The 57,671-nt window shown below is 36.5% G+C and carries 54 protein-coding genes (2 of these 54 running past the window's edge); 38 read left to right on the forward strand and 16 right to left on the reverse strand.

Going from position 1 to position 57,671, the window contains the following annotated elements; genetic code table 11:
* The 5 genes in view from EV142_RS08035 to EV142_RS08055 are tightly spaced (at most 18 nt apart) and all read left to right on the forward strand, a layout consistent with a single transcriptional unit that may run on beyond the window.
* Nucleotides 1-614 carry the 3' portion of an STAS domain-containing protein gene (locus EV142_RS08035; RefSeq protein ID WP_132034263.1) on the forward strand. The gene continues 214 nt to the left of window position 1, outside the view, so 614 of the gene's 828 nt are visible here — the last part of the coding sequence; its start codon lies beyond the left edge, outside the window; it ends in the stop codon at nucleotides 612-614.
* A gap of 18 nt (nucleotides 615-632) precedes the next feature.
* Nucleotides 633-1,031, forward strand: coding sequence for an STAS domain-containing protein (locus EV142_RS08040; protein ID WP_132034265.1), 399 nt, complete (start codon nucleotides 633-635; stop codon nucleotides 1,029-1,031).
* Complete coding sequence (locus EV142_RS08045; RefSeq protein ID WP_132034267.1) at nucleotides 1,012-1,425, forward strand: anti-sigma regulatory factor; 414 nt, start codon at nucleotides 1,012-1,014, stop codon at nucleotides 1,423-1,425. The genes EV142_RS08040 and EV142_RS08045 overlap by 20 nt, the downstream gene beginning before the upstream one ends.
* Complete coding sequence (locus tag EV142_RS08050) at nucleotides 1,418-2,431, forward strand: SpoIIE family protein phosphatase (protein ID WP_132034268.1); 1,014 nt, start codon at nucleotides 1,418-1,420, stop codon at nucleotides 2,429-2,431. Before EV142_RS08045 ends, EV142_RS08050 begins: the two co-directional genes overlap by 8 nt.
* 4 nt (nucleotides 2,432-2,435) lie before the next feature.
* Nucleotides 2,436-4,067: a sensor histidine kinase gene (locus EV142_RS08055; protein ID WP_132034270.1), complete on the forward strand. Its 1,632-nt coding sequence runs from the start codon at nucleotides 2,436-2,438 to the stop codon at nucleotides 4,065-4,067.
* Nucleotides 4,068-4,321: 254 nt separating this feature from the next.
* Here the strand turns inward: EV142_RS08055 and EV142_RS08060 are convergent, their stop codons facing one another.
* Complete coding sequence (locus EV142_RS08060; RefSeq protein ID WP_132034272.1) at nucleotides 4,322-5,332, reverse strand: OmpA family protein; 1,011 nt, start codon at nucleotides 5,330-5,332, stop codon at nucleotides 4,322-4,324.
* A gap of 419 nt (nucleotides 5,333-5,751) precedes the next feature.
* On the opposite strand from EV142_RS08060, the gene EV142_RS08065 reads away from it, so the two are divergent.
* The 9 genes from EV142_RS08065 (at nucleotide 5,752) to EV142_RS08105 (ending at nucleotide 15,745) form a co-directional block, all read left to right on the forward strand.
* The gene (locus EV142_RS08065) at nucleotides 5,752-6,864 is read left to right on the forward strand and encodes a helix-turn-helix domain-containing protein (RefSeq protein ID WP_132034274.1); all 1,113 of its coding nucleotides are present in this window, start codon (nucleotides 5,752-5,754) and stop codon (nucleotides 6,862-6,864) included.
* Between the two features lie 98 nt (nucleotides 6,865-6,962).
* On the forward strand, nucleotides 6,963-7,724 hold the full coding sequence (locus EV142_RS08070) for a hypothetical protein (protein ID WP_132034276.1): 762 nt from the start codon (nucleotides 6,963-6,965) through the stop codon (nucleotides 7,722-7,724).
* Nucleotides 7,725-7,934: 210 nt separating this feature from the next.
* On the forward strand, nucleotides 7,935-8,513 hold the full coding sequence (pnuC, locus tag EV142_RS08075; protein ID WP_132034278.1) for a nicotinamide riboside transporter PnuC: 579 nt from the start codon (nucleotides 7,935-7,937) through the stop codon (nucleotides 8,511-8,513).
* The gene (locus EV142_RS08080; protein ID WP_132034280.1) at nucleotides 8,497-9,495 is read left to right on the forward strand and encodes an AAA family ATPase; all 999 of its coding nucleotides are present in this window, start codon (nucleotides 8,497-8,499) and stop codon (nucleotides 9,493-9,495) included. The genes pnuC and EV142_RS08080 overlap by 17 nt, the downstream gene beginning before the upstream one ends.
* A 23-nt stretch (nucleotides 9,496-9,518) precedes the next feature.
* Nucleotides 9,519-11,111, forward strand: a complete 1,593-nt coding sequence (locus EV142_RS08085) for an AAA family ATPase (protein ID WP_202978489.1) — start codon at nucleotides 9,519-9,521, stop codon at nucleotides 11,109-11,111.
* Nucleotides 11,099-12,070 (forward strand): hypothetical protein, encoded by a 972-nt coding sequence (locus EV142_RS08090; RefSeq protein WP_132034282.1) that lies wholly within the window; start codon nucleotides 11,099-11,101, stop codon nucleotides 12,068-12,070. The genes EV142_RS08085 and EV142_RS08090 overlap by 13 nt, the downstream gene beginning before the upstream one ends.
* A complete protein-coding gene (locus tag EV142_RS08095) occupies nucleotides 12,063-13,826 on the forward strand; it encodes a DUF58 domain-containing protein (RefSeq protein WP_132034284.1) in 1,764 nt (587 codons plus the stop codon). The genes EV142_RS08090 and EV142_RS08095 overlap by 8 nt, the downstream gene beginning before the upstream one ends.
* Entirely contained in the window at nucleotides 13,819-14,400 is a 582-nt protein-coding gene (locus EV142_RS08100) for a hypothetical protein (protein ID WP_132034286.1), read from the forward strand. Before EV142_RS08095 ends, EV142_RS08100 begins: the two co-directional genes overlap by 8 nt.
* Nucleotides 14,369-15,745: an AMP-binding protein gene (locus EV142_RS08105; RefSeq protein WP_132034288.1), complete on the forward strand. Its 1,377-nt coding sequence runs from the start codon at nucleotides 14,369-14,371 to the stop codon at nucleotides 15,743-15,745. Before EV142_RS08100 ends, EV142_RS08105 begins: the two co-directional genes overlap by 32 nt.
* 100 nt (nucleotides 15,746-15,845) lie before the next feature.
* Here the strand turns inward: EV142_RS08105 and EV142_RS08110 are convergent, their stop codons facing one another.
* Nucleotides 15,846-16,328: a hypothetical protein gene (locus EV142_RS08110; protein ID WP_132034290.1), complete on the reverse strand. Its 483-nt coding sequence runs from the start codon at nucleotides 16,326-16,328 to the stop codon at nucleotides 15,846-15,848.
* Nucleotides 16,329-16,714: 386 nt separating this feature from the next.
* On the opposite strand from EV142_RS08110, the gene EV142_RS08115 reads away from it, so the two are divergent.
* The 9 genes from EV142_RS08115 to EV142_RS08160 all read left to right on the forward strand — a co-directional run bounded on the left by EV142_RS08115 (nucleotide 16,715) and on the right by EV142_RS08160 (nucleotide 29,902).
* The gene (locus EV142_RS08115; protein WP_132034292.1) at nucleotides 16,715-18,151 is read left to right on the forward strand and encodes a circularly permuted type 2 ATP-grasp protein; all 1,437 of its coding nucleotides are present in this window, start codon (nucleotides 16,715-16,717) and stop codon (nucleotides 18,149-18,151) included.
* Nucleotides 18,152-18,187: 36 nt separating this feature from the next.
* Nucleotides 18,188-19,141, forward strand: coding sequence for an alpha-E domain-containing protein (locus tag EV142_RS08120; RefSeq protein WP_132034294.1), 954 nt, complete (start codon nucleotides 18,188-18,190; stop codon nucleotides 19,139-19,141).
* Between the two features lie 4 nt (nucleotides 19,142-19,145).
* Entirely contained in the window at nucleotides 19,146-20,096 is a 951-nt protein-coding gene (locus tag EV142_RS08125; protein ID WP_132034296.1) for a transglutaminase family protein, read from the forward strand.
* Between the two features lie 173 nt (nucleotides 20,097-20,269).
* A complete protein-coding gene (locus tag EV142_RS08130; protein ID WP_132034298.1) occupies nucleotides 20,270-21,250 on the forward strand; it encodes a YheT family hydrolase in 981 nt (326 codons plus the stop codon).
* Between the two features lie 438 nt (nucleotides 21,251-21,688).
* Nucleotides 21,689-24,565, forward strand: coding sequence for a TonB-dependent receptor (locus EV142_RS08135; protein ID WP_132034300.1), 2,877 nt, complete (start codon nucleotides 21,689-21,691; stop codon nucleotides 24,563-24,565).
* 135 nt (nucleotides 24,566-24,700) lie between these two features.
* Nucleotides 24,701-25,981 (forward strand): DUF5690 family protein, encoded by a 1,281-nt coding sequence (locus tag EV142_RS08140; RefSeq protein ID WP_164502524.1) that lies wholly within the window; start codon nucleotides 24,701-24,703, stop codon nucleotides 25,979-25,981.
* A gap of 38 nt (nucleotides 25,982-26,019) precedes the next feature.
* Complete coding sequence (locus EV142_RS08145) at nucleotides 26,020-27,177, forward strand: TIGR03364 family FAD-dependent oxidoreductase (protein ID WP_132034302.1); 1,158 nt, start codon at nucleotides 26,020-26,022, stop codon at nucleotides 27,175-27,177.
* Between the two features lie 161 nt (nucleotides 27,178-27,338).
* Entirely contained in the window at nucleotides 27,339-28,031 is a 693-nt protein-coding gene (locus EV142_RS08150) for a phosphonatase-like hydrolase (RefSeq protein WP_132034304.1), read from the forward strand.
* 188 nt (nucleotides 28,032-28,219) lie between these two features.
* On the forward strand, nucleotides 28,220-29,902 hold the full coding sequence (locus EV142_RS08160; RefSeq protein WP_132034306.1) for a DUF4983 domain-containing protein: 1,683 nt from the start codon (nucleotides 28,220-28,222) through the stop codon (nucleotides 29,900-29,902).
* 392 nt (nucleotides 29,903-30,294) lie between these two features.
* Here the strand turns inward: EV142_RS08160 and EV142_RS08165 are convergent, their stop codons facing one another.
* Both EV142_RS08165 and EV142_RS08170 read right to left on the reverse strand, forming a co-directional pair.
* Nucleotides 30,295-30,879, reverse strand: a complete 585-nt coding sequence (locus tag EV142_RS08165; RefSeq protein WP_132034308.1) for a helix-turn-helix domain-containing protein — start codon at nucleotides 30,877-30,879, stop codon at nucleotides 30,295-30,297.
* Between the two features lie 161 nt (nucleotides 30,880-31,040).
* The gene (locus EV142_RS08170) at nucleotides 31,041-32,342 is read right to left on the reverse strand and encodes a hypothetical protein (protein ID WP_132034310.1); all 1,302 of its coding nucleotides are present in this window, start codon (nucleotides 32,340-32,342) and stop codon (nucleotides 31,041-31,043) included.
* 486 nt (nucleotides 32,343-32,828) lie between these two features.
* Here EV142_RS08170 and ppk1 point away from each other — a divergent pair, with 486 nt between their 5' ends.
* A complete protein-coding gene (gene ppk1 / locus EV142_RS08175) occupies nucleotides 32,829-34,850 on the forward strand; it encodes a polyphosphate kinase 1 (protein ID WP_132034312.1) in 2,022 nt (673 codons plus the stop codon).
* 58 nt (nucleotides 34,851-34,908) lie between these two features.
* On the opposite strand, the gene EV142_RS08180 is transcribed toward ppk1, so the two are convergent.
* Nucleotides 34,909-35,190, reverse strand: coding sequence for a Rossmann-fold NAD(P)-binding domain-containing protein (locus EV142_RS08180; protein WP_132034315.1), 282 nt, complete (start codon nucleotides 35,188-35,190; stop codon nucleotides 34,909-34,911).
* Nucleotides 35,191-35,444: 254 nt separating this feature from the next.
* Between EV142_RS08180 and EV142_RS08185 the strand changes: the two genes are divergently transcribed.
* The 3 genes from EV142_RS08185 (at nucleotide 35,445) to EV142_RS08195 (ending at nucleotide 36,964) form a co-directional block, all read left to right on the forward strand.
* Nucleotides 35,445-35,891 (forward strand): hypothetical protein, encoded by a 447-nt coding sequence (locus tag EV142_RS08185; protein WP_132034317.1) that lies wholly within the window; start codon nucleotides 35,445-35,447, stop codon nucleotides 35,889-35,891.
* A gap of 282 nt (nucleotides 35,892-36,173) precedes the next feature.
* Nucleotides 36,174-36,578, forward strand: a complete 405-nt coding sequence (locus EV142_RS08190) for a ribonuclease E inhibitor RraB (RefSeq protein WP_132034319.1) — start codon at nucleotides 36,174-36,176, stop codon at nucleotides 36,576-36,578.
* A gap of 197 nt (nucleotides 36,579-36,775) precedes the next feature.
* Complete coding sequence (locus EV142_RS08195; RefSeq protein WP_132034321.1) at nucleotides 36,776-36,964, forward strand: hypothetical protein; 189 nt, start codon at nucleotides 36,776-36,778, stop codon at nucleotides 36,962-36,964.
* A 102-nt stretch (nucleotides 36,965-37,066) separates the two neighbouring features.
* Here EV142_RS08195 and EV142_RS08200 read toward each other — a convergent pair whose 3' ends face one another.
* From EV142_RS08200 to EV142_RS08210, 3 genes are all read right to left on the reverse strand, one after another.
* On the reverse strand, nucleotides 37,067-38,314 hold the full coding sequence (locus EV142_RS08200; protein ID WP_134092216.1) for a T9SS type A sorting domain-containing protein: 1,248 nt from the start codon (nucleotides 38,312-38,314) through the stop codon (nucleotides 37,067-37,069).
* Nucleotides 38,283-39,995 (reverse strand): Ig-like domain-containing protein, encoded by a 1,713-nt coding sequence (locus tag EV142_RS08205; RefSeq protein WP_132034325.1) that lies wholly within the window; start codon nucleotides 39,993-39,995, stop codon nucleotides 38,283-38,285. The genes EV142_RS08200 and EV142_RS08205 overlap by 32 nt, the downstream gene beginning before the upstream one ends.
* A 419-nt stretch (nucleotides 39,996-40,414) precedes the next feature.
* Complete coding sequence (locus EV142_RS08210) at nucleotides 40,415-41,164, reverse strand: polysaccharide lyase (protein WP_238698672.1); 750 nt, start codon at nucleotides 41,162-41,164, stop codon at nucleotides 40,415-40,417.
* A 552-nt stretch (nucleotides 41,165-41,716) separates the two neighbouring features.
* Between EV142_RS08210 and EV142_RS24145 the strand changes: the two genes are divergently transcribed.
* Both EV142_RS24145 and EV142_RS08215 read left to right on the forward strand, forming a co-directional pair.
* Nucleotides 41,717-41,884: a hypothetical protein gene (locus EV142_RS24145; RefSeq protein ID WP_164502525.1), complete on the forward strand. Its 168-nt coding sequence runs from the start codon at nucleotides 41,717-41,719 to the stop codon at nucleotides 41,882-41,884.
* Nucleotides 41,885-42,013: 129 nt separating this feature from the next.
* The gene (locus EV142_RS08215) at nucleotides 42,014-42,526 is read left to right on the forward strand and encodes a PRC-barrel domain-containing protein (protein ID WP_132034329.1); all 513 of its coding nucleotides are present in this window, start codon (nucleotides 42,014-42,016) and stop codon (nucleotides 42,524-42,526) included.
* Nucleotides 42,527-42,617: 91 nt separating this feature from the next.
* Here the strand turns inward: EV142_RS08215 and EV142_RS08220 are convergent, their stop codons facing one another.
* Nucleotides 42,618-42,989, reverse strand: a complete 372-nt coding sequence (locus tag EV142_RS08220; protein ID WP_132034331.1) for a SnoaL-like domain-containing protein — start codon at nucleotides 42,987-42,989, stop codon at nucleotides 42,618-42,620.
* Nucleotides 42,990-43,115: 126 nt separating this feature from the next.
* Here EV142_RS08220 and EV142_RS08225 point away from each other — a divergent pair, with 126 nt between their 5' ends.
* A complete protein-coding gene (locus EV142_RS08225) occupies nucleotides 43,116-43,475 on the forward strand; it encodes a winged helix-turn-helix transcriptional regulator (RefSeq protein WP_132034333.1) in 360 nt (119 codons plus the stop codon).
* A 119-nt stretch (nucleotides 43,476-43,594) separates the two neighbouring features.
* Here EV142_RS08225 and EV142_RS08230 read toward each other — a convergent pair whose 3' ends face one another.
* Complete coding sequence (locus EV142_RS08230) at nucleotides 43,595-43,972, reverse strand: hypothetical protein (protein WP_132034335.1); 378 nt, start codon at nucleotides 43,970-43,972, stop codon at nucleotides 43,595-43,597.
* 69 nt (nucleotides 43,973-44,041) lie between these two features.
* Nucleotides 44,042-44,617 (reverse strand): TetR/AcrR family transcriptional regulator, encoded by a 576-nt coding sequence (locus tag EV142_RS08235; protein WP_132034337.1) that lies wholly within the window; start codon nucleotides 44,615-44,617, stop codon nucleotides 44,042-44,044.
* A 278-nt stretch (nucleotides 44,618-44,895) separates the two neighbouring features.
* Here EV142_RS08235 and EV142_RS08240 point away from each other — a divergent pair, with 278 nt between their 5' ends.
* The 5 genes from EV142_RS08240 (at nucleotide 44,896) to EV142_RS08260 (ending at nucleotide 51,233) form a co-directional block, all read left to right on the forward strand.
* Nucleotides 44,896-45,300: a DUF2147 domain-containing protein gene (locus EV142_RS08240; protein WP_132034339.1), complete on the forward strand. Its 405-nt coding sequence runs from the start codon at nucleotides 44,896-44,898 to the stop codon at nucleotides 45,298-45,300.
* Between the two features lie 34 nt (nucleotides 45,301-45,334).
* A complete protein-coding gene (locus tag EV142_RS08245) occupies nucleotides 45,335-46,912 on the forward strand; it encodes a GMC oxidoreductase (RefSeq protein ID WP_132034341.1) in 1,578 nt (525 codons plus the stop codon).
* A gap of 287 nt (nucleotides 46,913-47,199) precedes the next feature.
* On the forward strand, nucleotides 47,200-48,951 hold the full coding sequence (locus EV142_RS08250; protein WP_132034343.1) for an alkaline phosphatase D family protein: 1,752 nt from the start codon (nucleotides 47,200-47,202) through the stop codon (nucleotides 48,949-48,951).
* A gap of 837 nt (nucleotides 48,952-49,788) precedes the next feature.
* Nucleotides 49,789-50,466 carry a hypothetical protein gene (locus EV142_RS08255; protein ID WP_132034345.1) on the forward strand — a complete coding sequence of 226 codons (678 nt, stop codon included), beginning with the start codon at nucleotides 49,789-49,791 and terminating at the stop codon, nucleotides 50,464-50,466.
* 68 nt (nucleotides 50,467-50,534) lie between these two features.
* On the forward strand, nucleotides 50,535-51,233 hold the full coding sequence (locus EV142_RS08260) for a DUF1826 domain-containing protein (protein ID WP_132034347.1): 699 nt from the start codon (nucleotides 50,535-50,537) through the stop codon (nucleotides 51,231-51,233).
* 7 nt (nucleotides 51,234-51,240) lie between these two features.
* On the opposite strand, the gene EV142_RS08265 is transcribed toward EV142_RS08260, so the two are convergent.
* On the reverse strand, nucleotides 51,241-51,936 hold the full coding sequence (locus EV142_RS08265; protein ID WP_132034349.1) for a pseudouridine synthase: 696 nt from the start codon (nucleotides 51,934-51,936) through the stop codon (nucleotides 51,241-51,243).
* Between the two features lie 293 nt (nucleotides 51,937-52,229).
* Here EV142_RS08265 and EV142_RS08270 point away from each other — a divergent pair, with 293 nt between their 5' ends.
* The 3 genes from EV142_RS08270 (at nucleotide 52,230) to EV142_RS08280 (ending at nucleotide 53,713) form a co-directional block, all read left to right on the forward strand.
* Nucleotides 52,230-52,700, forward strand: coding sequence for a hypothetical protein (locus EV142_RS08270; protein WP_132034351.1), 471 nt, complete (start codon nucleotides 52,230-52,232; stop codon nucleotides 52,698-52,700).
* Nucleotides 52,701-53,023: 323 nt separating this feature from the next.
* Nucleotides 53,024-53,437, forward strand: coding sequence for a DUF3010 family protein (locus tag EV142_RS08275; RefSeq protein WP_132034353.1), 414 nt, complete (start codon nucleotides 53,024-53,026; stop codon nucleotides 53,435-53,437).
* A 3-nt stretch (nucleotides 53,438-53,440) separates the two neighbouring features.
* Nucleotides 53,441-53,713: a hypothetical protein gene (locus EV142_RS08280; protein ID WP_132034355.1), complete on the forward strand. Its 273-nt coding sequence runs from the start codon at nucleotides 53,441-53,443 to the stop codon at nucleotides 53,711-53,713.
* Here EV142_RS08280 and EV142_RS08285 read toward each other — a convergent pair.
* From EV142_RS08285 to EV142_RS08300, 4 genes are all read right to left on the reverse strand, one after another.
* Nucleotides 53,666-54,067 (reverse strand): hypothetical protein, encoded by a 402-nt coding sequence (locus EV142_RS08285; protein WP_132034357.1) that lies wholly within the window; start codon nucleotides 54,065-54,067, stop codon nucleotides 53,666-53,668. The two genes, EV142_RS08280 and EV142_RS08285, sit on opposite strands and share 48 nt — an antisense overlap.
* Before the next feature lie 2 nt (nucleotides 54,068-54,069).
* Nucleotides 54,070-55,017 (reverse strand): RHS repeat domain-containing protein, encoded by a 948-nt coding sequence (locus EV142_RS08290; RefSeq protein WP_238698673.1) that lies wholly within the window; start codon nucleotides 55,015-55,017, stop codon nucleotides 54,070-54,072.
* A 299-nt stretch (nucleotides 55,018-55,316) separates the two neighbouring features.
* The gene (locus EV142_RS08295; RefSeq protein WP_132034361.1) at nucleotides 55,317-55,688 is read right to left on the reverse strand and encodes a hypothetical protein; all 372 of its coding nucleotides are present in this window, start codon (nucleotides 55,686-55,688) and stop codon (nucleotides 55,317-55,319) included.
* Between the two features lie 11 nt (nucleotides 55,689-55,699).
* Nucleotides 55,700-57,671: the 3' portion of a DUF6443 domain-containing protein gene (locus EV142_RS08300; protein ID WP_132034363.1), read on the reverse strand. It continues 1,454 nt past the right edge of the window; 1,972 of the gene's 3,426 nt are visible here — the last part of the coding sequence; its start codon lies off the right edge, out of view — the gene reads right to left on this strand; its stop codon occupies nucleotides 55,700-55,702.

Here is a 57,671-nt window from a genome sequence, read left to right on the forward strand (position 1 = left end):
TTTCAAGTTCAAGAGGAAGACGCGGTTTTTCACCTCGTGAGAATGCCCAGTATTTAATTACCTTCAAGGAGGCTGCCTCAAAAATTCTTTCAGACATTGAACCGGATGCTGCTACATTGTACCACGCTAATTTACAGTTGAGCACTATTTTGGACAATATGACCATTCTGACATTCGAATCGTATATGAGAGGACGTGAAGATGTTATTTCAAGACAAATAGACGAGATCAGCGAAATTTCAACTCCGGTTATACGGGTTTGGGATGGTGTTGTAGCTTTACCTATCATTGGAACATTGGATAGTTCAAGAACACAGGTTGTAATGGAAAATCTTTTACAGCAGATAGTAGATACAGGAAGTTCTATAGCAATACTTGATATCTCGGGCGTACCTGCGGTAGATTCACTGGTAGCGCAACATTTGATAAAGACTGTAAGTGCAACGAGATTAATGGGTGCAGAATGTATCATTAGTGGTATCCGACCAGAGATTGCACAGACGGTAGTACATTTAGGAATAGATCTTACAGGTATCATTACTAAGGCTTCACTCGCAAGTGCACTTCAAACGGCTTTTGATATGCTTCAGCTTACCGTGGTAAAAAGAAAATAATAGCATAACTAAATTACTATGGAAAGAATTCCTATACTTAAGATGGGGGATTTTCTGCTGGTTACCATACAGGTTGACCTGTACGACCAATTGGCAGAAAACCTGGAGTCTGATTTGATTAATACTATAAATAAGCATAGCTCTAAAGGTGTTTTGATTGATATATCAGCGGTTTCTATAATTGATTCTTTCATGGGAAGAATCCTGGGAAATATAGCGGTTATGTCAAAAATTATGGATGCCCAGACAGTGGTAGTGGGCATGCAGCCTGCAGTTGCCATTACACTTGTTGAACTCGGATTGTCTTTGAATGGTGTTATCAGCGCCTTAAATGTTGAAAAAGGCATGGATCTGCTTCGCGCGAAAATGTACAATGGCGATAAAGAGGAGCAAGTATATGACGACGACGAACAATAAAGAAGAGCTTTTGATCATAAAAGAGCAGGATGTAGTTCCGTTGCGCAATCGTGTAAAGGACTATGGCGTAAAACTTGGGATGAGTATTTTGAATCAGACCAAATTAATTACAGCCACCAGTGAACTTGTCCGAAACCTTTTAAAATATGGAGGAGGCGGTAAAGTGATTATTGAGTCAGTGAGCAATGGACGCGATAATGGCGTACGCGTTACTTTTATTGACAAAGGCCCCGGAATAAAAGATATTGCACTGGCCATGCAGGACGGATACAGTACCGGAAAAAGCCTGGGTCTGGGCCTGCCCGGAACAAAACGACTGGTGAACGAATTTGATATACAAACAGAATTAGGAAGCGGCACTACCGTAACTATAATAAAGTGGAAAAATGGATAATACTTTTTCCGTTTACAAAATTGACGATAGAAGCTTAATTGCTTTTATAAAAAGAGAGATACATAATTTAGCCTTACAACTGGGCTTTTCCCCTCACAGGGCTGCTGAAACTGACATCATTGTTGCAGAATTGACTTCTAATCTTATTAAATATGCCAGTGGAGGAGAATTACTCTACAGGGCACATTTCAACGATGATCATAATGAAATAGAGATTTACTGTCTGGATAAAGGACAAGGAATTGAAAACACGGCAAAAATCATGAATGATGGCTATTCTACTTCCAATACACTTGGACAGGGAGTGGGTGCCATAAAAAGATTAAGCAATGATTTTCAGATTTATTCCATAAAAGGATGGGGTACTGTTCAGTATATCAAGATTTGTGATAAGTCTGATTTTTTAATTCCGCTTCCAACAAATGAACTGAATTTCTCCGCTTTGAGTGTCAATTATCCCGGAGAAAAAGTCTGTGGTGACGGATATTACGTTAAGCAGACAAAACGGGGTTTTCAAATTTTCGTAGGGGACGGATTGGGTCATGGCGTGCATGCACAAGAAGCTGTTCAGCAGGCTATCAAAGTTTTTAAACAATCCGGAGATAGTGATCCGTGTGCCATTTTAAGGGGGATCCATGATCAGGTTAAAAAGACAAGGGGCTTAGTCGCTACTATTGCCAGTGCCGATTATAAATCAGAGCATTGGTCTCTTTGCGGTATCGGAAATATCAATACCCGTATTCATAACGGTCTGGAGAATAAAACCTATACGCCCTATAATGGTATTATAGGTCATAACATTCCCCGTACTTTAAACAACACTCTGGTTCCTTATCAAAAGCATCAGATTATAGTTATGCACAGCGATGGATTGCGTACGCGATGGAATCTGAATGATTTAACGTCAATCATCAAGCAAAATCCGAGTGTGATTGCCGCTACGCTGTACAAAGACAATGTAAGGGGAACTGATGATGCAACAGTTCTGGTTGGCAAAATAATTTAGGGTTATGAAGGAAATTTTAAAAATAAATCTTGACAATGAGATGGACCTGATACTGGCCCATAAGCGCTCGATGAAAATTGGTGAAATGTGCGGTATGCCAGTATCAGCGCAAACCAGATTTTCAACAGCGTTGTCTGAAGTGGCAAGATGTTCCATTTCCAATGGTAAAAATTCGCTGTTGGTGATTGGTATTAATGTGATCAGATCCAATCAGAAAGAAATCCTGGCGGTATTAACAGACAGTGTTGATCTGCAAAAGAGCAATCCGGAGGCTTATAAATATGCTTCAAAGATTTCCGGCAATCTGGAATATGAGTATGCTGACAACCAGTATATAACCAAATTAAGTCAGGTCATAACAGCTCCGGGACTTCTTTCAGATGTGAAAATAAAAAGTCTGGTGGATTACTTCAAGTATGAACCGCCTTTGTCTCCCTATGATGAGATCCGAAAGAAGAATATAGAACTTATAGCTCTTTCAGAGAAGCTGGCGGAAAGTGAGAACCGTTACCGGAAATTAGCCGATACAATTCCGGTTTTAATCTGTGTGGTGAATGAACGAAACCAGGTACTTCTTTCCAATAACTCCCTACAAGAATACCTGCACGCACCGCTGACCGTTTTTGATAAGAAAACCATAAGTAGTTTTATCCATTCCGGAGATGTGCAGAATCTGTTTGAAGGCTGGTCCAAAGCCAGAAGGGATGGACTTGATTTTTTTGCAGAAATCAGAATTAAAAAAGATTCTTCGTATATCTGGCATGTTGTATCGATAGTACTGAATAAAGCGGAAGACGGAAGATTTAGCAGCTGGCTGATTTCTTTTGTTAATATCAATGCACAAAAAATGGTTGTTGAAGCCCTAAAGGACAACTCGGAGCTGAAAGAGATTCAGCTTGAACTCGAAAGTGCCAATTCAAAGTTAAAATTCAAAAATAAAGAACTGGAGCAATTTGCCTTTGTGGCAAGTCATGATCTGCAGGAACCGCTGCGTAAAATCAGTATTATGCTTTCCCGTGCTGCAGAGCACCTGACAGAGGAGCAAAAATCGCTGTATTACTTTGACAAGATTACCATGGCGGCAGCCCGACTTTCTAATTTAATTTCAGATGTATTAAATTATTCGAGGATAAACAACAACGATAAATCTCCGCTAAAAGTGAACCTTAATGAAATTATTTCGGAAACACTGGATGATTTAAGCATGGTAATCGAAGAAAAGAATGCGGTATTGCATATCGACTCAATGCCTCTGGTAGAGGGTGTGGATTCTCAGCTTCGCCAGCTATTTTACAACCTGATTAATAATGCCTTGAAATTCAACACTTCCCAACCCACTGTAACTATTACCGCTGCGGTAATGTCCGCTGCAGATTCAGCTACTGTAGATATCGCGGCTCCAATAGGAAGCTACGATGTCATATCAATTGCAGATAATGGCATAGGAATGGACAGTGAGTATTCAGGTCGTATATTTGACATGTTCCAACGGTTACATGAAAGGGACCAGTATGGTGGTAACGGTATTGGACTTGCTTTATGCCGGCGTATTATAGAAAATCATAACGGGGTGCTTAATTTTACCAGTAAACCGCAGGAGGGAACCACTTTTTGGATCTACCTGCCCAGAAATTAAAATTCATTGTAATTTTTTTCAAGATACAGTAAAATAGAAGTGTGTTTTGCAAGCTCTTTCTCCGTGATTTTTTCAAATTCAACTTTATTTTAGCATACTAAAAATATTCATTTTTTTTATTATTTAGTGGTATAAAAGCCTTCTGAAATCATACGATTTCGGAAGACTTTTTTGCTTTTTATTCGAAAAAAAAAAAAAGTCTTTTTCATTGCGAAAAAGACTTTGTAATTATTTTGAGCTTTATATTTTGGTGATCAGATTTTAACGAGTTCTACTCTTCGGTTTTCTGCTTTATTAGCTTCCGTATTATTTTCTTTCAAAGGTTTTTCAGAACCAAATCCTGTTGCTTTTAAACGTTTTATATCAATTCCTTTTGCTGCCAGATCATACATTACGGTATGGGCTCTGTCCAGTGAGAGTTTCTGATTTTTGGCAACAGTACCGGAGTTGTCCGTGTGGCCTTCTATTGATAGTTTAAGGTTTGGATTTGCCTGAAGTAATGCGAAAATTTCGGCTGTAATTTTTTGTCCATCAGGCTGCAAAGTAGCTTTGTCCGTGTCAAAATTGATGTGCAAAATAGCTTTACCCGTTTTGTCAATGTCAATTTTCATTTGTTCTGCCGAATATTTTTTTATGGTTTGTACAAAATCCTTGAGTTCCATTATAAAAACACTTCCCTGTGCCGAATTGGATTGAATGTTTACGATATACTTTTTACCGTTATTTTTAAATGCATAAACAGCAAATGGGGCATCACTTTCTCTTAGAAGACCACTGGTACGATGTTTTCCGGTCCAGCTATTTTTTTCCAGTTTTGCTCTTTGGTTTTCATCCTCCGGAAAATCACCCTTATATAATTTTTTCGCACCTATTTTGTCGAGGTAGTCGTAAACACTTTTATCAAAAAGTTTCTGATTGAAATCTTTACCTTCTGCACCTTCAAAGACTAAAATTCCTAATTTACCCTCGGTACTATTAATACTGTTTCCATTATAGTTTTCCATGGTTTCGTAATCAAAAAACTCGGAAACGCCATCTTTCTCATTGGCTATCTTCAGTCCGTCAGGAGCTGTAATAAATGGGAAATTGCCAATATCCTGTAAGTCCGGGATGTCATCCCAATTTATTTCTGTTGACGATGCTTCACTATTTGTGGCGGGAGTTGCAGATACTTGCGGTTTTTGTGCTGTGTTTTCAATTTTTTCTTCTTTTTTGCAGGAAAATAAAGTAATTGCCAACAGGGCGATAATTGTTGTTTTTTTCATTTTTTCTGTTTTAAGTTATAGTACTTTTATATTCTCATGATATAACATACAACTTGCTCATGCATATCATAAAAAAGCTTCAATTATACTGTTTCTTATTGATTTAAAATAGGGTTTCATTTTTACTATAGCTAATATAGAACTATTTATGATAAGCTTTATTGTTTTATCGAAGGGAATCACACCTGATTTTACACAAAAGTTTAAAATAATCTTAACGATACTAAGTTTCTGGAATTTAATTGAAAATTAAGCCTGAAGGGTTTTAAAACCTGTCAGGTTTAGGTTTAGCTACTACATTATTATCCTATGGTTCTTTCCGGTTTTTTTTTGGAAATTACCAAAGCATCAAATACAGAGATATAAAATTCCTTTTTATATATTTGAATATCTGTAGATCATACGAAATTAAATAGAGCATGATAAATTTTCCGACTTTAATGGGTTTTACAAGCGGTACTGCTTTTTTATCAGGATGCTTGCTTTTAGCAAAAGCCCGGAAAGTCAATTTACGGGCTAATATTTGTTTGGGATTATTTATGATTACGCTGTGCTTAGCGATTCTCGAAATACCTTTATTTGCGCAAAATTTCCACTTAACGAATCCGCTATTATTTGAAATCATTGGGTTATTGCGTTTTTTGACAGCACCCTTACTTTACTTTAGCGTAGTGTACTTTACCTCTTTTGAAAAAAAAACGGAAAGGAAAGATTTGTTGCATTTACTGCCTTTCCTAATTTTTCTTATTTTCAGAATTCCGTTTTTTATCACCGGAAAAAATATAGATTTTAGCTATCAAACCGGCAGAATTGTATTTTTTATACTTCAGATTGCTTTACCCTTACAGACTGCCGTTTATTGGTGTTTGTCGTTTATAAAGTTGCAAAAACACATCAAAAATGTAAAACAGTTTTCATCTCTTCTGGACAAAGTAAATCTGAACTGGCTGAAGTCTTATTTATTAATTGTATTGATTATCCTGATAGTCTGGCTCAATCTTGTATTTTTTAATTTAAAATCTTTAATCAGCTATACGCCTCTGGTATATGTACTGAGCATTTTTTTTCTGTCTTTTTTTTCCTTAAAACAAGAAGAAGTTTTTAGTTACAGCAAGATCGAATTAAAAGAATTGGCAACTATTGAAGAGTATAAAAAAGACAGCCCTAAAAGAGTTGCCGGTGCCCGATTGACTGAACTGGAAGCCAGACTGAAGAGTCTTATGGAGATTGAAAAAGTATATCTTGAAAATGATTTAAGCCTTCCGAAACTTGCCGGGATGCTGCAGGCGAGCTGCAATGAAACTTCTTTTCTGATCAACGAAAGGAATCAGGATAACTTTTATAATTTTATAAATAAATATAGAATTGAAGAAGCAAAAAAACTTTTATTGTCCGATAGCTGTAACCACTTAAACATTGTCGGGATTGCTTTTGAATCTGGTTTCAATTCCAAAACTACTTTTAATACCACATTCAAAAAAAGCACAGGATATTCGCCAACTGCGTTTATAAAAGCCAGTAAAACGGGTTAACCATAGAAATTTAAAATAGGTTCGAAAGGGTACATCGGAACAATTCATACAGGATTACTATTCAAATTTGCGGGATATTAATTCAAAATCGAAAAACCATGTCAGAATCATTTTCCTTAGCGTTTTCAAATTCATTATTTAAAAAAAGCATCACTTCCTTCATCTTCGGGCTTGAGTTTTCGGCCGTAATGTTACTTCTGGGTAACGGAGGTAATGTTCCGTGGCTCCCTCCGGTGTTGGTGTTTTCTGTTATCGGATTTTTTTTAGTAAGCAGCCTATTGTTTCCGTTTATCTGGCATTTTTTAGAACGAAGGCAAAAAGTTAATTCTGAAAAAATATTCGGCTTTCTTTACGGGGGGATTCGTTATTGTACAGCTTTCAATTTAGCTGGTTTTGGCTGGAAAAAGTACTATGGTCTTCAATTTGTCGTGCCGGAAGAAGTTTCCAACAGGGCTATGAACCAGCAGACAGGCGAGTGGCTTACCTGGTTTTATTTTGGATATTCGCATACGTACGGAATCTTAATAGCCTCCATTCAAATAATAGGCAGCACTTTACTCTTGTTTAGGAAAACACTGCTTTTTGGAGCATTAATTCTGTTTACCTTACTCTTTAATCTTACGCTGATTAATATTTTTTATGAGATGAATGCCGGCGCACTGCTTCAATCTATACTCTTGACAATAGGGGTTTTATTTTTGATCCTGCCTGATTATAAAAAGCTTATTACTTTCTTTTTTGAAACAAAAACATTGCTGCCATCTTTCCATTTTAACAGACTTGTAAAAAATGCCATTCGCATTTCGGTTCTGGTGTTATCATTAGCTTTTACGATTTACCTAAAGTCATTAATTAGATAAAGAGCTCGTGATTTCAAATATCCTTTTTAAATCCCATTTCTAACGAGATGGGATTTTAATTTTTGGTTCCGGGAGGAACAAATTTTAAACCATTTTCTGCCCTGTAACTATTAAAGTGTATTTTATGGCTGTAATTCATTTCAAAAAATCAAATGTTATTCGGAACAATTAAAAGTTTCAATTCATTATTATATCTTAGCATCTATAATTATGGATACAACTTTAGAAATACTTGGCGCTATCTTCGGTTTTTTGGCCGTTTACTTTACGATCAGACAAAATATCTGGTGTTGGTTTTTTGGTTTAATTCAGGTGATTATATATTGCTTTGTTTTCTACACCTCAAAATTGTATTCAGATATGATCCTGCATATTATTTATATAGTGCTGCAGGTATTCGGATGGTACAGCTGGAAGTATGGCGGTTCCGATAAAGGAACATTACGTGTAACCCTGATTACGAACAGTAGTTTCTGGATTGGTTTAACAGTTGTACTAACGCTGCTTGTAGGCTATATTATGCAAACCAGAACCGATGCCGCTTGTCCCTATCTGGATGCTTTTATAATGGTGGCAAGCCTGGTTGCCCAGTACCTGATGATAAAAAAAGTATTGGAATCCTGGTTATTCTGGATTGCAGTTGATGTGGTTGCTATTGGCGTATATGGTTATAAAGCTTTATATTTTACAACAGTATTGTATGTGCTTTTTCTGATTATGGCTATAGTGGGTTACTTCGAATGGAAAAAAGCACATACAGAAGAATTTATTTATGACAGACAAACATAAAGTTGGGTTAACACTGGGCAAGTTTGCACCTTTTCATAAAGGGCATCAGTTCCTGATAGAAACAGCAATTAGCGAGGTTGATGAATTAATAGTACTGATTTATGATGATCCTGTACTAAATATTCCACTGGCAACCAGAGCAGGCTGGATACGGGAAATATATCCGGAAATTTTGGTCATTGAAGGTGTAAATTCGCCCAATGATACGGGTTATACGGCTGAGATTATGAAAATTCAGGAAGACTATGTCTTATCCATTTTAGGCAATCGTACCATCTCCCATTTTTATTCGAGTGAGCCTTATGGTGAGCATATGAGTATTGCGCTGAAAGCTTTAAACAGGCAGGTTGATGTGAGTCGCAAAACCATTCCTGTATCAGCGACAAAAATCAGAGAGAATCCCTATCAGTACAAAGACTTTGTTCATCCTAAAATCTACAAAGATTTGATTACGAAAGCCGTATTGCTGGGTGCCCCGTCAACGGGTAAAACGACTTTGACCGAACAATTAGCTGTTCACTTTAATACCCAATGGATGCCTGAATATGGAAGAGAATACTGGGAAAAGCATCAAATAAATAAAAGACTGACCTTAGAAGATCTTCTAAAAATAGCCGAAATCCATATCGGGAAAGAAGATGCTTTGGTGTTGCAATCCAATCGGTTTTTATTCTCTGATACCAATGCCATTACGACTTATTTATTTTCACTGGATTATCATGGAAGTGCTCTTCCGGAACTGGAAAATTTAGCAAAAGCGGCAGAAAGCAGGCACGACATCATCTTTTTATGTGATACCGATATTCCTTATGATGATACCTGGGACAGATCCGGAGAGGTTAAAAGAGAAGTATTTCAAAAAATAATAATCGAAGATTTAGAGGCCAGAAATCTTAAATATCATATGCTCAAAGGCACCGTTGCAGAAAGAATTGAGCAGGTGTCAAAAGTATTGTCTGCTGCAGAAAACAGTAAATTTTAAATAACCCGGAAACAAAATATAGCATGTCTGATCTGATCAATAAAACAATGGGATTTTTTAAGAAAGTCCCTGAATCGCCTACGAATCCGCAAGATGCCTCAAAAGATAATAAATTTCAGATAGAAGATCTTTATTCAGGCGATATTCCTCAAAATGAATCCAATGATTCCATTACTTTAGATGAAAAATTGCGTCAGGCGTATTTCTGGATCACTAATATTGCCATTATCAGCCCGTATTATGATATAGAATTCAATGATGGCGATCCTAAAAAGTTTTTGTTTGGAGACAGTAAAGTACCGGTTTACCTGCCAACCGACCAAAGTTATTCCAGTTTTGTATTAATGCCTTTATTGAATCTGGCTGCCAGGGGTAAATGCCTCATTGTGGGTGGACCCGGTCGTGGAAAAACAGCTACTTCGGTTTTGATGGGTTTATTGGCGGGCTACGATAAAAAGGATGTCATGCGTGCCATTCAGCACGGTCAGCCTCAAATGACGATTTCAGATTTATTAGGGCATCCGTTACCTTCAGATATGGTAAAGGCCGAAAAGACTTCGGATATTAGAATTGCGTGGCGAAAATGGCTCGGCATGCGCGTGAAAATTATTGATGAATACAATCGAATTCCAACCCGGACACAATCTGCTTTACTAACCGTACTGGCCGATAACTATGCTGAAATTTTCGATCAGATTTATGAATGTCCCGAAGGTGCCTGGTATCTGACGGCCAATGATGATGCCGGCGGCGGAACCTATCAGGTTATTGAAGCCTTAAAAGACAGGATTGATATCGTGATCAGGGCTATGCATTTTAATACGCGGTTTATTGACGATTTATTACAGCGTATTGAACTTAATTTTAAGCCGGAAGCGATCATTCCCGAAGAAATTATTTTTACGGAAGAGGAACTGGATACCATAAACAAACAAATCAGAGGTGTACAAATAGAACCCGAATTACGCAAACGTATCGAGTTTTTCTGCCGTCAGTTTGAATTTTTTGAACCTGCTTCCAATCGATTGGAATACATGACCAAAGACACGGCAAAATTGTCAGGTATGGACATGCGTTCCCTTTTTAGAAAAGAAACCGGAAAGGATCAGATTAAAGATTTAGGTTCACAGGCGAAAAATGGTTTGTCTGTTCGAAAAATCATGACTTTATTGATGTTCTCCAAAGCTTTGGCCTATTTCAGGGGGAATAAAAAAGTAGAACTGGAAGATATCCGACAGGTTTTACCATTCGTTTTGCACGATAGCCTGACACCACATTTAGAATCGCCCTTTTTTGACCAGGCAGGGAATGAAGTTTACAGAGTAGATCGAATTGTATGGCTGCGAAATTTATTCGATTTGTCCTGCGATGAATATGTGAGTCAGGATTTAGACAGAAATGATCCGGTGGATACCTTCGAAGCCGAATTTAAAAAAGGACTCGAAAATATATCTTCAAAAGAAATTGACAATCGCCTTTTAAATATCGAAAAGCAATTGCAGAGATGGTCGGAAGAGAAAAAGTTGTACGGGTACAGGGCAGATGATATTTTAAAATTAAAATACCTGCACCAGCGTTACACCAATTATAAAAGATGGCTGCAATGGAAAAAATAAGCCTTCCGGAACTCATATCAGAATTAAGCGATAACAGCGTGTTGTACAATCAATGGTACAAGGAAAGCGAAATGAAGTACGGCAATTTGCCTGCTCCACTTATTGCCTGCTGGATGACAGAAGTGGTTGAACCCATAGTAAAAGCAGCAGTTAGCATTAATTCAGCCTCAGAAAAGATTCATGAAGTTGTAAAAGCGCTGTATCTGGAATCCTTAAAATTAATCGGAAGCGGATTGCTCCTCCGTTATAGGGATGAATATAAAGAGGCGTGGCTTTTACTGGCAGAAATGCCTAACCTGACAGTGAAATTTCCAACAAAAATGATTTCATTACTGAATGATGTACTGGTAAACCTCCATAGGTATGCGCCGGAGAAAAGCATAGCGTGGTGTACACTTATCGGTACCAGCAGTTCTGAAATTAAAACAATAGAAGATTTTAAAATTGTGGGACGTATTTATGCCTGGAACTGCGGTTTGGCCCATTTAAGAACTCGTTTAAAAACGGATTTCGGGGAACTTTCTGAAAATCTGCAGCAAACCATTGTCACTACCATAGGTACAGCTGAAAATAACAGCCACCTTTTTAAAAATGCATGGACAACTACCAATACAAAATTTGAAGGGGTTCAGGGAGGTTTTAAAGGCACCACCGGATTTTTTGAACATCCGCCAGTGCTGGCACAGATTGGGGAACATATATTTGTAAGTGATTCTAATAGCAGTTACGCCCTTTTTGCAGACCAGTTTGGCAAAGTATTACTTCCGGCCGCTTCTGTTGATTCGGCGTATATTGTATCTATTTCCAAACGATCTGAAACCCTGGAGAAATGGCTTGGAAAAGACAATGAAAAAATTGACGCACCCACTATTTCATCTGTTGTGGTCACAGAAGACACCTTGGTTTTCACCTTAAAAAACTCCTATTTTTTATACCTGTACAGTCTTGGAAATGCATAATCAATCTGAAATAGAAAAAACACTGGCCTTGTGGAAATCGCATTGGCAGCCGGCAAAACTGGAATGGAATCCGCTGTTGCGTTTACAGGAACCTATCTGGTGTTTATCAAATGAAGAGGCCGTGAAAGAAGGGCTTACAGGAAGTTTTGCAATGATCCGGTTAACAGATCATCGCATTGTGATTAATTTAGAAGAAATTGTACAGCGCGGTATTACCGATTATGCTACTGAAGTACTGGCGCACGAAATTGGACATCATATTTTTACGCCTGCCAATTTATACGACAACGCCATCTTACTGAATCGTATTCGTTTTGCGCTTCCGGGTATTGAGGACAGGGCACCTATGGTCTCTAATTTATATGCTGATTTTTTAATCAATGATAAATTACAGCGTATTCATAAATTAAGAATGTCGGAAGTGTATCAAGCGATTAATTCAGAGGATACTTTTTCTGAATTTTGGACGCTGATGATGCGTACTTATGAGTATTTATGGCGTTTAAACCGGGGTGAATTGGCAACAAATTTATCTTTCCACAGTAAAAAAATAGATTCTGATGCCTCCTTATTAGCCTCTTTGGTCAGAAGCTACTCCAAGAACTGGATTCATGGCGGCGGTCGTTTTGCAGTGATGTTATATCCGTACCTGATGGATGACAAAACCTTTCAGGATTCCCGTAAAAAGATTTTAATACTATTAGATGCAGAAGATGCAGGGAAGGGAGCTATGGATATTGCAGGTATGACCCAACTCGATTTAGAAGGGTATGATGAAGTAATTGATATGCGAAAAGAAGCCCTGAGCTTAAAAGAAGAAGAGGACGCTAAAAAGAAAAAGCAAAGTTTAGGCATCGAAAAAAATAGAGCAGGTGGGGAAGGGCCCCGAAAGGGCTATATAGGCCCCGGAAATTATATTGATTTGATGAAACAGGTCAATCCAAACGCAGACGAACAGCGTCTGGTCAATGCTTATTACAAAGAAATTGCCTTACCGCATTTAATTGATTTTCCTGTGGAAATTTCTGAAAATGTATCACTGGATCTGCCGGAAGGACTGGAAACCTGGGATATTGGCGACTCGATTGAAGAAATGGACTGGCTGCAGTCTGCCATTTTATCACCGACCCTTATTCCGGGATTAACGACTCAAAAGAGAACGTTCGGTTCCGATTCTGACAACAGTATTTCAAAAAGTCCCTTAAATGTATATATCGGGATCGATTGTTCGGGTTCGATGATGAATCCGAAACAAAATTTTTCGTGGCCGGTTTTGGCAGCTGCCGTTATAGGTTTATCTGCCTTACGCGCAGGAGCAGCTGTTATGGGATGCCTTTCCGGTGAGCCCGGAGATTATCTTGAAACGGATGGTTTTATTACAGACGAAACAGATTTACTGACCACTTTAACCTCCTATTTGGGTACCGGTTATGCCTACGGAATGGAACGATTGCGAAAACCATTCGAAGAAAAACCAAATAAAAAATCGCATATTGTAATCGTCACCGACAATGATATCTTTAGTATGCTGGATGCCAATACAGGAACAGAACAAAGCCATTGGGAACTGGCCGAAATTGCCTTAAAAAATGCAGGCGGGCACGGAACTATGGTTTTACATTCTCAACCCGATTATCATAAAGACTTCGTGATCCGATTAGAAAAAATGGGATGGAAGGTCTGTTATGTTACAAATGAAGCAGAACTTTTAAAGTTTGCACTGGAATTTTCACAACAAAATTATGCCTATGTCTAAGTATGATGTTTTTGAGCTGGTGACCTATTTACGAAAATGTCCGGATTCCTTTTTAAAACCCTCTGTCTTTTTTTCGAAGGAAGGAATAGATTCTATAGCTTTGGTGTGTGATACCTACAGGATTACAGGAAATATTTTTTTAAAAAGGGATTTTAATATACCAGCGGATGCCAGTCTAAAGGCTATTACTGACAACCATTGGCGGGCCATTCATATTTCTGCCTGGTTATTGTGTCATTCCGATTTTAGAAATGCACCTGTTATAGAAGACAAATTGTATTTTTTTTGGTTTGAAGAATTACGCAACGCTTCGGCTTATGTAAAATTTAACGATTGGATTACTGATGATGAGCGTGCGGAGGAAATGGTGAGATTATTGCTAAACTGCTGTGAAATTATCCCTAACGGAGAAAATTATGATGAAGCTGCAGATAAATTATCCTCCATAAACAGTGCGGACCGACATAAAGTTCTAAAAGAATCGTACGAAGCACATGAACGAATAATGAATATTAAAAGAGAGATGGCAGAAAAAAAAGCCCGTGAAGCCGCAAATACCTATGGACGCGAGTAGTGGTCCGCAAATAGCGTTAACAGACAAGGAACGTTTTCCTTTGCTGGATGATTTAAGTTTTTTAAATGAACTTAGACAGGATGTGTTTGCTCCAAAATTTAATTTTAAAAGCGGTGACCGGTTAAATACGGGACAGCTTTCAAAAGTGAAGGCGTACCAAAAGAAATATTATGATAAAAAAGTATTTTGGAAAGAAGGGCAAACTCCAATTTGGTTAACAGACTATTTAAAATGGTGCCTTAAAACAGTACCCTTTTACCAGAACAAAGGGAATGACTTCGATTCTTTTCCCACGACTTCCAGAGAAGATATCCGAAAGTCTCCCTATTTATTTGTTTCCAATGAGGCCAATTTAGACGAACTATTGGTGTATCATACTTCCGGATCTACGGGGCCGAAGTTAGATGTACTTTTTGATGCGGTATCCCAGGCTGCCTGGTTGCCACAAATAGAGTCCGTTCTTAAAGAGTTTAATATTGCTATTACAGAAAGTAAAAATACCACGGCTATTGCTTTGATCTGTGCCCAGGAAAAAACATTGACATACGCTTCTTTATCCGCTTATCTGCAAGGAGCCGGTGTATTAAAAATAAACCTGAATCCGTCAGATTGGAACCATCCAGAGGATGTTACAAAATATCTGGAGAAATACAATCCGCAAATCCTGACCGGCGATCCGATAGCTTTTATGGCATTGTTGGATTTACAGCCGCAATTAAAACCAAAAGCGCTTATATCCTCGGCGATGAGGCTGACAAAAGGGACCCAAAACAAATTGGAAAATTATTTCAAATGTCCTGTTATCGATCTTTATTCGTTAACAGAGTGCAGAAATATAGCGTATGCGACCAAAAACGGACATCAAGTGATCCGGCCGGACTTATACTTAGAAATTTTTGATGAACACAATGATGTGCCGCTTCCTTATGGCGAAAGAGGCGAGTTAGTCGTTACGGGAGGCAACAATCCGTTTCTGCCCTTAGTACGTTACAGAACGGGCGATTTTTGCAGTTTAAAAATAGAAAACGGTATTCCGTTTTTAGTAGATCTGGAAGCACGAAATCCTGTCGTTTTTTTTACAAAATCAGAGGTAAAAATCAATAATATCGATATTTCTAATGGTTTATCACATTTGCCTCTGGCAGGTTTTAAAATGCATCAGAGAAAAGACAAGCTGATTCAGTTTACAGGATATTCTAATAAAGTTACCCCAAAAAAAATTGTTGACCTGTTGCAGCTCATTTTTAAAAATGATATTGAAATCCATGCTGATATTCAAAAAATAGGTCAAAATAATACGGTAGAAAAATCGCAGTATACTTCAGAATTGACAGGCAATTCATAATCCTGTCCTAAAAAGTCAAATAGAAACGGGCTTGCCAAAGAGCAGGTCAAATCCTCAATTTTTAGGGACTGAGGATTTTTTTTAATGCTACTTTAAGAAATTATTCTTTTTTATGCTCAAGCTCCACCTTAAATTTACCCAAAAACGGACTGTCAGCCATTAACGAATGTCCAATTACTACAATATAATTTCCTTTTTGCTTTACAGGGATTTTCAAATCCATTCCAAAGGGACCGTCTGAGGTTTTATCAGGAAAGATAATTTGGTTGAAACGGATGTTTCCCTTGCCTGTAGTCGGAATAATTTTTGCGGCTAATTCACCTGAATCTTCATTTTTAAATTTAACGTACACTCTCGGGTGAATGGAATCTAACAGGCCTTCAGCTGTAAACAAACCTTTTTCATTTTTAAAATTCATGAAGATAGTGTCGCCAGTTTGTTTGTTCTCCTCTTCTTTGTTTTCCTTTTCGTTATTCTTCTCTGTGAGCACAGGCTCTGAAGTTTGAACAGGAGCATTTTTATTTTCTTTTTGCTGACAGGAGAAAAAGAAAATGGATAAGAGAAGGATTGAAATATTTTTCATAATAGTATTTTTTAATAAACATCTCAAATTTAGTTCTTTTCTGAGGATGCTATGTTACATAATTTCAATGACTCTGAAACTGTCGATTAATGAATACCCACTAAAGTGTGTTTCTGTATGATATTTTTCCACTATAAATGCAGATAAAAACCTTTAGAAAATTGAAAATTTTGCCAATTCATTTTTTTTCTGAATACGGAATTGTAAAAAAACACAGTTATAAAAAATACTATTTTCAAAATTGAAACACTAAAAAAGGAATAGTATATAAATTATAAAATTGATACTTAATCAATAATTTTCGGAAAAATAAATTTGCATTTTAGATAAAAAAATAAATATTTTTCAACGAAAAGCTAAAATATAATTTATTTAATAATTGATCTATGGCGAAATTAGCACCAGATTTAAATGATAATGGCTGGGATGAAATGTTTTCAAAAGAAGGTGTGCGGGATTCCTATAGTCAGGTTTTTAAAACGCTTCAGGGTTTAAGTCACAAAAATTTAACCAGTAAACAACAGCAGGCTTCTGATTTGTTTATGAATCAGGGGATTACTTTTACCGTTTACAGTGATGATGCCAATGGCATTGAGCGTATTTTTCCGTTTGATATCATTCCGAGAATCATCACGCAAAAAGACTGGCTCGAAGTAGAGTCCGGAATTAAGCAGCGTTTAATGGCCCTGAATTTATTTCTGGAAGATATTTACAACGAACAGCTCATTATCAAAGAAGGCATAATTCCTGCCGGCTTAATTGCTTCTTGTCCTCATTACATACAAGAAGTGCAGGGTATAAAAGTGCCGCATAATATTCATGTTCACATTGCCGGAATCGATTTAATTCGCGGTGCAAAAGGAGAATTTTATGTGCTCGAAGATAATTTGCGATGCCCCAGCGGCGTGAGTTATATGCTGGAAAACAGAGAAATTACCAAACGTATTTTCCCTGATATGCTTTCGTCAAATCATGTGAGTATGGTGAGCAATTATCCTATGATTTTTCATAGTATTCTGGTTTCACTTTCACCCCGCAGTATTCCGAATCCAAATGTAGTTTTGCTGACTCCGGGCGTTTACAATTCCGCTTATTATGAACATACTTATCTGGCACGCCAGATGGGAATTCCTTTAGTGGAAGGCCGGGATCTGGTAGTGAATAACAGTCGCGTTTACATGAAAACCACTTCGGGTTTGCAGCAGGTTGATGTAATTTATCGCCGTTTAGATGATGAATATCTGGATCCGCTGGTTTTTAAACCCGACAGCGCGCTTGGCGTTCCGGGATTAATCAGCGCGTACAGACAGGGAAATGTAGCTTTGGTAAATGCGGTAGGAAACGGCGTTGCCGATGATAAAGCGATTTATGCCTATGTGCCGGATATGATCCAATACTATCTGAACGAAGAACCCATTCTGAAAAATGTTCCCACATACCGGATGGAAAATCTGGACGAACGCGAATACGTCTTTGCGAACATGGAAAATATGGTGATTAAAGAAACCAATCAGAGTGGCGGTTACGGAATGATTATGGGCAATAAAGCTACGCAGGAAGAAATGGAGGATGCCAAAATTGCGATTACTAAAACGCCCCGAAATTTTATTGCACAGCCTATTATCCAGTTGAGCACCGTTCCGTGTCTGATTGATGGAAAACTCCAGTTACGTCATGTCGATTTACGGCCGTATGCGCTATGCGGCCCGAAAGGAATTCAGATTGTTCCCGGCGGACTGACCCGCGTCGCTTTGACCGAAGGCTCCCTGGTCGTAAATTCATCACAGGGCGGCGGTAGTAAAGACACCTGGATTATCAAATAAATTTTTATTTTCTATAACCTTAAAAAATAGTCAAAAATGGGAGTAAATATGCTAAGCCGGGTAGCAGACGGAATGTTCTGGCTTAACCGGTACATGGAACGTACAGATGGAATGCTGCTGACGCTGAATACTTCTTATATCTTATCTTTTGATAAAGAAATAAACGATTCTCAGGGTTACAGGCCCCTTTTGGAATATTATACCAATTTATCCCAGGATAAGATTCATGCCATTCAATACGACACGACTTATGTCCTTAAATACATCATTTGTGACAATCAAAATGATAATTCGGTTAAAAATCTGGTCATTAAAGCGCGTGAAAATGCGAGAGGTGCACAGGATAAAATTACCAAGGAATTGTGGGAGCACATTAATTCTATGTATCACTATATGAATGCTCCCGAGCTGCCAAAAAAACTGGAAACCCATGATGCCTTAAATATTATCACGAAACTCAATAAAGATTTACTGCTCTACAACGGGATTCTTCAGGTTACCATGCCAAGAGGTTTAGGCTGGTGTTTTTCGAGTATTGGCAAACATATCGAAAGATGCCTGCAGACCATTTCAATGACGCAGGCTTATTTTTCGCCTATAAATTACAATCTCGAAGGCGAAGAAGATTTAATTTACTGGCGCAGATTATTGTTGTCGCTCTCGGGTTATGAACTTTATTTAAAAAGTTACTCCAACATTTCACATAATCGAAAAGTAGTACATCAGGTTATTTTCAATAAAGATTTTGCCCATTCAGTCATTTATACGCTTGATTTAATCAATACGTATTTAGACAGTTTGTTCAAGGACAATGATTTGAGCGAAGCCCGAACTTTACTGAACCAGTTTGGGCGTCTGAAAAGTTATGTGGCTTTTACTGATTATCAGCATTTGACCAATCAGGAATTAGAAGATGTGCTGAAAAATACCAAAATGCAGCTTATTCAGTTCTCAACAGATTTCTCGAAATTATTCTTTTCTTACACCTAAAAATATGGCCATTTTCAAAATAGTGCACCTCACAAAATACCAATACAATTATCCGATAAAAGAAAGTATCAACGAAATTAGGCTTTTTCCCCATCATTTTGAAAATCAGGAAGTACTGCAATACCAAATTTTAATTACACATAATCCTGATGTTGATATTTCTGAGGATTATTACGGCAATCGCGTTGGGAATTTCAATGTTTTGGAGGCTCATTCTGAAATGACAATTGAATCCCGAATGTTGGTACGTGTCAATCATTCGCTTAAAATTCCGGATATTGATCCCACTTCCGTGGATAATATTCAGGAAGAAAAGCAAAAAAGCATTTTATTATTACGGCTTTGTTACAGAGACGATATTCAGAAACAAAATGAAATTGCTGAGATTCTGAAGACCATTAAAATTGAGAATAAATCCATTATCGAAATTGCACAGCAATGCAATACCTATGTCTTTGAGAATTTCACTTACACCAAAGGAATCACCAATATCGAAACTACCGTCGATGAAATTCTGACCCTTAAAAAAGGGGTATGTCAGGATTTTGCGCACATCTTATTGCAGCTTTTGCGTACTGCGGGAATTCCGTCCCGATATGTAAGCGGTTATATCTGCCCTAACGAAAGTGGTCTTCGGGGTGAAGGTGCCACTCATGCCTGGGTCGAAATTTATACGCCAAAACAAGGCTGGTTAGGTTTGGATCCCACCAACAATATCTGGACGATGGACAATCATGTCCGGCTGTCTGTGGGACGAAATTTTACGGATTGTACCCCTATAAAAGGAACTTTTAAAGGGCTGGCAAGACAAACACTTTCTGTTTGTGTTTCGATTGGTTATGAAGACGGACGCCAATTCGAAGAAATAAATGATGTCAAACTTCAGGAAGTTTCATTGCGCGTTAAAGAACAATTAGCCTATATGGATCATTTGCAGCAACAGCAACAGCAATAACAATGGAAATGGCATAACAATGGCAATAACAATGAAAGACGAAAAAATGTAAATTTTGAACCGTTTGCAGTCATGCCGTCCTTTAAGGGCTGTATGAAATAAAAAAGACAGTTTTAAATTACATGTTGATTCATTTCATAGATTTGTACTATGTACCAATATACTTTCCTATCATGCCTATAATTGAACAATCAGAATATAATTCCCCTTCTATTATTCATCGCAACAGGCACGTTTCTACCATTTATGCTGCTTTGTTTAAAAGGTTTGACGCTCCGGGATATACAAGAGAAAAACAGGAGTTGAAAGACGGAGATTTTATCAACATCGATTTTATTATAAAGGACCCTAAAAAAGCCGTTATTTTATGTCATGGTTTAGAAGGGGATTCCCGCAGAACGTACAACAATAGCTGTGCGGTTTATTTTCAGGAGAAAGATTTCTCGGTTTTCGCATGGAACAATCGTACCTGTGGAGGAGAAATGAACCGTCTGCCCAGACTGTATCATCACGGTGCAGTTGATGATCTGGACGAGGTAGTTCAGTTTGTTTTGCAAAAAGGCTTCGAAGAAGTGTACCTGATCGGATATTCAATGGGAGGGGTGCAGCTTTTGAATTATTTTGGCTGGACAAAAATGGATGCGCGCATCAAGGCAGGAGTATGCATTTCGGTGCCGACCCATATCGCAACAAGTGCTGAAGTACTCAAACAGGGTTTTAACAAAGTCTATTTAAAGAATTTTACAATTGATATTAAGAGAAAGCTGAAACACAAAGCAGCACAGTTTCCTGATTTTATAAACAGCGATCAAATTGACAGTATTTCCTCTTTTGATGAAGTAGACCATTATTTTACAGCACCGCTGCATGGCTTCGCCAGCCGGGATGATTATTATCAACGTGTTTCCCCGGAATTTTCCCTTAAAAATATTACCACTCCGGTCTTAATTATTAATTCTCTGGATGATCCTTTTTTAGGCGAAAGGTGTTATCCCAGAGCTATAGCGCAGGACAGCGCGTATGTATATCTGGAAACTCCAAAGTACGGAGGACACTGCGCTTTTCCATTGCGTAATTCCGTGCATTCCTATGCAGAGAAAAGAGCCTATTCGTTTTTTGAATCCTTCCAGCCTGTAGCGATTTTTAAGGCCTGAGGTTTACTATTTTAATCAAGGATCCTTTTCCGGTCTTCGGTTGAAAGTAAAGCACAACTTTCTTGTTTACCGAAAAACCTAAAAAAATGTAAACCTAAAGAAACCTTTTTTTATTTTATGTGTTATAATGTTTACTGTATAAAATTTACTATTTGTAAATAAATGGAAGACTTATGTTCCGCTTGGAATTTTATTTTTTTCTTAAAAATAATTTATTTCGATTAGCTGAAATAAGACAAAATTATCAACAATGTAGTTTTTACAGGTACTCAACGCCCTTTTTGGTAAAATTCTACAATTGCTTTTTACAAATTCTTAACAAAGGCAGTGCAATAATTTTCATTTCTTTAACAATTCGATAATTTTAATTTTTTCACTATTTGTAAAATTCATAGTTAATTTGCTTTAATAAATTTAATATTTGTAAACAAACTAACCATGAAAACAATTTACAAGGCAATTTTTATTTTTTCTGCCCTATTTTTTGTGCAAAACATGACGGCACAAAAAGCAACTATCAGCGGAATTGTTACTGACGCACAATCTCCACTGCCGGGAGCGACAATTATACTATCAAACAATCAAAAAGCGACTACTGGTTTCAGCGGCGATTTCACCATACAGGATGTAAGATCGGGAAGTTTCGAATTGCAGATCTCCTATATCGGATATGAAATAAAAACGATCACAGTTGAAGTAAAAGACAATCAACAACTAAATTTGGGGATCATTCGATTACAAACCAATTCAAAAGAACTGAATGAAGTGGTTGTAAGCGGCATGAGCCAAAGAAACAGTGAAGCAAGAGCGCTGAACATGCAAAAGAAATCCATGAGCATAGTTAACGTAATTGCTGCCGATGGTATTGGTAAATTACCGGATCGTAATGCGGCAGAAACCGTTCAGCGTATGCCGGGAGTTTCTATTGAACGCGATCAGGGAGAAGGACGTTTTGTTTCGGTACGAGGATTACCGCCTTTCTGGTCATCCACTACAATCAACGGAAACAGAATTCCAACAGCTGAAGAAGAAACCACTTCAAGAGCCACAGCATTTGACTTTTTTCCATCAGATCTTATCGCTTATGTAGAAGCTACAAAAGCCATTACCCCGGACATGGACGGAGATGCCATTGGCGGAAGTGTCAATTTTACGACTCAGACCGCTCCAACAAAAAGAACCATTAAAGCAACTGTTTTTAGCGGTTACAATCAAAAATCGGATAAAGGAATCTACAGCGGATCCCTTACGATTGGTGACAAAAGTAAAAACGGAAAGTTCGGGTACATCGTTAATGGTACTTATTGGGACAGAAACTGGGCAACCGATAATTACGAAGCCAGAAGACAAGGCGATCAGGGCGTTTACAGATTAGAATTACGGGATTACACCGGAGTTCGAAAAACAACTGGTTTAAATGCTGCCATGGAATTTAATCCTTCCTCAAGAGATAAAATTTTCCTGAAAGCCACTTATGGCGGACTTACCGATGAAGAAACACACTACAAACACCGCATCAGGTTTGATAAATTCAGCAGCGCTACAAATGCTTTAACAGTAGAGCAGCAAGACATTCACAACCAATTAATGACTCAGTTTATTGGTATTGATTTAGGCGGTAAACATCAATTAGGAAATGGGACTTTAGACTGGAGTCTGGCTTCATATCGAAATCAGTTTAAGTACGGAAATATTCCAAATGCAGCAGACAACAGTTATTTCTTAATTCAGTTCAACCAGACCGGTGTTGGCGTTAAACCCGGATATTTAAATACGATTCCGTTGGCAAATGGCGGAGCAGGAGGACCAAGAGCCTATTGGGCTGCTGATGGAGGAATGCTGGATCCTAATCACCCAAAGTCAATTTTTGATTTCTTTTCAGATCCAAATTTTAAAACAGACCCTACAAAAATGAAATTTTCTACACTGGAATTGTATAAAATCAGCATTGTAGAAAGAGATAATATTATTGCAGTTGTAAACTACGAGCACAATTTTAATGAAAATCTTAAAATGAAATTTGGTGCGAAATTGACAGACAAAGACCGTATTGCGACTTTTAGAGATGAATACTACAGTTGGGCAGGATCAGCGACACCATTTTTATCCAACTATGGTTCTGATTTAATCAGTCAGCCGGGAGGAACAAATTATATGAGAAGAGAAACAGGAACCTCCGTTGGTACTGCTTTTGGTCCGGTTTTATCTACAGACGGAATGACGAATTTGTTTAATTCTTCACAAGGGAATCTGGTTTTAAACCCTGCAGATTCTCAGATTCCTGAATTAGGAAAAGGTTTGGGAAGAAACTTTAATGTAGGCGAAACAACGTCTTCTGCTTATGCAATGGCAACGTATTTAGCCTCTGATCAATGGACCATTTTAGGAGGAGTCAGAGTGACCAATACTATTACTCAGGTTACGGGTAAAACAGTTGAGAATAATGTTGTCGTAGATGCTGAAAATACGAAAAGCTACACATCAGTATTGCCAATGCTGCATATAAAATATTCTCCGGTTGATAATTTAAACATTCGTTTTGCGACTACAAGAACTTTTGCAAGACCCAACTTTGGAGACATTTCTCCAGCCGGATCATTAAATACAATCGACGGAGAATACGCAGGAGGAAACCCAAATCTGAATCCGACCTATTCCTGGAACTTTGATTTATTAGGAGAATATTTCCTGGATGAAGTAGGGGTGATTAATGCAGGAGTTTTCTATAAATCAATTACAGATCCTATTTTTGATGATACCTATCAAGGTACGATTAACGGGATTTCAGATATCGAAATCAGTTCGCCTGCCAATGGTGGCAATGCCTGGATTGGCGGTGTTGAATTTGGTATCACCAAAAGATTCAGCTTCCTGCCTGGATTCCTGAAATATTTTGGAACTCAGATCAATGCAACACTTATGAATTCTGAAATGACTTTGGGACAAAATGCCAATAATCCCAACGGAAGAAAAGTGTCAACCCCTTACCAGGCAAAAGAATTATACAACTTGCAATTGTTTTATGAAACAGGTAAACTTAATGTGAGAGCCGCTTTTAATCATAAAGGGGCTTATGCTACAAGTTTTGATGCCAATGCAAAGAATACGGACATGAACGATATTTATTACGGCAAATACAACTCACTTGATTTTTCAGCTTCTTATAAAGTAGGAGAGCATTTTACAATCTTCAGTGATGTAAACAACGTCCTGAACGAGCCTTTAATGTATCATTTTGGAGAAACTCCAAACCGACCAAAACAGGTAGAATATTACGGAGTGAAGTTTAACCTTGGTCTGAAATATAATCTATAGACAACTATAAGTTAACCTGTTGGATGTTCGTCTGTTCTATTTTTGCAATTTATTTTTTTTAAACTGACTGCATCCAACGGGTTTTATACCCAGTCCAATTTTACACCGCAATAATCATTCTAATTTCGAGTACTAATGTCTATAAAAGCATCTAATTTCAGATTTATTTTAAAAACCTCAATAGCGGCATTTGGCACTTATTTTTGCATGTATGCTTTTAGAAAACCTTTTACGGTTGCTACATTCGATCATATGTCATTCTGGGGAATTGATTATAAAATCCTGTTGATTCTGGCACAGGTTTTAGGATATACACTTTCTAAGTTTTTAGGGATCAAAATTATATCTGAATTAAAATCGTCTAGGCGAACTTTGTATTTAATAAGCTTTATAGCCATTTCAGAACTGGCCTTATTAGGTTTTGCCTTAGTGCCGGCGCCCTACAATATAGTGTTCTTATTCATAAACGGATTGCCTTTGGGAATGATCTGGGGAATTGTGTTTTCGTATATCGAAGGAAGAAAAACAACCGAATTATTGGGCGTTATTTTATGTTCGAGTTTTATCGTTTCTTCAGGAGCGGCAAAATCGGTTGGGGTATTTGTCCTGAAAGTTTTGGGCTGTACGGAGTATTGGATGCCTTTTGTTTCGGGTTTAATTTTTATAATTCCGTTAATCGTATTTTCATTGTTTCTGGAGAAAATTCCAAACCCGGACAGCGAAGATTTGGCTTTACGATCCAAACGAAAACCGCTTGGCAAAAAAGAGCGCGCTTCCTTGTTCAGACAGTTTGCTTTTCCGCTTACGGCCATTATTGTATTCTATGCCATGCTAACGGCCATGCGGGAATTCAGGGATAATTTTGCCAGGGAATTATGGGATACTTTAGGCTATAAAGAGAGTATTTCGATCTATATGTATTCAGAAATTCCGATTGCAATTTCGGTTTTGATCATTTTAGGTTTTTTAGGAAGCATGAAAAACAACTACAAAGCCTTCAAAAATTATCATTTGGTATTATTCATAGGTTCAGTGCTGGTTGGTGTAACTACTTTCTTGTTTCAAAAGCATGTATTGTCTCCACTTCCGTGGATGATGATCTCGGGATTTGGGATGTACATTTGTTACATTCCGTTTAACGGTTTGTTTTTTGACCGAATGATCGCCACTTATAAAATAGACGGAAATACAGGATTTTTAATCTACATCGCCGATGCTTTTGGTTATTTGGGAAGCGTTTTGGTTCTCTTTTTTAAAAATTTCGGAGACAAGGATATTTCCCTGTTAAGCTTCTTTACCACCTGCATTTATATTTTATCCTTTGTAGGGATCATTACCACTATAATGTCATTTCATTACTTTAAACGCAAATTCAAAAAAACAATAAAAATCAGTACAACTCCTTTATATACCTGAAGAAAGAAAAAGTTATAAAAGATAAAAACAATTTACACATGAAAGATAAATATGACTTAATCATAGTTGGATCAGGAGTTTTGGGCACATTTCACGCCTATCATGCGCTGTTAAAAGGAATGTCTGTTGCCATTCTGGAAAAAAACAGCAAACCGGAAGGAACAACCGTTAGAAATTTCGGTCAGGTTGTACCGTCAGGAATGGACAGGAAATGGCAAAATTTCGGAAAAGACAGCCTTACCATTTATAAAGATATTCAGTCGAAGTTTGATATTAATCTTCGCCAAAACGGAACGGTATATTTAGCGTCGAACGAAGAGGAAATGCAATTGATAGAGGAATTGCATCAGATTAATATTTCAAACGATTATGAATCGAATTTATTAACGAAAGAACAATGTCTGTCTAAATACGCGGGTTTACGTGCTGATTATTGTACCGGAGGATTATTTTTCCCGCAGGAAGTAACGGTAGAACCTGCAACAATGATTCATAAACTGCATCACTATATGACTGCCAGTCTGGGTCTGGATTTATTTATGAATACATTGGTTGTTCGTACCGAAGACAGATTTACTGAAGTCATAGCAACAACTTCAACAGGACAGGAATACAAGGCTTCGAAAATCATTATCTGTAACGGAAGTGATTTCAAGGTTTTATATCCGGATATTTACAACAACAGCGATTTGATTGTTTCTAAACTTCAGATGTTACAGACCAAGCCGCAGCCTAATTATAAACTGGATGGTTCTATTCTAACCGGATTAACGATCCGAAGATATGAATCATTTGAAGAATGCAAATCATATCAATCGATTAAAGCAAAAGAAGATCAGGAGAGTTTCGAGAAAAAATATGGCATTCATATCTTATTTAAACAGGCACTGGACGGTTCCGTAATTTTAGGAGATTCCCATGAATATGCCTCTGCAAAAGAAATAGATTCATTAGGATTTGATCTGAATATGGACATTGATAATTTCATGATCGAAGAAGCGAAAAAAATTATGGATCTGCCTACTTATGAAATCCAAAGCAGATGGTTCGGTATGTATTCACAATGCAAAACCAAAGATATTTTTGAGCATACGGTTGATGAAAATATTCACATTATAACCGGAATTGGAGGTAAAGGAATGACCGGAAGCGCAGGATTTGCGAAACATAATATTGATAAAATTTTTAATGCTTAAGCGATTGAAAAATATAGCCACAGATTTAAGGATTAAGAGATTTTAAAAATTCTGCTTAATCTGCCGAATCTGCTTGAAAACATTTAACGCATCGTACTGATTTTATTCGAATAAATACTCTCAAACATGAAATTAGCATGTTTATAAAAAATATACACGAAATGAAAATTAATGAAATGGAAATGGTCGTTTTTGATATGGCCGGAACAACAATCAATGAACAGAATATAGTTTACAAAACTTTGCACAAGGCAATTAATCATTTCGGAATTGAAGTTTCTCTGGAAACCGTGCTTTCCCTGGGAGCCGGCAAAGAAAAGTATCAGGCAATAAAAGATATCTTAAAAGAGCTGAATAGTAATGACGTTGAAAAAGCATATCAAATATTTGAATATTTCAAAGAAATACTGGATCAGGAATATTTGACGGCAAGGGTTTTACCAATTGAAGGTGTAGAAGAAGTGCTGGAAAATCTTAAAAAAGACGGTGTAAAAGTGGTCTTAAATACAGGATACAGCAGTCATGTTGCCAATACGTTATTAGAGAAATTAAACTGGAAAAAAGACACCCATTACGATGCTTTAATTACGGCTGATGATGTAGACCTGGGCCGCCCTTTTCCTGACATGATACACAAAGCCATGCAATTATTTCAAATTAAGGACGCCACAAAAGTTTTAAAAGCAGGTGATTCCGCTATAGATATTGAGGAAGGTAAAAATGCCAGATGCGGCATTACCATTGGTGTTTTGTCAGGAGCCCAAACCAGGGTCCAGCTGGAAAAAGCAAAACCGGATTACATCTTAGATTCTCTGGCTTCCTTATACAGCGTTGAAAATCTTGCCACAGATTAGAAATAAAAAAGTTTGCCACGAATTCCACGAATTTTCGCGAATTTCTTTAAGGGAATCAATAGAGAAATAATTTGTAAAAATTCGTGCCGAAAAATTTAAAACATTAAATAATAAAAAATTAGCTAAAATAAATCCCTGCAGGAAATAATTTCACAAGTAAACTAATAGTAACCCATAAATTCAATTCAATGAAAAAGATTTTTAGATTAAGTTACGTTACCATTCTGACAAGTATTTTTTTAGTTACTTCTTGTACTAAAGATCCGCTGACAGACGAAGATGCAGTGAGTACTGCCAAAGCTGTTTCTGTAACCGGTAAATCGGCACTGGCAAATTCGGGTACCAAAAAATTACTGATTATAGGCATCGACGGCTGCCGTGGCGATGTTTTGATGGGTGCCAATACTCCGAATGTTCATGGTCTGCTTCCTAATGCTGTTTACAGTTTAGATGCCTTAACCGAAACTCCAACCTGGAGTGGCAATGGCTGGTCGACTATGCTAACGGGAGTTACACATTTAAAACACGGAGTAACAGACAATTCATTTTCAAGTCCGAATTTCGGAACGTATCCCAGTTTTTTAAAGCGTCTTGAGACCTATAATACCGCTTTAAAAACAATGTCGATCGTGCACTGGGCGCCCATTAACACCTATATTGTAGATGGAATCGATGTGGAAAAGACATTGACAACAGACGCAGCGGTTAAAAATGAAGTAGTTGCGGCACTAACAAACGATAATCCGGATGCTTTATTCCTGCATTTTGATGATGTAGATCACGCCGGGCACAGTTACGGATTTTCGATCAATGTTCCGCAATATAAAGCTGCTGTTGAAACTACAGATGGTTATATAGGAGAGATTTTGACAGCACTAAAAAACAGGCCTAATTATGCCAGTGAAGACTGGCTGGTTATTGTTGCACCGGATCATGGCGGAATAGTAACAGGTTCTACCGGATCTCACGGCGGATCATCTTATGAAGAAAGAAATATTTTTACTATTTATAATAATAAGAATTTCACTTCGGCTAAAATTGAAAAACCAGTGGATCCGACCACAACCATTACAGGTAAATTTGCCAATTTTAATTCGAACAGCATTTATGCTTCAACGACCAATGCGCTTTATAATTTTGGAACTTCAAGTTTTACGGTGGAGTGCAGGGTAAAAACTTCAGGTTATTCGAGCGATCCATCCTTAGTTTCGAATAAAAACTGGGTGAGTGGTAAAAATCGTGGTTTTGTGATTTGCGCGAATACCGGAGGAAAATGGAAAGTAAATATCGGAGATACTCAAAATCGTGTGGATATTTCGGGAGGTACAATCAATGACGGAAAATGGCATCACTTAACATTAGTGGTTGACCGTACAGCTAAATTGGTCAAAACGTACCAGGACGGTGCTTTTGTGGGACAAGCCGCTATTGTTAGCAGTTTTGGAAGCTTAACTTCCGGATTGCCATTTGCTGTTGGACAAGACGGAACTTTGACTTATGGTGCAAACGTAAACGGAAATATTGCTGAAGTTCGCGTTTGGAATAAAGCCTTATCAGAAGCTTCGATTCTTAATTATACTTGTTCAGCTGTTACAGCTTCGCATTTGGATTACTCCAGTCTAATTGGGTATTGGAAAGGCGATAACGGATCAGGCAGCAGCTTTATAGATTCGAGTTCAAAACAAGTTACGCTCGCTTTCCCGAACACGCCAGCGTGGACAACAAGTACAGCGACCTTAAAATGCGGAACGGCTACCGGAGTTGTTCCAAAAATGGTAGATATTGCCTATTCCTCTCTGCAATGGTTTGGTGTACCCATTAATTCAGGCTGGTCACTGGACGGACGTTCCTGGCTTCCGGCAGGGAATTAAAATATTTAGAATGTGTTTATTGTTTTTTTTTGAAAGGTTATCTTCATTTTGGAGATAACCTTTTTTTAATACGGCTTATTTAAGAGTATGCCTATTTAACCGCAAAGAACGCAAGTTTTTTTTTACTGTGTTGAAATAATCCCGCAAAGGCGCAAGGGTGCAAAGTTTATTGATGACTTGCTTCTGCATCTTAGGGAAGTTAATTCTAAAATAAGAACATAAAGCTTAAAAACTTTGCGAGATTAAAACATTACAACTTATAAATTAACTTTGCAAACACAGGAGAACGCAATGAAATAAAACGTAAAGTTCGCAAAGCTTTGTTATAAACTTTGCGAACTTTGCGCAGATCTTAGTGCTCTTAGCGGTTAAGTATTATACGGTTATAAATGTTAGCTGCTACTTTCAGAATAGAAGTAGAGTACCAGCATAACACAATTTTCCTTAGTTCTGTTTTCAGGTACGTGGGGAAGTCTTCCATTGAAACATAGCGAATCGCCTTCATTTACAACTACTTCAGCATCATCAATAATGTAGGTTACGCTTCCTTTTATAATATATTTGAATTCCCAGGCATCAGTGATTACTTTATCACGCTTACTGTCAGGTTCCACTTCAAGAATTACGGCTTCAAAACCGATAGAATTGATACTTTTACTGAAGATATGGTAGTAATTAAAACCTTTTGTTTCAGACCTGTCTTCTTTTTCTATCTTTTGGTAATCTTCTTTTTTGATATGAATAAACTTGGCATTTTTTATGTTTTTGACTCCTTCAAAAAAATAGGTTATATCCGTTTCCAAAGAGTGGATAAGTTCAATCAGAACGGGGAGGGACGGAATGGTTCTGCCATTTTCAATTCTTGAAATCAGACCGTTGCTGACCCCGGCTCTATTGGCTACCTCGTGTATCGTTAAGGCATTTTTCTTTCTAATTTCTTTTAATCTTTTTCCGATACCAATTAAAAAATCTTCCATAAGGTTACATTCACTTTAAAGGGTAAATATAATACTATTAACTTCTATGCCCCTATTGATAAACCAATTAAAAATGAAGACAGGGATAAAAAAAATGGATATGCAAACAAGAATAGAAGTGAGCCAGCTTCTTGTTTGCCTATCCAAAATAAAAAGACAGTTTAGAGCGTACTAATCTTCACTGAACTGGCTTTATCATTAAAATTGCCCAGACAACCATTATTTCCTGTTATTACAACAGATTCTCCTCCAAAATTATCATTCTGATACAGGGTAATTTTGTATCCGTTTTCTAAGCGAACAGAAGACAGATCATCATTTACAATACCATACGATTTTAGCTGAGCCAAGGTGTAATTACCGGCAGGCAAAGCAATGGCATAACCGGTATAGTTACAATTTTGGTAAACGGTTACGATTCCTCCGGCATTGGCATTATATTTATTATCAGTATAGATACGGGAAAAATTGCCTACACCATCAAAATAATTATCGGCTAACTTGGCAGGATCGGTTGCAAATTCTCCGCCTTGTACAATCGCATCATTTCCATCATTCCATGCCCATGGAGCGTTGGCACCACCGGTTTTAAAATCATTTCCTGTAAATCCTCCTCCCGGACTGGAGAACAATTGAGTATTGAATCGTTGGTCCCATAATCCTCCGGTTTCAAAAATATCGACCAATTTGTACTCCACATAGTTGTCATAATTATCAGCGGGTACCTGTGCCACTCCGCTGGCAGAAGGGTAGTAGATAATTCCGTCTCCGTCTATATCGTGCTGCGGCCAGGCTTTAAGACTGTGTCCCTTAGAATCCTGTGCTGTAACAGGATGTAATTCTCCGTTGTAATCTCTCATTTGTAATGTTCCGTCAATACTTTCCAGTCCGCTTACAAAAGAACTTCCGGAGGGTGTATAAGAAAAAAAGTCGGAATGACTTACTGTAACGGCTCCTTTTAAGGCACCATAAGCAGATCCGTTTTTTTCTACAATCATTAATACACCTTCTAAATCATTTTCATGTTGGTCCAGTTGGTATAAAAGGGCGTTATCTGTCCAGTCTCTTGGAGAGAAAAAAGCATACGTAATAAACCAGTGTGTATTGGATTCTACTACCGAATAGTAACAATGTGCTGCTAAAGAGTTGGCATAAGCAGGAAGATTGTTCCAGTTGTTTTCGCCATTCCAGTCATTGTCATAGTTAATAGCCGTAATGTAATCCGATTTTCCACCTTCGGCATAAGTTCCTGTCGCATCAACGTCTCTGTAATGAATAGGAGCCCATCTTCTCGCCAAACCAGAAGTTGCTGCTGCAGTCATTTTTTTGAAATTTTGTTCTTTTTTTACCGTCGCAGTAGCTTCTGCTTCCTCCATTGTCGTATCCTGACAGGAGAATGCAATTGTAGCCAGCAGCATAAGAAAGACTTTGCTTAATACCTTTTTTCGATTCTGTTTTTTCATAATTCCAGTTTTAATTGTTAATAACCTATTTAAATTCATTGATTTTGATACCTTATCTGACAGCAATACCCCACTGAGAAAAAATAATCAGCGGCAGTAGAAACTTCATTCCTTAAAATTTTGACGACAGCCTACTTTGTTTTTTGAATTATAATTCTTACTCCTTGTAAGTACCTTAAAAGAGAAATCGTACTATCCGGGTGGTATTATAATACCGTTAACAAAAAGTTAGCAGGATAAGGATGATATGTGGTTTGCGGAGTCGATAAAAACAGAGAAGCAGAGCAGGCCCATAATGCAATTATAATCGTAGGTCCGGATTAGTTACAGCCCTTCTGATATGCAGTTCAGTATATGTTACCTGTAAATTAAATTATAGTTAAGGGGCTGTTTGTATTGTATTTTGAGATAATTTAATCCTCAAATTTACCAGTGTATTAATTAAAGCATAAACCAATTTATTACTCATAATAGGATCTATTAAACGTGCAAAACCACCTTATACCTTCAGAAATTTCCTGGCTTTCCTTCAATAACTGTATTTTGGATGAAGCAGATGACTTGAATAATTCGTTATACGAAAGAATTAAGTTTTTAGCGATTCACTCTTCTAATTTAGATGAATTTTTCAGGGTTAAAATCAGAAAGCTGCTGATTAAAAATTCAAAAAAAAATAAAGACGTACTGGATAAAATTCTGACGGAAGTAAATCTCCAGCAAAATAGATTCGGAAAAATCTGGAACCGTTCAATAGTACCGGAGCTGGCCGCTAATAATATTGTGTATTATGAAAATCAGGAGCTTTTAAAAGAGCATTTGTACGAGATTGAATATTATTTTAAAAGTATAATTTTGTCCTATATTCAGGTGATTTATATTTCTGTAAACCAGCCTAAAACTTATTTCTTAAATAATCGGAGTTTATACTTTTTGGTAAAGCTAAAAGATACTTCAGGCAACTATAACTATGCCTACGTGAATATTCCTTCGGATAAACTGGATCGGTATAAACAATTACAGAATCAGGGAGATACGCATTATATTATTTCGATTGATACGATAATAAAGAATTGTTTATCCTTTATATTTCCTGCCGGAAAAGTGGTTTCCTGTAATGCCATAAAGCTGAACAGAGATGAAAATTATCTGATAGAAGATGAAAACTCAGGAGATTTAATAGCAAAAATTGAAGCAAAAATAGAAGAACGAAAACGAGGTTCGTCGACAAGATTTCTGTATGATTCTGCTATGGACGCCGACACCATTTCGATTTGTAAAAAAGCGTTTCGACTTAAAAAAGAGGAAATGATAAAAGGCGGCAGCCATCATAATTTTTATGATTTATTCAAGTTTCCAAATCCTGTAAAACCAAATCTTCAGGGAGCAAATTATCCGGGTATCAAACATCTGCCTTTTGAAAGCAGCAAGTCCATTTTTGAAATCATTGACAAGCAAAATCAATTGCTTCACTTTCCGTATCAATCGTATTATTATGTACTTCAGTTTTTTAATCAGGCGGCAATTAACAGAAACGTTCTCGAAATAAAAATTACTTTATATCGCATCTCATCGCAATCGTTAATTGCAAATGCTTTGATAAGTGCCGCAAAAAATGGTAAAAAAGTAACTGTTTTTGTAGAGGTTAAAGCACGTTTTGATGAATACAATAATTTATTCTGGTCCCGGGAAATGAAAAATGCCGGTATCAAAATCATTCAGAGCATGCCGAATTTAAAGGTTCATGCTAAAGTTGCCATGGTAACAATGAAAGACAAATACGGAAATAAGAAACACTATAATTATATATCAACGGGAAACTTTAATGAAAGTACAGCAAATATTTATGCTGATTTTGGATTTTTTACTTCAGAAAAAAAATATACCGATGATTTAAAGAAAGTCTTCACCTTTCTGAAAACCAGGAAAAAAGCCGGGGCACCGAAACATATTCTGGCGGCTGGCTTTAACATGAAAGATAAATTAATGGAATTAATCGATCATGAAATAGAAAATAAAAAAGCCGGTAAAGAAGCTGCCGTATTTTTAAAAGTAAACGGAGTTGATGAGAAAGATATCATTGATAAACTTATCGAAGCAAGCAGGGCAGGTGTTGACGTGACATTGATAGTACGCGGAATCTGCACCTTATTGCCCGGAATTAAAGAGGTAAGCGAGAATATAAAAATCTACAGGATTGTAGATATGTTTTTAGAACATTCGAGAATATACAAATTTGCTAATAATGGTCAGGAAAAAATCTACTTGTCATCTGCAGATATGTTAAGCCGAAATTTAAACAGAAGAATAGAAGTTGCTTTTCCGTTGTATGACGAAAAGCACATTGCAGAAATCAATGCCATTATTCAGATACAACTGGAAGACAATACAAAAAGGAGAATCATAAACAGCGAAGGAAATAATGAATTGGATGCGCCAGGTATAAATGAACCAAGACGTGCGCAGACCGAAATTTATAATTGCATCGCTGCAGCCAATCAAGTATCTTAAAGTAAGCTTTACAGAAAAAGGCTGCATACAATTTCTCAATAAAGCTATCCAAAAAACCTTAACCTGGTATAGATTCCGGAAAATCGTATAAATTGTAGTAGAAACCTACGGGCCGCATAGTCCTAACCATTACATCAGCCGGGAGTTCTTTAAAAACTTTTTCTGCCATAAAGTGGAATGCAGGAAGTCCATTGCCAAATTCTAAATGAGCACCAATACTGCTTAAATGAATTACACGTCTTATACCTGTTTTTTCAATAGCTTTAGTATAATTTTCAGAAAGCCTGAACGCTTCGGCCCTTGCGTCAAGATTAGGATTTTCTTTGAATTTGAAATTCACCTACTATACCAATAGCTGGTTTAATAAGTAAATCCATAAGGCTTACTGTAGGCTTTTATTTACTTTTATAACTACCCTTTAAATTTATTTTATTCGAAAAGCGCTTCCGCACCTCCTGCTGCCGTATTTTAAAAGCTTAACATTGGGAAGCTTAATTTAATATTATATTTGTTTACAATTTGATAACATTAAATTAACCTTTTAGTTAAATAACTACTGAGTTTGAGTTTAAAACATAATTTTAATAAATACTAATGAGCAAAAACAACACTGAGGATAGAATTGATCAACTTGATAATAACGCAAGCAAGCCTGTAGCAGAAATTGCAGCTGAAACTGTTACCGCGGCAGAAAACCTTTCATCTGAAGTTAAAGCAACCGAAATACAACCTGCTCCGGTAGAAGACTTAAAAAGCAATAAAGAAAACCCATTACAAGAAATTTCTGATGAGGGAAAATCAGAAAAGAATAAACTTAAAATTAAAAAGATGAAAGAAAAAGAAAAAGAGAAAAAGCAGTCTGGAAAGAAAAAAGAGAAAGCTAAAAAGAATAAGAAAGATAAAAAAGCGAAATTAAAAGCCAGGGCAAAAAAGAAAGATAGAGCTCAAAAAGCGAAAACTAAAGCCAAAGCAAAGAAAATCGCCAAAAAGAAAGCCAAAAAGAAAGCAAAAAAATCTAAGTCAAAAAAAGGTAAGAAATAATACCACGCCCTTGCAAATGCAAGGGCTTTTTGCTGTTGTGCCAAATCTGTTTTTATAAAGCTATCCGTTTTAGCTATTAATTTTTTGTAAGTAACAAAACTAAAAACAGCGTCGTTTTTTATTAAATTGTAAATAAAAACTACATTATCGACTTAATACTGCCTGTACTTGCCGGGAGTTGGAGTTGTATGTTAAGTTTGTAGCAGCAAGGATTATCGGGTTTGATATTTACCTATTTTTGTTTCGAAAATTATAATTTGTAAACTACAATACTCAAATAAAATGGAAATCTTAAGTTTTTTGAAGCCTAAAAAAAAGAAGCAGTTTGTTTCTGAAAAGGATTTTATAGCGAATCAGGATAAACAATTTCGGCTTTCAATAGAATCACTTGTAAGCCTGCGTGATTCTTTAGTTGAAGAAGAAGATGAATTAAAAATTGATTACTTTTTTTATACGGACACTTTGGAAAAATCTCAAAAACTGGAAAAAGAAATTCAAAAATTGGAATATATCGTCAATCACGGGACTGCTTCACATGATAAAAGCCTTTTTGTAATTTCGGGCAGAACGACAGAAATTAAAATGATGCATGAAACCTTACGGGAATGGATTGTAACAATGTGTGACTTGGGGTATAAGTATGATTGCAGCTTTGATACCTGGAGAATTGTTGCAGAAGCGAAATAAACCGGGGAGTTTTTTTCTTAAAACACGCGGCCGATACGAAACTGTCCTTTTACTTTTTACCAGGGTATTGTTATAAAATGTTTATAGCGAAAAATTACAAATCAGGAGTTGTTTAATTTACAACTGAAATGAAGTTTGAATATTTAGCCTGAAGATTTAAAACACACTTTAAACAATGTAATTTAAAGAGATAGTCAATGAAAACAATCCAATTCAGAACAGATGATCTTACCCGGTATACGGTAAATATTTCTCAAATTACCTGTATGTTTCCGTACGAGGAATCTCTGGGAACCTGGATTTACCTCAGCTGCGGAACCAGGCTTAAAACAATGCTTTCCCTTGATGTTATCCTGGAGATGATTGAGCAGGTGAAAGAAAAATAAGCATTCTGGCATTATTGGTACACCCTATAAATAAAAAACCCGTTGCAATGTTTTATTGCAACGGGTTTAATTTTATAATTATTTTTAAAGTAATAAGATACCTTATTGTTTTATAACACGTATTGATTTTGGCATTCCCGGATAAGTGATAAAATAAATACCCGTTTTAAAATCACTTAAATCAAAAGTATTAATCCCCTTGGTAACTGAATGAATTTCTTTTACTAAACTTCCGTTTTGATTGTAGACTGAAATACGTTCAGGTGCAAGATCATGAAAATCAATGTTTAAGACTGCTGTAAAAGGATTTGGAAAAGCAATTATTACTTCAGATGCTGTGACAATAGCTTCAGGCTCCTTTTCTGCAAGGGCTTTTTTAGCTGTTCCTTGTGCATTTACCGTAATTGTTGAAGTCAAAAATTTACGATGATTTGGTTCAGGAACTTCTTTATTTTCTACACCATCGTTATACGGGATATCTGCGCCTAAATCCGATACTAAGTCCAATGTAAATGATCCCGAAATATCGGCAGGCACTTCAACGATACCTTCCGGTTTCAGGTTAGCAAGATTTGCAGTAAGCAAAACAGGTGCTGTAGTTGCCTGACCATTCCAAGAGTACAATTCAAAAGTTCCGGTAGCGGCATAACTTCCGGCAGCAATAATATAATTATTCGAAGCATTTTTAGCCAAACTTCTAATTCCGTGATTGTTTAAATTCAATTCTATCGGAGAACCAAAAACAGGATTTGCAGACGGACTTCCGTTTCCAAACCACGACTCAAAATTCTGTAAAGGACAAATTAATGCTTTATTCGTTCCGCTTCCCACATAAGGAGCTCTGAAACCGATGTACAAAGTAGTGCCATCAGGCCCCATTTCTAACCCTTCAATATTAAAACCGTCTATACGCTTAGGTTCGATTCCCGTAGCAGCTTTAGAAGTAAAATCATATCCGTTATTATTTCCCCAGGTAATTAGTTTACTTCTCAGGTTACTGTAATATCCAACAAAAACAAGCGTAGCATTAGCACCGCTGCCCACAATATCTGTTGCAAAAATTCTGTTTCTGTCAGATCTTGCTTCCCCGGATTTAGAGTTGCTTAATGAGCCTATCCAGTAAATACGATTGGGTTTAGTGGTACTTCTAAAAGAGCCTTCGATATCTACTTCAGTACCGCTTAAGTTTAAGTAGGAGTTTAAGTCAAATTGATAAACCGCAAGTCCTGAATTGTTTCGGCTAAATAACTTAATAACATTTGTTTCATCGTCTGCCGCAAACATATAATTTTCATCAATTGGTACAGCTGTAGATCCATCAGCAACACCGGTATGATAAATATCTTTCAAAGAAGCAGTTGCCAATGCCTGAGACACCGCTACGTTTACTGTTATCGATTTTCCCTCCCTGGCTATCCGTAACTTTTAAGGTTAGGGTAGAATAGCCAACGCCAGTTGGGTTAATTTTAAATTTACGGGCACTGCCTGTACCGGTAACGGTGAAATTAGCATTAGGCACCACACTCGTTTTAGAACTTGTCATTGAAAATGTTAGTGTGCTTAAATTATCATCAGTAACCGTTATATCAAGTCCTGATACAATAAAAGGATCCGTATTGTTGTTCATCACACAGCCTACTTTTGCGGAAGTCGATGATAAACTTACAAATTTTGAAGCCGTAGTGTTAAAAACTAATGTTGGAGCCACATTTACAGCACTGTTTACTGTAACTGTTTTTACAGAAGTTGTGGTTACAGCACCACCATTATCAGTTGCTTTTGCAGTGACTGAATAAGAACCAGCCGCAACATTTGTCCATGAATAGTTATAAGGTGTAGCAGTTACAGAAGCCAGCAAAGCTGCTCCGTTAAAAAATTCTACTTTAGAGATTGTTCCGTCAGAATCACTCGAAGTTGCAGACAAACTTACCGTTGCCGGAGCATTTCCTGATACAACCGGAGTTGCAAGTGTTACTGTTGGCGCAGCGTTTCCAGAACCTGAATTAACAGTTATCACTTGTACGGATGAAGTTGCAGTTGCCGAGCCATTATCTGTAGCCTTTGCAGTGATAGAATAGGAACCAGCCGCAACATTTGTCCATGAAAAGTTATAAGGTGCAGTGGTTACAGAAGCCAGCAAAGTCGATCCGTTGAAAAATTCAACTTTAGAAATTGTTCCGTCAGAATCTGCTGCATTTGCAGATAAACTTACGGTAGCAGGAGCATTTCCTGAAACAGTTGGTGTTGCCAGGCTAATTGTTGGTGTACTATTTCCTGCCGGAGTTCCTGCCAGTGTTATGGAAGTTGTATTATAACTCGGAATAGTGGTAGTTGACCACGTACGTGACGTAGTAAATGTATTGGTCGACGTATTGTAAACTCCTGCTGTAGCTTTTATTAATTGATCACTGCCCGGATCCGGCGCTAAATAAGAAGAGGTTTGCAATTTTCCACCACTGTATTTATCGTTAACAGGTAATTGATACCCTGAACCTGAGCTTTTAAAAGCACTTCCGATACCGTCACCAAAAAAAACGGCATCAACAGGAACCGTAGAGGACGAAATAGAAGATGCTGCAACATTAAATACAGCAACACCATCAGCATTGTCACCGCCGTTTCCTAAAACTCCGTCACTATTTTTTGAACCAAAAGAATCTCCGGCAGTAGTTCCGGTATTTTTAGTTTTTAATGCAACAGATCCCTGACTTAACGGAGCCATAGAGGAACCTCCAACATATACAACCTGACCCTCAGTAACGGAGCCACTGTTGATCAGAAATGCATAAGTCACAGAACTTCCTGCTTTCCATCCGTTTGAAGTCGCTGTACCATTATCAGTAAAAACAATTGTATAAGGTGTAGTTGCAAAATTAATGGTTGTGGTGGCAACCAATTCAACATACTCTAAAGGCGAATCAGCTCCGTTTGGGTTTGTAAGAACTTCAGAGATAATTAATCCCTTTGTTTGAGCGAAAGAATTAGCAGCAACAAGACCTATTGCGATTAAAAATAGTAATTTTTTTTTCATGAATTTTTTTATGTGTTTGTTTTTAAACGACGAAGTTAAAGCTGCAGTATTATCTTAAGAATACTAACTTATTATTATTGTGTGATTTTAGTGTTAAATTTTAATGTATACTTTATTTTTTTATTAAAAAATTAAAAATATTCCAATAGCTGTGGGGAGTGTATTTTTTGTGCATGAATTATTCAGCCCAATGAAAATAATTAAAACTAAAAAACAGAAACAACAAAAAGCCCTGACATTTCAGGGCTTTTTGTCGCGATTTATAGTAAGATGTACAATCATATCTGTAAGAATCTGATGAAGAAGCTTGACCAAATATGTCCAGTAAAGGCGAATAGTATCCAATAAAAAACCCGCTAATAGCGGGTTTTAAAGTTTTTAGAATTTTTCCGATCCAGTTGTTTTAAAGCGTACAGCTGCTATTGAGCATCCCAGGCTGCACTAGGATAATAAATAGAACTGGTTACCGGAGCTTTCCAGTACTCCTGACTACCGCCACGGAAGGTGTGGAGACTTACTGCATTAACATTTCGCTTAGAATCATTAGTCACCCAGCGAATTGTTTGATTCAATATCTCTGTACCATTTACATAATATTTGACGTATCCGTTAGTATTTGATCCAGTATTTAACTTAACAGATATCTGACAGTTATAGGTAACACCTTCTTGTATGTAGTACTTTTTTCCAAAATCATTACCAAATTGTCCGGGCTGATCTTTATAATAGACGTAGGGTTGGAGGTAAGCTCCGCTTCCTTTGGCACTATTTGATCCGTTCGGGCAATACCACATAAATCGGGCACTACCGCCATTACCATCCCAGCCTGGATCGCCACCGGTATTCTGATCACCAATTAATATACCGTATCCGCATTTACCGCCTCTGCTCCAATAAAATCCGGAATTAAATTTCATCGTGAACCAAACAGTGTAAACATCCGCTGACCAAACCCCATACGAGGTACACAAACCACCTGGACACGATAGCGTATTGGTTTGCAGCGTGATCGTTCTGGCTCCGGCACCACCACCGGCTAGCGCGGCATTAGCTGAGACGGCGTCCTTGCCAGCGATTTCCGGCGCGTTTTTGTTAGCGCTTTGTAACGCTTCTTTGCTAGTGCTTTGTGGTACATCTAAATCTTGTTCCTTTTCACAGGAAGTAAACACTACTGCTGTAATAAATAGCAAACTTGTTAATTTTAGGATTTTTTTCATTTTTAAAATTTTTAAGGTTAGTAATAATAAATGGTTAGTAAATAGATAGTGATTACTAATTATTTGATAATGAATGTAAAGGCTTTTATTCTTCTCAAAAAACATTATCAATACCTTTAGGAATCGACAGTGTAAAGTTGATTAATAACAATTGGCGCGGGGAGTAATAAAGTACGTTTTTAGGTACAAAAAAATACGGTCGGTGTGTTTTATGTATATTTTTTTAAGTTTAAAAATAGAATTTTCAAAAAAAATCAAAAAAAGATATACAGTATTTAAACAATTAAGAATTTAGTGTTAGGCACGTTAAGTAAGGTGATGACACTTGTAATTGTATTTCTGAGAATTTATTTGGGGATATTAATTTCAAATAAGCTATTGATTATCAGTTTTAGTCTGCTGGGAATTGTATAACTTCTGGCTGAAATTAAATACTTTTTTAGCCTAGGCCCGGTTGTACCTTAGTATCAAGTTAAAATATTTTATAACCAAAAAAAATTAGTTATGGCAGAGATTAAAATTGAGAAAAAGAAGCCGATATGGCCATGGATTATAGTAGTGCTGATAATTGCAGCGCTTGTATATTTTCTGTTTGCAAAAAATAATGAGGCCACAAGTAAAAGCGGCACAGAAATCGAAAATACTACAAGTACAGATAGTATAGCACAGTAACCAGGCAGGTTTCAGGACATGCATCGGTGAATTTATAAGCCGCAATAGAAGCACGGACAAAATACCCGCTAATGTTTCTGCAATTAGATTTAGCGTAAAAATGAATTTATAATACTAAAAAAAGAATTTATGGAAAATAAAGATAGAAATTTATACAGACTGGACGAACTTTCTGATTATAAAGTCGCTTCAGATTATTCTGATGTAAGAGGATGGAAAATAGTAGATGCTGACAACCGTACCATCGGTAAAGTTGATAATCTTTGGGTTAATAAAGATATGCAGCGTGTTGTTTATCTGGATGTTAATGTAGATAAGGCATTAATAGACGACGGCCAAAATGAGGTGCACGACGCTATAGCGAACGATAATGCACAGGAATTTATGTATAAAGACGGCGATAGCCATATTATCATTCCGATTGGATCTGTATCTATAAATAAAGACACGAAAATTGTCTTAGCCAATGGTATAGGCTATGATACCTTTAGAAAAACGAGCCGATACAGTCAGCAACACAATTTTGACAGAAACTATGAAAGAAGAGTAATGAACGGATATTATCCTGAAAATAATGCCAGTCCCGGGTCTGATAGTGATGATGACACTTTTTACCATCGTAAAGAATTTGACAACCACTAGTACTGCTCATTAGAAGAATATCTTATAAAAAAGATCAAACCTCCAGAATGTTTGATCTTTTTTTTTAACCAGATATCGGTCTTGTTACAGATCAATAAAAGAATTGTTCAAATACTATTTTGCCCTCATGCACTTTATAGACACAAATTTCTTCCATTGTAAATCTTTCTTGCCCTTTAAAGGTCATGTCAGCTGACCAGGATACACTAAAATAATCTCCTCCAATGACCGGGTCTGAAATAATACGCTCATGAACCTGCTCAACTAAAGATTCAAATAATTGGGATTTTTTCAAAATTTCCTGTAGTCCCTCTACAGTTTTTGGCAACAGAAAATCATTCGCTTCAATACTAATACAATTTTCGGCATACAACTCTGTTTGTACTTCGTAGAATTTATCCTGACGGCATAGTTCTATAAATTTAGCGGCAACTTCATTTGTTGTTAAAATAGTGTGTTTCATTTTAAATGGATATTTTATTTATAATCTTATTTCTGGTGACAAAGTTAGGGTATACAAGTTACCGTATGATACTAGTTTCCCAAAGGAAAGCGCTTACTTTTAGGAAAGTTTGTTACCTTGCCAACCATGAAAACAATTGAAGAAAAAGCAGTACAGGACCCGGAAGAATGTGCCCGGTCACTCAGCAATGTAATTGATGCTATGTTTGTCCTTAACGGAAGATGGAAACTGGCATTAATTCTTTGTATCTCTCAATCCTCAAAGCGTTTTAGTGAAATTCAAAAAGAAATTCCCATATCTCCTAAGGTTTTGGCGAACGAACTAAAGCATTTGGAATTAAACAACCTTATAAAACGAAATGTTTTTCCAACAACGCCAGTAACTATTATCTATGAAGCAACCGAGTACTGCCAGACTTTAAAAAATGTTCTATGTGAACTGGATGCTTGGGGGAAACTACATAGAAAAGTAATAACGGGAAAGTAAGTTAATTCAGCTCAAGTAGTAACTTTGCACCTGATTCTTTTACATCAGTAAATAGTATAAAAAAAAGCCTTCGGTATACTTACCGAAGGCCTTATCTATTTTAATTTTTAGGAAAAGATCTAGTTAAAATGTTCTGCAATGTATGCAATTAGATTTTCATCACTCATTTTATTAGAGGTGCTTTCAGTTGATACTGCATTTTTATACTGTGCGGATTCAGCCAAAAATTTAATAAATTGCTCCTGACTTTGTCCGGTTCCTGTAATATGAATTTGATCAACGTTAGGCATTTTACTCGCAATCTCTTTGAAAAATTTTTGCGTTAAGCTGATTTCCTGATTATTTGAATTTTTTTCATTGGAGTTATTATCCGGTCCTGCATTTTTTACATGTCCCAGTACAACAAATTCTCCATTATCAACATTTTCTTTTCCTACGATTATTGCGTTGTGCGAATCCATCCAAACTCCAAACGACTTCTTGTTTATATCTGACATAATTTTATATTTTATTAAAGATAACCTTCTGAAAATCATTAAAATGAAAATTGGGTAAAGATTGTGATTTTAAAGGCTTTTACTTTTAAAATTAGCCACAGATCCGTTAATGCTTTGGATTAAGTAAGAAATAATTGCAGCAATAGATTCTGCAGGTTCTTTAAAACCGCCAAGGACCCAATCCTTCATTAATGCGATCGTGCCCTGTTCTCCAAATAAATAGACTTTCTCTAATAAAGATTGCTGAATAGCTGCATCACCATTATTTTGTAAGGTCAGGTCAGTTTTTCTAAAGGATGACAACGCCTTTGAAAGCAGACTGCTGGAATCAGTTTCAGAAAAAATAATGACACTCATTTTTTTATCGCGTTCCAGAGTCCTGCAGGAAGCCAGAATAATATCGTTTACATTATCCATATTTTTAATGGAATCCATCAGCGCATTGAAGATCTCATCCTCCATTTCCCGTATTATTTCATACGTGGTATTATAGTGCTTGTAAAAAGTGTTTCTGTTAACGTCTGCAGCCTTGCACAATTCGGTTATCGAGATTTGATTGAGGGACTTATTTTTAAGCAGGTCCAACATTGATTCGCGCAAAACCATTTTGGTATAGCGCACGCGCCTGTCAGTAGTTACTTTCATTGATACATTTTTTTCTAACGTTATACTTATCGAACAATTTGCGGTCCATTTGCGTATTAAGGAGCAATCCGGTAAAAATTGAAAATTTAATTTTTGATTCTGGCTTTGAATTTGCCACCTGTAACAAAAGTAACACATTGTATATTTATAAGCAAACTGTTCGAATTCTATTGATTAGACTTCGCTTATTTGCTAAAAACTGTGACAGCCATCATTTTGTGGTTGCTGTTTCATAACAGTGGTCACGAAATTATTTTTAACCCTTTAACTATTTAAGTATGAAAACAAGAAAGAGATTATGTATTAAATTCTGCTTCACTGCAGCATTGTTTATGGCAGTTAGTTTTTATGCCCATTCTCAGGATCTGACAGGTATATGGCTTACGAAAAATGGCATCAGCAAAATCGAGATTTACAAGGCAAAAGACGGATTGTACTATGGAAAATTAATATGGACAAAAGACCAGAGCGAGAAAGCTAAAAAATTTCATGGAGAACTAATCCTTACAGGGCTTAAGCAGGAAAGTGCTATAGCATATGAGGGAAAAGCGCATGATCCTGAACAAGATAAAACATATAGCTGTACCATCAAAGTCAAAGATGCAAACCAACTTGACCTGCGGGGTTACATTGGCATCTCACTTATTGGCAGGACAGAACGGTGGATACGCGTTTCCAGATAAATTTATCTAATACTATTTAAATTAAACAGTACTCATGGATAGAACAAAAAAAATCTTTTCCCATATAATAACTTCGGGCAGCTTATATTTTTCAAAATCGAAATTCCCGCATTCAGAAGCAGGACAGCTCCCAAAGCAAATAGAAATAAACAGGCCTATTATCATCATCGGTTCCGGATATGGAGCTGCTGTTGCCGCCTTACGCCTTTGTGAAGCTGGGAAAAAAGTAGTAATTCTGGAAATGGGGATCAACTGGAAAGAATCCGGGATTCCGTACTCCGGCTTATTAAAACCCGGGCGAAGTGCTGCCTGGCTGAAAAGGAAAACCATTGCGCCATTTATGAATATTTTTCCCTTAAAACCCTTTACGGGAGCTTTAGACAAGTTCAATTTTAAAAATATAGATGTTTGGGTCGGCAGAGGTGTTGGCGGCGGCTCAATCGTAAATGGCGGGATGGCAGTGGTACCTAAAGAGAGTTATTTTAAAGAAGTTTTTCCGAAGCTTGATGCCGAAAAATTTTACAACTTTTATTTTCCACTGGTCAATAAAGAGCTAAAAGTCAATGGTATTGAGGAACAATTTGTAAAAGATTGTCCGTACTATAAATTTACCCGCGTAGGAGAAGCAGAAGCGCATAAAGCCGGTTTTAAGACCGTACGTGTACCCAATGTGTATGACTTTAAATACATGGAAAGGGAATATAAAAAAGAAGTGCCACGGTCTGCACTAAATACCGAAGTAATTTACGGTAACAATCATGGCAAAAACAGCCTTGATAAAACCTATCTGGCAAAAGCACTGGCTACAGGCAACCTCGAAATCCTGGATTTGCATTGCGTGGATATGATAACGGGGAATGAGGATAAAAGCTATTGCCTGAAGGTTAGACAAATTGACACTTCGGGGAAAACTGTTGCCGATAAAACTTTTCGCTGTGATAAATTAGTGCTGGGTGCCGGTACTATGGGAACCTTAAAGCTGCTGCTGAGCGCTCAGGACAAAAATAATTTCCCTCTGGATAACACGGTTGGAAAAAATTGGGGGAACAACGGTAATTTTATGACCGGCAGAAACTGGGTCAGACCATTATCCGGAGGAACGGGTGCGCTGCAATCGACTATTCCTGTGGGAGGTGTCGATAACTGGGAGGATAGTGAACATTCCTTTTTTACGGAAATTGCCCCTTTGCCAATGGGGGTAGATGTAGCGACTGCGCTCTATCTAATGATCAACCGGGTAGATAAAAAGGGATCGGTAACCTATGATAAAGTACAGAATCGCCTTGTATTAGACTGGAATGAAAGCCATACGGTAAGGATGAAAGCGAATGCAGACTATTTTGTTCGTAAAATGAACCGCGCGAATGGCGGGACAAGAAGCCACCTGCTTTTTAAAAATGGTTTTGGCGCTAATATTTGCTATCATCCGCTGGGAGGTTGTGTTTTAGGCGAATCCACTAATGTATATGGTAAACTGAAGGAGCATGACAATCTTTATGTAATTGACGGATCCTTAATTCCGGGAACCATTGGCGTGAATCCCTTTATGACCATTACCGCCATTGCGGAATACTGCATTGAAAACCTTATTGCACAAGGAGAGTTTGAGTAGGCTTGCAAATTTGATCCTGAATTGTAATTCAAAACGGTTGTCAGGTTGAGCGAAGTCGAAGCCTCTTTCCTGTAAAAAAGCCTTCGACTTCGCTTAGGATGACAACAATTTCTAAAAGAATAAAGCTATTTTATTCAAATTATACTTTTATCCATTTGTTTTTATATATAATCAAATGGATAATTTATTATAGTAAATGGATTGTTAATAGTAATGTAAGGTAATTTTAAAAATGCCGTAACCTGAGTTGGACTATTAAATTGTTTTTTTGATATAAAAATTTTTTTATGGAAAATAACAATGATTTAGGCAGAAGAAGGTTTCTTAGAAATTCTTTATTGGCTGCCGGAGGAGTTTTCATCGCTCCACTTATTGAAAGCTGCAGTGACGATGATAAGCCGGATAACAGCGGTGCGCCGGATGGATTGAAAAATGAAGGGTTTGAAACAGGAGTAGCCAGTTTTGATCCTACTGAAACAGGAGTGATTATCTGGACCAGATATTCAGCAGCTTCAGACGCTGAAATTACCTGGGAGATCAGTAAGGATGCCACATTTTCTGAAGTAACAAGAAAAGGGCAGGCCGGAGCCTCTTCCACAAATGATTTTACAATAGCGGTAGACGTTCAGAATATTCCTTCCAATACCAAATATTATTACAGATTTTATAATGCCAAAACCAAACAGGTCACTGTTACCGGAGAAACACGCACGCTGCCGTCTAAAACAGATAGTGTAAATGATGTAAAAATGGCTGTGGTTTCCTGTTCTAATTTTCCGGCAGGACTTTTCAATGTGTATGGAGCCATTGCTTCTTCAGATGCCGATGTAGTGGTGCATCTTGGAGATTATATTTACGAATATGCGCCGGGACAGTACGGAACAAATCCTTTTACCAACCCGCTGGGCAGAGCACATCAACCCGCCAGGGAGATTATAAGCCTAAGCGATTACAGAGAACGATACAGACAATACAGAGGAGATAAAAACCTTCAGCTGCTTCATCAGAAAAAACCTTTTATATGTGTCTGGGATGACCATGAGTTTGCCAACGATGCTTATAAATCCGGTGCAGAAAACCATCAGCCGGGCGAAGGGGATTTTCAGATGCGAAAAATGGCCGCTTTTCAGGCCTACAGCGAATATATTCCGCTAAAGACAGGAAAAGATCTTAGAATTTACAGAAGTTTTAATTTCGGTACAATTCTTTCCCTTTATATGATGGATACCAGAGTGATTGCAAGAGATAAGCAGATGAGTTATGCGGATTATATTGATAATGGCGGAAATTTTGACCAGACAAAATTTAGAACAGATCTGTTAAGCACCAGCAGAAAATTAATCGGAAGCGAGCAAATGACATGGCTGGGATCACAAATCAGTGCAGATACTGCCAAATGGAAAGTATTAGGGCAGCAGATCCTGATGACAAAAATGCTGATTCCTGCAGAACTGCTGATGCTCTTGAACCAAATTTTAGCAGAAGTCGATCAATTAGGAAGTGCACAGCCGGCAACCATGCAGGCTCTTATTAATACCATCTCGCAACTGGTCGTTATTAAAATGAGACATAAACAAAATGATCCTTCTTTAACTCCCCAGGAAATTGCAAGGGTTACGACCACTTTACCTTATAATCTGGATGCCTGGGACGGTTATTTTGCAGAAAGAGAACAATTGTATGCAATGCTTTCCGGAAAAAATGTTGTGGTTTTAGCCGGAGATACGCACAACGCCTGGATGGGTAAACTGACTGATATGCAGGGGAATTTTATAGGAACTGAAATAGCGTGCAGTTCTGTTTCATCACCAGGATTGGAAGCGTATCTTGGAATCACTGCAGACCCTTCAAAAGCGATAGAATTAGCACAGGCATTTACAGTACTAATAGATGATTTAGAATATGCAAATTTGTATAAACGAGGCTATACGTATCTTAAATTTACAGCATCCGGTTCAGAAGCCGAATGGCGATTTGTAGACAATGTAACCACTGAAACGACCACTACTGTTACAGAAAAAAAATATACTATAGCATAGAAATGGCAGTTGGAACTGCTTGTTTTTTTTCGAAAGTGTCAAAAAAGGATTGAATTAAATCGGAACAGGACTAATCTTGTTCCGATTTTTTTATCCTACAAGAGCAACACACCATAAAATTCCTGGTACTACAGCAGAAAGAGGTAGTGTTGAGAGAACTGTTGTTGCGTAAGTAAGCAGTTTATGGTTTAGAGTTTATGGTTTATAGTTTATAGTTTATGGTTTATGGTTTTTCAATTAAAAAATGTGACAGCTATATATTTGAATAAAATATCTTTATTCTTTTAGAAATTATTGTCATCCTGAGCGAAGCCGAAGGCTTTTTTACCTGAAAAGGGCTTCGACTCCGCTCAGCCTGACATCAGTTCTGAATAACATTCAACGGATAGTTATCTTAAGTTATTATTCTGAAAAATATTCACAGTAGCTTTAGAATACCTTAACCATAAATATTTAATTTAGATTGACCCAAGTAATTTTGAAAATTATTTTTATGTATTATATTGTTGATCAGACCCTAATCCTTTAAATATTTATCATTACGTAGTAGTAAACAATTCAAGAAGTTCTCACAGGATGTACATGATCAGGAAATATTGAAAAATTATGGTCAATTACACTGATTATTCTACTATATTCGCGCAAAATAATTTTTGCTGCATCAGACTTATGCGCCGAAATTAAGATGCTAAATGTTTTATATTGAGGCTTATAAGTAAGTGGATGGCATTACTTTTAAGTTTCTCCAAAAAGACTCATTTTTTAAACCCAATAAGAACCAGAAGGTTCACGAATAATTACTTAAAAACTTCAATTCAAAATTAATTAAATAAAAAAATGAAACTGAAAAAAATCTTTCTTCTTGTAAACATAGTTCTACTTTTTAATTTTAGCTATTCGCAAAATTTGGAAAAGAAAAAAATAGGTTTAATTTTTAATATAAATGGTCCCTACAGAATTACCAGACAAGCAATGTCTAATACGATTGAAAGATCAAATGTAGACAAAAAGGATATGTTTTATAGCGCTTATAAGTTTTTAGAGACAGGAAAAGGAAACCCAACTGAAAGAATACTAAAAGCATATTTAAAAAATTTAGATTCATTAAATGTTGAAATTACTCAAATAAAAGATACAATCAGTCAGGCAAATTCCCCAATTTTCGTTTGGACAAAACCAGAATATGTAAGCGAAGATTTAAAAAAAATAAAAACGAAATACAATTTGGACTATTTGTTTATTGTTGATGGCCAATTTGGAATAGAATTTGAAAAAGCAGGAGTCTTTAATGGAGATAAAAGAACAAATATTTTTTTAAATAATGCTTTTATAAATTTGGAAACAAATGAAGTAGTTTCAAATTTTAATGTTGGGAATATTAGTAATATTAAAAAGAAAAATATACTTAGTCCTCCAAATTTTCCAAATATTGAAAAAAGTATGAATGACCTTTTAAATGATAAAGTACTACCTGAAATTGAACGAAAAATTAAACGAAAAATAGTTATCCCTTAGAAAAATAAAATATAGCGCTATTGCATAATTTTGTAACGCATGAAGCAACCAGCTTCTTATATCCAACTATGAGCAATAAATTTTCTGACAGCAGCCAAATTAAAACAGTATCTACTTTCTCCGAACTTATACATACCGATTTCAAAGGAGAAATGAATGCGCTATGCTGGTACAGAAATCTGGATGGCGATTTTAACGAGATTGTAACCCAACTACGTTTAAAAGAAAATATAACCGAAGTGTATCGGGAAGACCTAATTGCACTTCAACTCTCAGAAAAGGGGAATAGGGCGAGGGAAATAATCTTAAAGGACTTACAAGTATTAACTGATTTCGGGGCTTCGCCGGCTCTTAATGTCCTGAAGTGTTACGAACGTGATGATGAATTTGATTTCATATCGACCGATGTGTATTCGTTTCATGTAGATCGTTCGCCCATTGCAACAGACACTTTTTTATGTACCTATCACGGAGCGGCAAGTGATATTATTCCGAATGCGCAGGCAGAGCAAAAAATCCTGATTCCGGAAATACGGGCAAAGTTAAAAGAACTATACGACGGACCTGCGGAAGAATTCGAAGAGTTTTTGAAGGAGAATTATTTTGATTTGCATTATCAGCTACATGACGATGCACAACCTGTTAATTTGGGTTTAGGCCATCTTTGGCGACTGGCCGTAGATCATCCGAAACAACAAGTGCTGCCTTGTATTCACAGAGCACCCATAGAAAACGAAGGGGAATATCGGTTGTTGCTGATTTGTTAAGGAAATTCTATTGATACTTACTCAGATCCAGATTAAGAATAGCACCTACTTTGCTAAACTCTTCATTAATCTTTGCATTCAGGATTAATTGTTCATTGTGTATCGGATGATTAAAAATCAACTGATGTGCATGAAGCATCATTCCTTTCAGGTCAAAATGTTCCAGCCATAATTTATTTTGTTTGTTACAACCATGTGGGCGACTTCCTAAAATGGGATGAAAAATATGTTTAAAATGTTTTCGTAGTTGGTGCATCCGTCCGGTTTCAGGAATCGCTTCTACCAGACAATATCGTGACGTTGGTTTATTGTTAAATTCTAAATCCACTTCGGCATTTTGCAAACGATGAAAGTAGGTGATTGCATTTTGTGTAATGTCATCATCGTTGGTTAAATCATAATCAATCGTTAGTTCTTCGGGTGACCAGCCACGTAAAATGGCTAAATATTTTTTTTCGACTTCGCGTGTGGCAAAACGATCATTCATAATTTTCAAAACGGCTGTATCCAGCGCAAATAACAAGACACCGGATGTTTTACGGTCTAACCGATGAACAGGATAAACGTGTTGCCCGATTTGATTTCTCAATTCCTGAATAGCGTACACTTTTGCATCGCGCGCATAAAATGATTTGTGAACCAGCAATCCGCTTGGTTTATTAATGGCTATAATATATTCGTCCTGGTAAAGAATTTCTAACATTGGGCAAAAGTAAAAGAGATTTCGATTGAAATCTCTTTTAGGACATATTTATTTTTATACTTTTCTTTTTTTATTTTAGATAAATAAACATATTATAGATGGCTAGAATAGCATCTTTTTTTTTAAAATTAAAACAGGTATTTATACTTGATTGCTTTATTTATTAAAGGACTAATTTGCCATTAAATATTTATAATTACTGTGTAGTAAAATAAATGTGATTTTATGTATCTAATATGAAGAATAGATAATTAAAAGCAAAAAAGATGATCTAATTTAAATGCTATTTAAAAATGTTTTATTTACGTAAACGAAAGTTAAAGAGAGGAGATGTAGTCAGAGCTAAAATTGCTGGAATACCATCGATTCATACCTGTATTATTTTAGAAGATGAAACGCAAAATCAGCATACAAGATGTCTTCCAATTTGTAATTTTACAGGAAGTATTATTCCAAAGGGCGAATATTCTATAGATATCAGTGGATTCGATTTACCAGAAAGCTGGTTTGGACTAAAAAAAACGGATACTTGGCTTCGATGTAATGAAATTGACTGTGTATATAGTTTAGAAATTGAAGAACCTGGAAAGATTGGAAACATTTGCAAACAATTTCCAAAATTGTGGTCACATATATGCGAAGCAATTCATAGTTGTGCTATATCACTCAGATTGGAGCAAGCTTGTGACTGCGACTATAAACTAATAGAAAAGGAAATTAGTTTAGGACTTAAGACTAAGCCCGATTGTGGATGTAAAAAATAGATCTTTTTTGAGGTATTCTAATCTGGACTGCTGGTTTTTAATTGATGGAATGTCTGCTCAGAAACATTACAACACGTGAAGAACGAACCCGATAGTCGAAGAGTTCTTTTGGAAGCTGTGCGAATGTCTCCGGACTTAGTTCCCCCAATGTTGATCAGATGAACAAAAAAAAAAATCTGATTTTATGTAAAACCGTAATTCCTGACTTTTTTTTTTATGTAGTATTGTAGAACCTTACGAGAAAGTTTTGGATTTTTTAATCCACCACATCGCCAAGGAGAAAACCAAAAAAACATAAGAAATTAAATCAAATAAATAGATTTATGAAAGTATGCGCAATTGAAATAAAATCCAATAAAATAATTTTCGTCGTTTTGGAAAAAGATTCAGATAATCAAATTACTGAAAGTACTGGTAAAGTAAAATCTATTGTACTTGATGATGACCATAATCATTCTCAAGTAATTGATTTTATAGAAACTATTCATTCTCATTTTAATTCTTTAGAAATTGATAAAATTGTAATTCTATCAAGAAGTTCAAAAGGTCAATTTTCATCCTCGGGAATTTCCTTTAAGTTGGAAGGTTTTATTCAAGCATATAAAAATAAGCCTGTCGAATTTATTTCTCCAAAAACTTTAATAGCTTTTTACAAGAAAAACACTTTGGATATAACTCCGCAGTTTAGTTATCAATCAGAAGCTTCAAAATTAGGTTACTATATTTTAAATTCTTAAATAATGGGTGACGAAAATGTAGATGAAATAATTAAAGATTTTATATCATTGCAAAATGACATTGTAATTGATAGATATTCTGATAGTGGTGCAAATGGAGAATTATATTTTGGTAAAAGAGAGTTATTATCTGATAGAGTTGCAATACACCACTCACAAATGTATTCCAAAAAAAACACTGCTTGCGCGAGCGTTCCACTCGTTAATATTGAGCCTTTTTTAAATACTTCATTTTTTGTTTTCATGAATTTTGCAATACTTAAAACGGGTAGTTAAGCATAAACCTGATAACATATCTGTTGTGTAAGCAGTATATTTTCCTCCATCACTCCAAACTACTCGATCTTCAATAGATATAGAAAAATTTTTTCTATTAGGAATTATAATTGCTGGAACATATTTTATTAAAACTAATTTATACTTTTTAGAATGCTTAATTTTTTCACAATCACCTTCAGTTCTAATTTTATTAGAGATAATTAAGTATTTTTTAAAATTCTTTTTAACTGTAATAAAATAGTAGTTATTTACAGAATCAATCTCTACTATCTTATAGTTACTTGATTTCTGAGCCAAAATATTTTGCATCACCAAAAACAAAAAGGCAAGAACACAAATTTTTATTTTCATAATCATTTTCTTTTTATTGGAACATTTTCATCACTAAATAATTGCCTGTAGTCCATTCCTTTCCATATAACTCCACTATAAGTAGCTTTATCTTCTGAAACATTTTCGTTAGACACTCTAACTCTGAAACCATTTAAAGTATTAACTTTTTTAGCATTAGGAGCTAATTTCATGGCATCCTTATGAGCCTTTTCATAACTCCTTAAATCGCTATTAAACCCTCCAGCACCAGGTGATTTTACAGCTCCTAAATATGCTTCTAAAGTTTCATGTATAGCAACAGTTCCTGTTGGCATACCAGTAAGATCTTCTATAATAGAAGCTTGAATTGGGTTTACAACTTGTGTAGCTACAATAGCATCATTATTAAACTCACTCCCACCAAATGCTCCACCAAAAATCACTTCATTTCCTCTAAAATTATCACTTGTTGCATCAATTTTAACAGTTATATCTTTGTCATTTATAGCTTCTAATAATTTTTTATCAGCTTTCGTTTTTGCTATTCCTGTCGCAGATAACTTACCTGTCTCATTATCTCTTGTTATTTTTAAATTTGATGCTGAATTTAATTGCTCTGTGAACTTTTTAGATTCAGAACCAGTAACAATTATATCTTGGGGTGCCATTCCATCAGGGTCATTAAACCTAATGGGATTATTAAAAACATGATTATAAGGACTATGTCTTCTCATTTGTTCCGTTAGCGGGTCAATATTCATCCAACGCCCTAATGCAGGATCATAATTACGTGCACCAAAGTCATAAAAGTTAAGCCCAAAATCATCCTGCAATTCCTTACTATTATACTTATATTTTTGAGCCGGATTTGTAGAAACTACATTAGAATTATACCCTTTATGCGCTAAACCAAACGGATAATAATTATTTTCGGCAATAATTTCGGTATTGTTTACAGTGCCATTATTATCCTTATCACTATAACTCAATCTCACATTTCCTAAGTGATCTTTGTATTGATAAACATATTCGTAAGAACTTCCCGAAGGTTGTACATAACCCTCGGCAGTGGGGAAAAAATCAAGCGTGAATGTTTTGGAATTTAAGGCACTGTATTGAAATCCTCCCTGTAAATAATCCGTGATCGTTGTACTGGTGGTTCGACTCTACTCATGAGCGGGAAGAGACATGGATACATTCTGCTTGACTATAAATAATAAAAAATATTTCTAACTTTGAAATATTACCTACTTAATTTGAAACACTACCAGATACATTACCTAAAGTATTAATCAAGATATAAACCCCTTAATGATTCACTTGTGTAGACATTATATTGTTTGTCGCTGTACCAAACAATTCTTCCTTCAATTGCAAAAGAATAATTTGGTCCTAAAATGATCCTTTTTGAATTGTAAGCTTTCAAATTAAATAAATATCGTTTTCCTACTTTTATTTTTGGACCATTTATTTCTATTGTATTTTTTGGAGATATTATTGTCCCTCTCTTAAACCAATGTTTTATCGCTACAAAATAAAAGTTCTCAGTTGAATCAATTTCAATTATTCGATATTTCTTTTGAGCCCGAACGTTATTCATTGGAAGTAGAAATAAAATAAAAAAAACTTGAATAATTAACATTTTTTTTTTCTTTCTCATATTTTACATTATTATTTATTTTTTTCTGTATATAAAGGCGTTTTTTTACCAGTACTTTTTACCGTAACAGTTACTGTTGTTGCATTATTTTGTACATTAGATGCTACGCTCAGTTTATCTTGAATAATTTTACCTCTAGGGTCAGTTTTGTTTGCAAGATCATGAGCTTTTTCAAAACCATCTCCTGCCTGTGTTGAAGCTTTTGCGCCAGGTGCAAATCTAGCTCCTTGGTAAGCTTCTATTGTTTCATGCATTGCTATAGTACCAATAGGTGCCTCCGCAAGTTTTTCTAAAACTTCTGTTTGATCAGGATTTACAACTTGTTTTGCGGTTTTAGTTCCATCATCGTTTACTGTATTTCCAAGAAATGCACCACCTACTATAAAACCTTCGTCAATTTGATTTGCTTTAGTAGCATCAATATTTATAGTTATTTTATCATCATTAATAGCTTTCAACAATGTCTCATCAGCACCTGTTTCTGCCGTTCCTTCAGCTTTTAGTTTCCCTGTTTTTTCATCTCTTGAAATAGTTAAACTTGTACCTGCACTTAATTGTTTAACAAATTTATCCGCATTTTCGCCATTAACAATAACATCATTTGGAGCCATGCCGTCAGGATCAGTAAAAAAGATAGGATTATTAAACGCATAATTATAAGGACTATGTCTTCTCATTTGTTCCGTTAGTGGATCCATATTCATCCATCTTCCAAGTGCAGGATCATAATTTCTTGCTCCAAAGTCATAAAAGTTAAGCCCAAAATCATCCTGCAATTCCTTACCATTGTACTTGTATTTTTGAGCCGGATTTGTAGAAACTACATTAGAATTATACCCTTTATGTGCTAAACCAAACGGGTAATAATTATTTTCGGCAATAATTTCGGTATTGTTTACAGTGCCATTATTATCTTTATCACTGTAACTCAATCTCACATTTCCTAAGTGATCTTTGTATTGATACACATATTCGTAAGAACTTCCGGAAGGTTGTACATACCCCTCAGCGGTAGGGAAAAAGTCAAGAGTAAAAGTTTTGGAATTTAGGGCACTGTATTGAAATCCTCCCTGTAAATAATCCGTGATCGTTGTACTGGGTTTTCGAACTACGGTTCCCGCTTTAAAAACTGTTTTTCCTGTTTTCTGGCCATCCGCATTGTAAATGTACGTAATATACCCACTGGTACCAAAGGTTATCTTAGTGGGTAAATTAAGATGATTGTAAGTAATCGCCGTGATGTTTTTGTTTTTGTCAATGATCAGGTTCCCATTGGCATCGTAGGTATAATCATCACCTGTTTTGTTAAAATCATTAAAACCACTGGTGTTGTTGCTGTTGTCTGTGATCTTGCCCAACTGGTTGGAGTTGGCCGCATAGGTATAGACCAGATCATCAGTCCCTATGGGTTGTATTTGCGGATCTATATCTCCTTTTCGCTTCAGGGACATGATGTTTCCGTTTTTATCATAGGTTAAACTTTCATCATAGGCATTGGTGGTCAAACCGTTTTTCTCGTAAATGGCATTTTTTAAGCGGTTCAGTTTATCGTATTGATAGCCATAACCGCGCTCGATATTATCAGAACCGGTTCTCCAGAGCGTCTCCGAGATATTGCCATTATATAAGGCATTTACGCCTGTAATGCCTGCTGTTGGCGTATTGTAACTGATCTTAAAAGTAAACAAATCCAGAGGATCTATGCCCTGCTGCAGATCAGCGGTTTTATTGATTTCGGTCAGCCAGCCTCGTATGTTGTAGGTATAATCGACTTTCTGTAGAGGGACAGCGGCACTGTTTCCTGTTTTTTTACTGATTAACTGTCCCAGTGCATCATAACTATTATTGGCCATGAGCTGCACTTTTCCTCCATTGATCTGATGGGTGTGGGTCAGCAATCGGTCCTGTGGCGAGTAGGTAAAATCTTCTCTTATGAGTAATTCCGTACTGGCCGAAGTACGTTTGTGCCGGATCAGGGTATAC

This window comes from Flavobacterium circumlabens (genome assembly GCF_004345565.1).
Classification (GTDB): domain Bacteria; phylum Bacteroidota; class Bacteroidia; order Flavobacteriales; family Flavobacteriaceae; genus Flavobacterium; species Flavobacterium circumlabens.

Excerpts from the sequence above, each read along its gene's own strand:
- EV142_RS08040 (WP_132034265.1), top strand. The coding sequence starts at position 633 with ATGGAAAGAATTCCTATACTTAAGATGGGGGATTTTCTGCTGGTTACC.
- EV142_RS08045 (WP_132034267.1), top strand. The coding sequence starts at position 1,012 with ATGACGACGACGAACAATAAAGAAGAGCTTTTGATCATAAAAGAGCAG.
- EV142_RS08050 (WP_132034268.1), top strand. The coding sequence starts at position 1,418 with ATGGATAATACTTTTTCCGTTTACAAAATTGACGATAGAAGCTTAATT.
- EV142_RS08055 (WP_132034270.1), top strand. The coding sequence starts at position 2,436 with ATGAAGGAAATTTTAAAAATAAATCTTGACAATGAGATGGACCTGATA.
- EV142_RS08060 (WP_132034272.1), bottom strand. The coding sequence starts at position 5,332 with ATGAAAAAAACAACAATTATCGCCCTGTTGGCAATTACTTTATTTTCC.
- EV142_RS08065 (WP_132034274.1), top strand. The coding sequence starts at position 5,752 with ATGATAAATTTTCCGACTTTAATGGGTTTTACAAGCGGTACTGCTTTT.
- EV142_RS08070 (WP_132034276.1), top strand. The coding sequence starts at position 6,963 with ATGTCAGAATCATTTTCCTTAGCGTTTTCAAATTCATTATTTAAAAAA.
- pnuC (WP_132034278.1), top strand. The coding sequence starts at position 7,935 with ATGGATACAACTTTAGAAATACTTGGCGCTATCTTCGGTTTTTTGGCC.
- EV142_RS08080 (WP_132034280.1), top strand. The coding sequence starts at position 8,497 with ATGACAGACAAACATAAAGTTGGGTTAACACTGGGCAAGTTTGCACCT.
- EV142_RS08085 (WP_202978489.1), top strand. The coding sequence starts at position 9,519 with ATGTCTGATCTGATCAATAAAACAATGGGATTTTTTAAGAAAGTCCCT.
- EV142_RS08090 (WP_132034282.1), top strand. The coding sequence starts at position 11,099 with ATGGAAAAAATAAGCCTTCCGGAACTCATATCAGAATTAAGCGATAAC.
- EV142_RS08095 (WP_132034284.1), top strand. The coding sequence starts at position 12,063 with ATGCATAATCAATCTGAAATAGAAAAAACACTGGCCTTGTGGAAATCG.
- EV142_RS08100 (WP_132034286.1), top strand. The coding sequence starts at position 13,819 with ATGTCTAAGTATGATGTTTTTGAGCTGGTGACCTATTTACGAAAATGT.
- EV142_RS08110 (WP_132034290.1), bottom strand. The coding sequence starts at position 16,328 with ATGAAAAATATTTCAATCCTTCTCTTATCCATTTTCTTTTTCTCCTGT.
- EV142_RS08115 (WP_132034292.1), top strand. The coding sequence starts at position 16,715 with ATGGCGAAATTAGCACCAGATTTAAATGATAATGGCTGGGATGAAATG.
- EV142_RS08120 (WP_132034294.1), top strand. The coding sequence starts at position 18,188 with ATGGGAGTAAATATGCTAAGCCGGGTAGCAGACGGAATGTTCTGGCTT.
- EV142_RS08125 (WP_132034296.1), top strand. The coding sequence starts at position 19,146 with ATGGCCATTTTCAAAATAGTGCACCTCACAAAATACCAATACAATTAT.
- EV142_RS08130 (WP_132034298.1), top strand. The coding sequence starts at position 20,270 with ATGCCTATAATTGAACAATCAGAATATAATTCCCCTTCTATTATTCAT.
- EV142_RS08135 (WP_132034300.1), top strand. The coding sequence starts at position 21,689 with ATGAAAACAATTTACAAGGCAATTTTTATTTTTTCTGCCCTATTTTTT.
- EV142_RS08140 (WP_164502524.1), top strand. The coding sequence starts at position 24,701 with ATGTCTATAAAAGCATCTAATTTCAGATTTATTTTAAAAACCTCAATA.
- EV142_RS08145 (WP_132034302.1), top strand. The coding sequence starts at position 26,020 with ATGAAAGATAAATATGACTTAATCATAGTTGGATCAGGAGTTTTGGGC.
- EV142_RS08150 (WP_132034304.1), top strand. The coding sequence starts at position 27,339 with ATGAAAATTAATGAAATGGAAATGGTCGTTTTTGATATGGCCGGAACA.
- EV142_RS08160 (WP_132034306.1), top strand. The coding sequence starts at position 28,220 with ATGAAAAAGATTTTTAGATTAAGTTACGTTACCATTCTGACAAGTATT.
- EV142_RS08165 (WP_132034308.1), bottom strand. The coding sequence starts at position 30,879 with ATGGAAGATTTTTTAATTGGTATCGGAAAAAGATTAAAAGAAATTAGA.
- EV142_RS08170 (WP_132034310.1), bottom strand. The coding sequence starts at position 32,342 with ATGAAAAAACAGAATCGAAAAAAGGTATTAAGCAAAGTCTTTCTTATG.
- EV142_RS08185 (WP_132034317.1), top strand. The coding sequence starts at position 35,445 with ATGAGCAAAAACAACACTGAGGATAGAATTGATCAACTTGATAATAAC.
- EV142_RS08190 (WP_132034319.1), top strand. The coding sequence starts at position 36,174 with ATGGAAATCTTAAGTTTTTTGAAGCCTAAAAAAAAGAAGCAGTTTGTT.
- EV142_RS08195 (WP_132034321.1), top strand. The coding sequence starts at position 36,776 with ATGAAAACAATCCAATTCAGAACAGATGATCTTACCCGGTATACGGTA.
- EV142_RS08205 (WP_132034325.1), bottom strand. The coding sequence starts at position 39,995 with ATGAAAAAAAAATTACTATTTTTAATCGCAATAGGTCTTGTTGCTGCT.
- EV142_RS24145 (WP_164502525.1), top strand. The coding sequence starts at position 41,717 with ATGGCAGAGATTAAAATTGAGAAAAAGAAGCCGATATGGCCATGGATT.
- EV142_RS08215 (WP_132034329.1), top strand. The coding sequence starts at position 42,014 with ATGGAAAATAAAGATAGAAATTTATACAGACTGGACGAACTTTCTGAT.
- EV142_RS08220 (WP_132034331.1), bottom strand. The coding sequence starts at position 42,989 with ATGAAACACACTATTTTAACAACAAATGAAGTTGCCGCTAAATTTATA.
- EV142_RS08225 (WP_132034333.1), top strand. The coding sequence starts at position 43,116 with ATGAAAACAATTGAAGAAAAAGCAGTACAGGACCCGGAAGAATGTGCC.
- EV142_RS08230 (WP_132034335.1), bottom strand. The coding sequence starts at position 43,972 with ATGTCAGATATAAACAAGAAGTCGTTTGGAGTTTGGATGGATTCGCAC.
- EV142_RS08235 (WP_132034337.1), bottom strand. The coding sequence starts at position 44,617 with ATGAAAGTAACTACTGACAGGCGCGTGCGCTATACCAAAATGGTTTTG.
- EV142_RS08240 (WP_132034339.1), top strand. The coding sequence starts at position 44,896 with ATGAAAACAAGAAAGAGATTATGTATTAAATTCTGCTTCACTGCAGCA.
- EV142_RS08245 (WP_132034341.1), top strand. The coding sequence starts at position 45,335 with ATGGATAGAACAAAAAAAATCTTTTCCCATATAATAACTTCGGGCAGC.
- EV142_RS08250 (WP_132034343.1), top strand. The coding sequence starts at position 47,200 with ATGGAAAATAACAATGATTTAGGCAGAAGAAGGTTTCTTAGAAATTCT.
- EV142_RS08255 (WP_132034345.1), top strand. The coding sequence starts at position 49,789 with ATGAAACTGAAAAAAATCTTTCTTCTTGTAAACATAGTTCTACTTTTT.
- EV142_RS08260 (WP_132034347.1), top strand. The coding sequence starts at position 50,535 with ATGAGCAATAAATTTTCTGACAGCAGCCAAATTAAAACAGTATCTACT.
- EV142_RS08265 (WP_132034349.1), bottom strand. The coding sequence starts at position 51,936 with ATGTTAGAAATTCTTTACCAGGACGAATATATTATAGCCATTAATAAA.
- EV142_RS08270 (WP_132034351.1), top strand. The coding sequence starts at position 52,230 with ATGTTTTATTTACGTAAACGAAAGTTAAAGAGAGGAGATGTAGTCAGA.
- EV142_RS08275 (WP_132034353.1), top strand. The coding sequence starts at position 53,024 with ATGAAAGTATGCGCAATTGAAATAAAATCCAATAAAATAATTTTCGTC.
- EV142_RS08280 (WP_132034355.1), top strand. The coding sequence starts at position 53,441 with ATGGGTGACGAAAATGTAGATGAAATAATTAAAGATTTTATATCATTG.
- EV142_RS08285 (WP_132034357.1), bottom strand. The coding sequence starts at position 54,067 with ATGAAAATAAAAATTTGTGTTCTTGCCTTTTTGTTTTTGGTGATGCAA.
- EV142_RS08295 (WP_132034361.1), bottom strand. The coding sequence starts at position 55,688 with ATGAGAAAGAAAAAAAAAATGTTAATTATTCAAGTTTTTTTTATTTTA.